Here is a 48770-nt window from a genome sequence, read left to right as displayed (position 1 = left end):
TGAGCAGCTCGCCGAGTGGTCTGGGGTTCGCACGCTATGTGAGATCGGTGACGGCTCGGCGACTTTGGGTGACCTGGTAGAGCGGGTGGAGCCGTCGTTCCTGAACTCTATTGCGGTGATCGACGGTGATCGGGTCATCGATTATGGCGAGCTCACTGCCCGGACGAATGTGCTTGCGCGGGAGTTGATCGGGCTAGGTGTTGGCCCTGAGATGCCGGTGGCGGTTTCGGTGCCGCGCTCGGTGGAGATGGTGATTGCTGCGCATGCGGTGGTTGCTGCGGGTGGTCATTTCGTGCCGGTGGGGGTGGATGCTCCTGCTGAGCGGGTTCGGTACATCCTCGAGGTCACTGGTGCTGATGTGTTGGTGGTGTCGGCGCATGCGCGTGAAGCTGCCGATCGTGTCGATCTTGGGGCTGTACGGGTGGTGGAGGTGGATGCGTCGGCGGTGCTGGTCGGTGATGGTTCGACCATCACCGATGCCGACCGTACTGCGCCCCTGCTTCCGGATCATCCGATGTACACCATCTTCACCTCGGGGTCGACGGGTACGCCGAAGGGTGTGACGGTGTCGCGTCGGACGGTGATGGCGATGTTGCGGGCCGATCAGGAGCAGTACGGGTTCTCTTCGGCCGATGTGGTTTTGGCGGTGTTGGATTTCACATTCGATCCGTCGGTGCTGGATTTGTTCCGCCCGGTGTTGTGCGGTGGCTCGGTGGTGTTGGCAGGTCCGGGTGAGCAGCGTGATCCGTGGGCGTTGCGGGATTATGTGGTCCGGCATGGTGTGACGTCGGTGATGATGGTGCCGTCGATGTTGTCGTTGGTGCTCAGTGAGTTGTCGGCTGAGGATCTGCGGGCGATGAGCACGTTGCGGACCATTCAGGTCGGTGGGGAGGCGTTGCCGCCGGCGCTTGCTGATGAGGTGTATAGGGTGTGGCCGCACGTCAACCTGCAGAACCAGTACGGGCCGACCGAGACGATCATCTACTCGACGATTGCCGAGGTGGGTTCGGGAGTGCCGACAGTGCCGATCGGTGTGCCGACCCCGCATACGGTTGCGCAGGTTCTGGATTCGCGGTTGCGTCCGGTGCCGATGGGGGTGTCCGGTGAGTTGTACTTGGGTGGCGGGCAGATGGCCCGTGGGTACATCGGTCGCCCGGGGCTCACGGCGGAGCGGTTTGTCGCTGATCCGTTCGGCAAGCCGGGCGCACGCTTGTATCGTACCGGCGATGTCGTGCGTTGGCGTGCCGATGGGCAGTTGGAATATCTGGGGCGTGTGGATTTCCAGGTGAAGTTGCGTGGTCAGCGCATTGAACTCGGAGAGATCGAGTCGGTTATCGCCTCGGCTCCTGGGGTTCACGAGGTGGCCGTCACGGTGGTCGATACTCCTGCGGGTTCGCAGAATCTGGTCGCGTATGTGACCGGCGACGACGAAGTTACCCACGGTGTGCTGCGTGCGTATGCCGCCGAGCATTTGCTGCCGTTCATGCGGCCGTCGGTGTGGGTTGTGCTCGACGATATGCCGGTCAACGCGGCGGGCAAGGTGGATCGGAAGGCTTTGCCGGCGCCGGTGTTCGATGCGATGGAGTATGTCGCTCCTGAGTCTGAGGCCGAGCAGTCAGTGGCTGCGGTGTTTGTTGATCTGTTGGGTGTTGAGCGGGTCAGTGTGGTCGAGTCGTTCTTCGATCTGGGTGGTAATTCGTTGTCGGCGGCACGTCTCGCCGCGCGCGTGTCTGCGGTGTTGGGTGTGCAGGTGTCGGTGCGAGACATCTTCGATGCGCCGTCTGTACGTGAGTTGGTGATTGCCGCTGCTGATGCTGCTCCTGCGATGCCACCGGTTACTGCGGTTTCACCGCGTCCGGAGCGTGTTCCGTTGTCGTTTGCGCAGCAGCGGATGTGGTTTATCAACCAGTTGGAGCCGGAGGCACCGACTTACAACATGCCAATTGGGGTGCGTCTGAAGGGGTCTTTGGATGTGCCCGCTCTTCGATCTGCGGTGGCCGACGTGGTCGAACGTCACGAGATCCTGCGCACGACATTCCCGTCGGTGGATGGTGAGCCCTTCCAGCTGGTCCACTCCGCGGATTCGTCTGTGGCCGAGCCCGATTGGGCCGTGGTCTCTGATGAGGGCGAGTTGGTGGCAGCTGCGGGGACCGGATTCGACGTGGCCGCGGCGCCACCCTTCCGCGTGCGGTTGATGAAGGTGTCCGACACCGAGCACGTGCTGCTGGCCGTGCTGCATCACCTGGTCGGCGACGGTGAGTCGATGCGTCCGTTGATCGGTGACATCGTCGGTGCTTATCTGGCTAGGACAGCTGGCGTGGACCCCGGGTTCGATCCGCTCGAGGTGCAGTTTGCCGACTACGCGTTGTGGCAGCGTGAGGTGTTGGGTTCGCCGGATGATCCTGCGTCAGTGGTCGGGCGGCAGTTGGAGTACTGGCAGCGGCAGTTGGCCGGTGCGCCGGATGTATTGGAGTTGCCGCTCGATCGGCCGCGCCCGACGGTCGCGTCGCATCATGGGGCTGTGGTCTCGGTACCGCTGCCGCCCGAGCTGGGTGTGCGTCTGGACGCGCTTGCCCGCGAGCGAGGTGTGACTCGGTTTATGGTGGTCCATGCAGCGTTGGCGGTGTTGTTGTCGCGGCTGTCGGGGACTGATGACATTTCGATCGCTACGCCGATCGCGGGCCGTGGGCAGCAGGTCCTCGAGCCGTTGGTGGGTATGTTCGTCAACACACTTGTGCTGAGGACACCGGTCCGTTCGCGTGATCGTTTCGTTGACTTCTTGGATAAAGTTCGTGGGGTCGATCTCGAGGCGTTCACTCATGCTGATGTGCCTTTTGAGGCGGTTGTCGAGCGTGTTCGGCCGGTGCGTTCTCAGGCATTTGCACCGTTGGCTCAGGTCACGTTGTCGGTTCCGGAACAGGATGGGGCTCGTTCTGGCGATGGTGCGTTGGTGGTGGGTGGGCTGGAGGTTGAGTCCCTTCATCCTCCGGTTGTGCCTGCGCATAATGATCTATCGATTACCTTGGCCAGCGGGGGTGTCGGTGAGGGTGAGGTGGGTGTCACCTACGCCGTGGACCTGTTCGATGAGTCGACAGTGCATGACTTGGCAGAGCGATTCGTCAGAGCCCTGACGGCTGTGACCGAAGATCCGGCGCGCAGGGTCGGCGAGATTCCGATTATGACTGTCGATGAACTTCCGCGGTTGCGGGAGTGGTCCCGTGGCTGGGAGGGCGGATCTGTCCCGGAGACGCTCGGCGAGCCGTGGCGTGAGACCGGGCAGCAGAGTGTCGGCGCTGTATTGAGTTCGAGTACCGATCAAGAGGTGCGACCTGGCGCCGCTTCTGGGCTGGGTGATTCTTACGACCGGCCGGCGATCATTTCGGGCGGTGAGTTCGTCAGTCGTGGGGAGTTCGATTTCCGTGTGGCTGCGTTGGCTCACGAGTTGATCGACTTGGGGGTCGGGCCGGAGGTTGCTGTCGGCATCCAGATGGCGCGGTCGGTCGAACAGGTGGTGGCCATTCATGCCGTGGTTCAAGCGGGCGGGCACTTCGTACCTTTGGACAGGCAGTTGCCAGTCGATCGTCTGCGGTATATGGCTCAGACGGCACAGGTTCGGCTGGTCTTGGTGACCGCTGGTCAGGAGGTGGAGGCTCGTTCTCGGTTCGACGGGCTCGCCGAGGTCCATGTGGTAGGCGAGCCGCACCCGAATGAGGCCGGTATCGTCGACGGTGTTGAGTCGGTGGCTTCTGTTCGGGGTGAGAATGCTGCGTTCACGTTGTTCACCTCGGGATCGACGGGACAGCCGAAGGCAGTGGTCATCACTCATAGGGGTGTTGCGAACCGACTGTATGCGGACATTGACCAGTACGATCTGACCGCGCGCGACGTATTCCTCTACAAGGCGCCGATCACCTTCGATGTCGCGGTCCGCGAGATCTTCTTGCCGATCAAGATCGGTGCGACGATGGTCATCGCCGACGAGGGCCGGCATGGTGACCCGGGGCATCTGGCGGACCTGATCAGCCGTTATGAGGTGACCGTCGTGCACTTCGTGCCAGCGATGCTGGCGGTGTTCAACGAGGTGCTCGGTCCCCAGGTCACGGACTTGACGTCGTTGCGTCTGCTACAGACCGGTGGTGAGGCACTTACGGCTCCGACAGCTCGTGAATTGATGTACCAACTCCCAGGTGTGCGTGTACGGAACCAGTATGGTCCGGCCGAGACCTCGATTGACGTGACGTGTTATCGGGTAGGTATCGATGACCGGGTGATACCGCTCGGAACTCCGACTCGGAATGTCAACGCGTATGTGCTCGATGAGAATCTGAACGAGGTACCGGTTGGTGTTCCGGGCGAGTTGTATGTGGGTGGTGTGCAGCTTGCCCGTGGTTACGCTTCGCGTGCTGATCTGACTGCAGAGCGTTTTGTGGCGGATCCGTTCGGTGGGCCGGGTGCGCGGTTGTATCGGACCGGTGACCGGGCCCGCTGGAATCGGGACGGGCATTTGGAGTATTTGGGTCGTACCGATTTCCAGGTGAAGTTGCGTGGTCAGCGCCTGGAGTTGGGTGAGGTGGAGTCGGCGGTTTCGGGTGCGCCGGGTGTGGTGCATGCGGCGGCTCGGGTGGTGTCTGGTCCGGCTGGTGATCAGCTGGTCGGGTATGTCGCTCCTGCTTCTGTGGATGTGGATGTGGTGCGGGCGTCGGTGGCGGGATCGTTGCCGGAGTACATGCGTCCGTCGGTGTGGGTGGTGTTGGAGGAGATGCCGCTCAATAGTGCGGGCAAGGTGGATCGGCGGTCGTTGCCGGATCCCGAGCTCGGTGTGGCCGAGTATGTGGCGCCTGGGTCTGAGACCGAAGAGGTTGTGGCTGGGGTGTTTGCTGATCTGTTGGGTGTTGAGCGGGTCAGTGTGGTCGAGTCGTTCTTTGATTTGGGCGGCAATTCGCTGCTGGCGGTACAGGTGGTCGCTCGGGTGCGTCAGCGTGGACTACCGTGCGAACTCAAATGGCTGTTCAGCGATCCCACCATCCGTGAACTCGGCCGTCGCATAGACGGCGATGGCGAACTGCGGAATGACGTCCTCATCACGCTGCGTGCCGACGGGGCCCGTCTGCCAATTTTCTGCGTTCACCCGGCAGGCGGTCTCGCGTGGTTCTACGGCGCATTGGCCCAGTACCTTGCGGATCGTCCCATCTATGGTTTGCAGGACCCCCACGTTGTCAACGGTGAGCCCAGTGCAACTGATGTCGACGAACTCGCCGAGCGCTACGTCAATGAGATCCGTCGAGTGCAGCCAAACGGGCCGTACCATATCCTCGGTTGGTCGATCGGTGGAACTATCGCCTTTGCGATGGCGACGCGTCTCCAAGCTGACGGTGAACAGGTGGCCTATCTCGGTGTGATGGACAGCATGCTTCTAACCACGGGAGGTGCGCCGCTAGCTGCGCGCGGTCTCGAGGAGGATGGCCAGCGAGCTGGGATCACTGACCATGCGGCAGACCTCCTCGGTGGTTGGCGTGATCTATTCGACCTAGATGAAGCGATCACCGCCGAAACCTCAGAGGAAGTAGCTTCCATCGTACGGTCCCAGATCGCGAAGATAGGCTTGCTGGAGGAAGACGTCGTTGACCGAGTAATGGACAGTTTCGAGGCTGCCCCCCGGCTATCGATGCAGTTCCAGCCGCAACCGTTCCACGGAAGGGTTCAGGTGTTTACCGCGACAAGTGACAAGGAGGACCCGACTGTTGTCGCGGAGAGCTGGCGCGCCCACGTATCAGGAGGTGTGGAGAATGTTGACGTTGCTACGCATCACTTGGGAATGGCCGATTCTGCTGCCATGGCGGTGATTGGTCCGAGAATTGAGCAAGCGCTTTCCGAAACCGAAGATCCCGGCCACGGGAATGCTGACAAGACATTTCAATCAGGCACCGTGCAGACGTGAACTCATGCAAGGCAACAGAAAGTAGGAGTAACTATGACCAACCCTTTTGACGACGAGAACGGCCGCTTCTATGTCCTCGTCAACGACGAGAACCAGCACTCGCTGTGGCCGACGTTCGCCGATGTTCCGGCAGGATGGACGAAGGTGTTCGGCGAGGACAGTCGCGAGGCCTGCCTCAAGTACGTCGAGGAGAACTGGACCGACCTGCGGCCGAAGAGCCTCATCGAAGCAATGGAGGCCGATGCTGCCGACAAGAGCGGGAGCTGAGCGTCCGGCGTCGTCAGACCTCGGTCACGTCGCTGCCTGCCCGTTCGTCTGATCGGGCAGGCACAAGTCGGTGAGGCCAGGAGTTGTTGTCAGTTCCGGGTGGTCTGTATCAACGGGGCGACACGGCTGATCCATACTGCGTACTGGTGATCCCAAATTGCGTGTGGGCGGCAGGCGACGTCGCTATGAGTGTGTGAGACAACCATCGTCATCGAGGAGGCGCCGTGCGACTCAGCCTGGTAGTCCCTGTGTACAACGAGGTCGACACCATAACGGCATGCCTCGAACACATTGCTCGGCAGGTCCGCCCGTTCGATGAAGTGATCATCGTGGACAACAATTGCACTGATGGCACGATGGACGTGGTGCGGACATTTGCCGACAGAATCCCGCTCAGGATTCTCGTGGAGCCCGTACCAGGTGTGGCGGCCGCCCGGCGTACCGGATTCAATGCCGCCGTGGGTGACATAATCGGACGTATCGATGCGGACACCCGGCTCGACCCGCAGTGGGCTGGCCGTGCGGTCCGGTTCTTTAATAGTGATCCGGATGCCGACGCGGTGTACGGGGGCGTGTACTTCTACGACACTCCGTTGGACAGTGCATTGCGAAAGCTGGTTCGCAAGGAGGCGGGGCAGGCTCTGAGATCGGGCAGCGTTGCCGGCGATACGCTCCAAGGGTCGAACATGGCGATCCGACGCGAGATGTGGCGCAGTGCAGAGCCTCTCCTACTCGATCAGCCCGGAACCCACGAGGATCTCGACCTGTATTGCGCTGTCGTCAAATCCGGTGGCGTCGTGCGAAGGTACGCGGCCTTAACCGTTGCTCAGTCCGCTCGTCGGCTGGCCGAGCCGGTCCGTGCCAACATCGCGTATGCACGTGCGGCAATCCGTACTCATGAACTGCATGGTGATGAGCCCGGAGCAAGACGGTTGCGGCGGGCATTTCCGATGAACGTCGTGCTTCTCGGAATCTCGCGCATGCTGTTGGTGCCATTTGATCCCGAAACCCGTCAGTGGCGTCCGTTCCGTGACCGTCGGCAGGGTCGCATCTCGCCGATAGAAGGATCCAGGTCGGGCTGAGGACCGCCTTTTCACTCCGAGGCGGAGCCATGCCCTTGGGACGATGTATTCGCATGGTTCACGCAGTGACGTACACATGATGTCTACCCGGATCGCCGAGTATGTAATCAACCCGAATATCGGGATGGTCGCAAGCAAATAACAATCGGCCTTTTCGAAAGCTTGCCTCGCCGGCAACATTGGCCCCAGTAGTAGTGTGGAGCCACACTCCTGAAGCAACTGGGCTTGTGGGATGTACCACAGGTGCTCGAGCAGTAGTCCTCTTTTTAGCCGAGGTGGGGCACACTATGTTATGGCGCGACGGATCCACGTCAGGGGAGGCGAGGACGTCGCGACGACGCCACTACGGCGGGGGGGAAGGTAGATAGTCATGTACGACGATCTCTTGCACGACATCTTGGATCGTGGCGCGATCACTCCGAGGCTGACTGCGGTTCGCCTGGGCGAGAAGGCACTCAGCTACGGAGAGCTCGCGGGTCGGATCGACGAGTACGACAACGTGTGCTCGCTGCACGGTCTGTCACACAATTCGGCGTTCTACGCGGCGTTGATGAACTGTGTGCCCACTTTGAACGACATCAAATCGATCGAGGACCGGATGCGGGTCATCGGTGAGGTCGAGGCCTGGCTCGGACGACGTCTGGGCGACAGCCACGGTACCCGCAGTCACCTGCGCGCGGTCAGCTAGTAGCCGCCGCCGGTCCACACTGTCGCGAGACCCGCTTGGCCTATGCCGGGCGGGTCTCGTGGCATATCCAGGCGCTGCCGGTTGGCTTCCTGTCTCCTGAGGCCACGCTGTTGCCGTTTCCGGGTACCGCCGATGCCCGGATCGGGAGTTGGGAATCGGGACGCACCGATGCGCGATGGGAGTGCGAACCTGGTCAGAGCAGGCCGGCGAGCAGGAGCACGAACGCCAGGATCGGTCCGCCGACCATCACGCCACCGACACCGCAGATGATCCCGGTGACGGCACGACCGGTGCCTTTCGTGCTTGCCGGCGCGTTGGTCACCTGTCGGATGCCCACCACACCCGCGACGATCGCGATCGTGCCGAGAAAAGCGCCCAGGCCGAGGGCGAGTGTCAGCGGTAGCGACAGCAGGCCGCAGGTGAGGGCGAGCGATGCAGCTGGTGCGACCGTCCGCTGCGACGGCGGCGCGACATAGGGCATCGGTTTCCAGACACGTCGTGCCGGAAGAGACGTGAAGACGGCAGCGGCACCGGTGCGCGGCCACGGTTGAGCGGACCGCAACTCTTCGGGCCGCAATTGTCCAGGCAGCAATTGTTCGGGCCGGGACGTAGCCCCGACATCCCAGAAGTCGCCGACCGGCGGGAGAGGGGCGTGCTGCTCCGACAGGGGGCGACGTAGCGGCCGCGGCGCCACGGTCTGTGGTCGGGTGCCAGGACGTGCCGCCGGCGTCGTGCCGCCGACGACGGGCTCCGCAGCAAGTACCTCGTCGAGATCGTTGACCGCCGGCCATCGCTGGTACCGCTCGGTGTCGGCCGGTGGGAACGGTTGGGTCGAATTGTCGACGCCCACTGCACCTCCTCGTCCGCCGGCCACCTGCGCAGGCCGTACCTGCGCGAGTGTACCGACGACCGGCGGGTGCAGTGGGCGTCGAGAAGTCAGATGGCCGCGGTTGGCGTCAGTTGCCGCGGGCCATGCTCGAGAGCTGGGTGACGGCGTCGGCGCTGAGCTTCCAGCCGTCGGCGTCGACGTAGGTGAGCTGGACGTCGACCGGCGCGGGAGCGTGCGGGCTCTTCACCGCGACGGTCGCGACGGCCTTGTCGCCGTCCTTCTTCACCTCTTTGACGGTGTAGATGTCCGGGGTGTAGCCGAAGCCGTTGGAGGCCTTGGCGTACTCGATGATCGCCGTCTTGGTCGCCGGGTTCGAGGTGTCGACGACGGAATCGATCTCGTCGGCCGGCGTGTTCGCGTCGACGGCCTTGCGCAGGATCTCCTGAGCCTTCTCGGTGCTCAGGCCGGTGACCTCGTCGACGGCGTCCTCGACAGCCGTGGAGACCGCGGTTGCGGCCGACTCGACTGCGGTGGGCACCTTGCTGGCGGCCGAGTCGACGGTGTCGGAGCTGTCCGAGCAGCCGGTGACGACGAACAGTGCAGCGCCGGCCAGGGTGACGGCGGCGATGGACTTCCGGATCTTCATTGATTCCCCTTCACACGACACCTCCGCGAACAACTTCGCGGGAGTACTAAGCCAACACTAACCTAACCGTGTCGGCGGATTTGTCGGGACCTCGATCCGTATTCGTCTCAGGCGCGTCCCGGGGAGTTCTGTCTCGGATGCAGCCGGGAATGAGGCAACGCGGGCGCGGGCAGGTGCTGGATGGGGCCCTGATACCCGACGACCTGGCCGAATCGGTCGCTGTGGGCCATCCATTCCTCGCGGAACCGGACGATCTCCTCGTGTGAGCGGCCGATGAAGTTCCACCACATCACGATGTCCTCGTCGAGCGGGGTCCCACCGAGCAGCAGGATGCGAGCGGGTTCGGCGCCGACGCCGCGCAGCGAGAGGCGTGACGCTCCGAGGCCGACGTAACCGAGTTCGGTGCGCCGGAGCGGAGGGGCGTCGGAGTCGCAGACCTCGATCGTGCCGGAGTCGACGAGAATGCCGTGCTCGAACGCGGGATCGACGTCGAGCTCGACACGGGCGCCCGGCTCGAAGTCGATCTGGGCGCCGAGCAGCGGCAGGAAGGTGCGCACGGGGGAGCGCGTGCCCGCCAGTTCACCGAGGAACACCTTGAGCCGGACCCCGTCGAGGACGACGTCGTCGGGCTTGTGGTGCGCGAAGTCGCGCGGTGCGTCCGCCGCCTCGGCGGGCAGCGCGATCCACAGTTGCACTCCGTGCAGGACGGTCGTCTCGGGCGTGGACACCTCGGTGTGGGCGATGCCGTGGCCGGCGGTCATCAGGTTGAGCTCGCCCGGCCGGACCATCGCGTGATTGCCCATCGTGTCGCGGTGCTCGATCTCTCCGGTGAACAACCAGCTGGCTGTCTGCAGCCCGGTGTGCGGGTGGGGTGGAACGTCCATGCCTCCGGTCTGCGACACGTCGTCGGGACCGTAGTGGTCGACGAAGCACCACGACCCGATGAGCGATCTCGACCGCTGGGGGAGCGTTCGGTGGACGGTCATCGCGCGCGGGCCGCCCAGCGGGACGTCGCGGGCGGTGAGCACCTCCACGTGCAGTGGGCCGCTGCCGGAGGTTGCGGCGTCGGCGTCACCACGACAGTCGAGTTCGGCCGGGTCCGTCTCGAGGTTGCTCATGGGGTCATTGTGCTCCGCGCGTGGGCGCGGCGTGCCGACTCCGGGGATGGGCTCAGATGACGATCGGGTCCTCGAAGCGCATGGTGATCTTGTCCACCGAACTGGACATCAGGGCACGGCGACCCAGGCGCAACGAGCGCAGTTCGTCGGCGATGGGATGGTCCCCGAGGGTGAGGGTCGCTCCGCCTATGCGCGTGCGCGTGCCGCTCACCGAGGTGAGTCGCCACGGAGTCATGCGGGTGACGCCGTCGAGCTGCGAGTACGCGTTCAGCACCGTGTCGGCGGTGGTGTCGGGGACCTTGAGACCGGCCTTCAGGCGCAGGTCGGCGATGAGGCGGCCGTCGGCCTCGACCCGGCCGTGACGGCCCGCTGATGTGTGGTCGACATCGAAGTCGGCGAGGGTCTTCGGGAACCCCCATATCCCGCGGCCGGCGGCGAGCGTGAACTCGCCGTCGACGGGCAGTCGGTGCACGAGCGCTCGGGCGTCGCCTTTGACGAGTGAGGCCAGCGCCGACAGCGGCGAGGTCGGCGGCTGCGACGGGTCCTCGACCAGGAAACACACCCCGAACTCGTTGTAGGGGCCGAGGTCGCCGTCGATGTAGTCGACGAAGACGATCATGCACATCGATCGCCCGGGACGTATCCGTAGGGGGCGTAGTGTTCCGGGACGGGTCGACTCGCTGTCGATGGCGCGCTGGACCGCGGCGGTGTCGGCCGTGAACCCGGCGACGAAGCATCGTGCGTGCCGAATCTCCACCGGCATGGTCACCGTCGTGCCCAGGACGTCGTGCGTCGAAGGTGCGCTCATCGTTTCACCTCGTGGCTCGCTGCGGCGGTAGGGTCGCCGCCATGAATTAGAACGTGTTCCAGTTTGGCACGTGGGCTGCGGCTCGAGGGCGAAAACTCATCATGTCCCCCCATGTCGAGGACCGATGCTGCGACAAAACGAGACCAGTTGTCGCAGGTGAGGCATCTGACTGAGAACGTTGTCGGAATCGTTCGATAGGTTCGCCGAGTACAGAGGAGTACGAAGCTGTCTAATTGCTCAGAGGCCGGCATCGGCCGCCCGGGCAAGGAAGGGGGACGTCGTCGATGACCGACGCGGGGTCCGGGAGCGAACGCGTCATACGCGTCGGCATGGTGGACGACCACCGCTCGCCGATCTGGGGTATCGAGCGCGTTCTCGACACCGTCGACGACATCTCTCTGGTCTGTTCCGCTTCCACGGTCGCGGGCGTCCTCGCCGGCATGCCGCTCGACGTGGTGCTGCTCGACCTTCGACTCGACGACGGGACCACGCCTCGCGAGAACGTCAACGCCCTCGCCGACGCCGGGGTGGCCACCGTCGTCTACACCTCGGGTGAACACCCCGCCTTGCTCCGGTCGGCGGCGAGGGCCGGCGCGCTCGGCGTCGTGCTCAAGTCGGCGGACGAATCGGTCATCATCGACGCGATCCGAGCCGCGGCCGAGGGGCGGGCGGTCTTGACGACGGAGTGGGCGGCCGCCATCGACGGCGACCCCGAACTCGCCGCCGTCGACCTGTCTCCCCAGCTCCAGAAGGTCCTGGCCCTGTACGCGTCGGGCGAGACCTCGGCGCGGGTCGGCGCCGCTCTGGGGGTGTCGGCCGAGACGGTCAACGAGTATCTGAAGCGGATTCGGCAGAAGTACGCCGACGCCGGACGGCCCACCCGGACAAAGGTGGACCTGTTCAAGCGGGCGGTAGAGGACGGGTGGCTTCCGGTCCCCCAGCGGCACCGGGTCCGCAAGCCAGGGGATCGGCCGGACTGATCTGGGTGGTCTCGGTCGGTCGACGGGAGGGTGCGGAATCAGTGACGGGGGGACGCGAGCGTGAGTGAATCAGTCGACGAGCGATCCGAGCACGACGGAAGTCCCCCTTTCTGGGTCTACCGTCCAACGGACCTGAGTTCTAGTTTGGGATCAACGGGAATGATGCGTGGAGCGTGCGTGGTCGGGAGTGCAGGCGAAACGCTTGACAAACAAGGGGATGGACCAGTGACGGCCACTTCAGAGATCTTTCGTTCCGTACCGTCCCGGGGTGCTGTAGACCAGCGTCGCGTCGGGACTCCGGACGCCACGGCAACCGGCGTCGCGCGACTCTCCGACTACCGGACCGTCGGAGAACCCGGGTCGGCGAACCTGCCTCGTCCGAGTCTCTCCGACCGCGAGGTCGAGGTCCTCCTGGCGTGGTTGGCCGCGGAGTCCAAGGAAGAAGCCGCTGCCCGCCTGTTCATCTCCGCGTCGACCGTGAGCACCCACTTGGCCCGGATTCGCGCCAAGTACACGGCGGTGGGTCGTCCCGCGCCGACCAAGACGCATCTGTTCGCTCGCGCGTTGCAGGACGGCTACACCAGCCTCGATCGCTGGTGAGTGACGGCCCGGGGGTTGATTCCCGGGCCGATTTCTTGGGACCGCGAACGAGCTCAGCGGGTCGCGCGCCGGCTTTCGGCCGGGTCGCGTAGAGACGGTCCTGTCGGTATCCCCACGAGTGGGTTCCCCGGACGCAGGTTCACGTGAGCGGAATCTGCGCCAGGATCGGGGTCGTCGGCTGCTTGCTGCCTCCGGTCGGTTCGATGGTCACCGCCAGGACCTGCGCGCCACCCAGCTCGCCGACGACGACGGGTTCGGTGTCGCCTCCCGGGATCAGTCCTGCCGGAACCGGGTCGTCCGCTCCGCCGACCAGCCACAGCTGGTAGGTGCTGTCGGGCGAGATAGGGCGGCTGGTGTTCCGGATCAGGGTCACCACGCGACCCGCGCTCGCCGAGTTGACGACCGTGATCGTGCCGCGGTCGTCGGCCAGGGGCTGGGCGGTCACGGTCGCGTCACCCGCAGCCAGGACGTCCAGGACCTGCTGCCGGCTCTCGTCGATCGCTGTCGCCGCCGGGGACGGTTCCGGTGCCGTGGTGCGACCGATCAGCACGCCGGCGCCGAGCGCGACGACGACGGTCACCGCGGCGGCGGCCAGCACGGCCATCTTCCGGCGCGGTCCCTGTGCGGTCTCCTCACGTCGACGGCGCGCGGACCCCAGATCGGCGGCCGGTGTCTGAGTCGTCGGGTCGAACGGATCGTCGAAGACATCGGCAAGGACCCGGCGTCGGAGGTCGGCGGGTGCCTCAAGGGCGTAGGCGCTCGCGAATCTCGCCATGGCGCTCTGGGTTTCGACGATCCGGGCGTCGTATGACGATCGCCGGGCAGCCGAGAGTGCGGCGAGTTCCCGTTCCGCGCGGAGGGTCTCCTCGGGGGTCAGTGCGGAAACGGCATACAGCTCGATGTGGTCGTCGAGCCAGGTGGACATTCGGTCGTCGGGCTCCGCGTCGGTGGTTGGCATGGTCGGGTCAGGCATCCTCCTGCGTCCTCAAGCACTGTTTCAGGCGGCGAAGGCCGTCCCTGATGCGGGACTTCACGGTGGGCAAGGGGGTCGCCGTCTGCTGCGCCACCTCCGGGTAGGTCAGACCGCCGAAGTAGGACATCTCGATGGCGTTCCGCTGTAGTTCGGTCAGCTCGCCGAGGCATGTGCGCAGCGTACGCGCCTCGTCGGCGTGGACGGCCACCTCGAGCGGGATGTTGCGCGGGGTCTCCACCGAGGCCGCGCCGTAGTCGGATATGCGGTCCTGCTGACGTTGCTCCGAGCGCACGCGGTCGACGGCGCGGCGGTGCGCGATGGTCATCATCCAGGTGATGACCGAGCCACGGGCCGGGTGGTACTCGCCGGCCTTCTGCCAGTACTGCAGAAAGGCCTCCTGCACGATTTCCTCCGCGTATTCGCGGTCCCGGACCACGCGAAACGCCAGTCCGTAGATGCGGGAGCTGGTCAGGTCGTACAACTGCGTGAACGCGGCGCGGTCCCCGGTGGACGCCGATTGGAGAAGATCGCGCAACACGCGAGATTCGTGTCCGCGTCCGGGGCCCTCGTCGCCGTCGTCCGATGTCACCTCATCACGGTAGCCGGAATCGTCGGGACTTCTCCGGCGATCGGCGATCACCGGTTCGCTGAACGTCGGTAAAGGACAAGGGACGCAGGGACGCACACGGCCAGGATGACCAACGACGAGCCCACCGCATACGCCACGGCGTGGTCGGCGACCCATCCGGTCGCGGTCGGGAACGTCGGTGGTGCCTCGTTGCCGAACAGTTGCCGGCAGGCGGTGGCGACAGCGGTCACCGGGTTCCATTCCGCGATGGTTCGCAGCGGTCCGGGAAGGCTCTGCGCCGAGATGAACGCGCTCGACAGGAACGTCACCGGGAACATCCAGAGGAAGCCGATGCTCTGTGCCGCTTCGACATTCGGCGCCGCCAGGCCGGTCACGGCACCGACCCAGGCCATCGCGACGGCGAAGAGCCCGATGATGGCGAAGGCGATCGCGGCGTCGGCGGCGCTGCCGTGGACCTGCCAGCCGATGGCCAGTCCGCAGGCGACCATGACCGCCAGTCCGACGGCGCCCAGGAGCATGTCCGAGGTGACCCGGCCGCTGATGACGCCCAGTCGGGACATCGGTAGCGAGCGGAGGCGGTCGATGATCCCGTCCGACGTGTCGTTCGCCAAACCGACGGTGGTGAAGGCGGCGTTGAACACGACGGTCTGGGTGAAGATGCCGGCCATCAGGAACTCGCGGTAGGAACCACCGCCGAAAGTCGCCCCGAAGACGTAGGCGAAGAGGAAGACGAACATCAGCGGCTGGATCGTCGCGCTGATGAGGAGCGTCGGTATGCGTTTGACGGTCAGCAGGTTTCGCTCGACCAGAACTGCGGTGTCAGTGAACATGTGCGTGCTCCGATCGATCGGCTCGGTCGTCCGGTGAGTCCGCGGCGCGCTCGTCTGCTCCGAGCACGTCGGAGCAGACGGTGTCTGCGAACCTGTCGACGGGCTCGCCCTTCGCTTCTGGTTCGCCGGTCGCGGTGTCCGAACCGGCCGGCCGGTGGATGATCTCGTCGACGCCGCCGAGCGTGTCCGGCCCGGTCGTGCCGGAGCGCTCGGTGAGCGTCAGGAAGACGTCGTCGAGGGTGGGTGTCGACACGGAAGCGTCGACGACCTCGATACCGGCCGCAGACAGCGCGAGGACCGCCGCCACAGCACTGCGGGTGCCGGCGTCGACGGGAACAGACCAGCGCGCGGAAGTCGTGTCGGTGACGGTCTCCGTGCCCGATTCGACACGCTCTGCCGGTCCGACGCCGATCTGGGTGAGCGACGACGAGACCTGCGTGTCGGCGTCGTCGTATTGGGGGACAACGACTTCGACGGTCAGTATCGACCCGCCGGTGGCGGACTTGAGCTCCGCCGCGCTGCCCTGGGCACGGATTGTGCCGTGGTCGATGACGGTGATCTCGTCGGCGAGGGCGTCGGCCTCCTCGAGGTACTGCGTCGTGAGCAGAACCGTCGCGCCGGAGCCGACTTGTTCGGCGATGACCTCCCACATCTGGCGTCGTCCGCGCGGGTCGAGTCCGGTCGTCGGCTCGTCGAGGATCACCAGCGAGGGGCGGTTGATGAGGGCGCCTGCGAGGTCGAGGCGACGCCGCATCCCGCCCGAATAGGTCCGCATCGGTCGGTCGGCGGCGTCCCCGAGGTTCAGTTCCGCGATCAGTTCGCGGGCTCGTTCCGACGCCTCCGAGCGCGGTTGCCCGTACAGCTGACCGACCATGCGCAGGTTCTCGAAACCGGTCAGGTTCCCGTCGACGGCGGCGTACTGACCGGACACCCCGACGATCTTGCGCACTGCACCGGGATCGGCGATGGCATCGACGCCGTCGACGATGACCGAGCCCTCGTCGGGGGTCATCAGGGTCGCCACCGCGCGGACCGTGGTCGTCTTGCCCGCTCCGTTGGGCCCGAGGAGGGCGTGCACGGTTCCGGTGGGGACCGAGAGATCCAGCCCGTTGAGGGCGTGGACCCGCGGGCCTCGGCCGAACAAGCCGGTGCGGAAGGTCTTCTGCAGCCCGCGGAGTTCCAGCGCGTACGGCGACGCTCTACGGTCCGGTGCGTCGTCAGTGATACTGTGCCTCCCCACGGGTGACCTCGCTTCCCTCGTCCTGTGCGCTCGCCATGGTCCGGATCAGGCTGGCGGGTCGCATGTCTCGCCAGTTCTGTTCGACGTACTCGAGGCATTCGTCGTGGCCGGAGGGGCCGAAGACGGTCTGCCAGCCGTCGGGGACGGGTGCGAATTCCGGCCACAGCGAGTGTTGGTTCTCGTGGTTGACGAGCACCCGGAAGACTCCGTCGGTGTCGTCGAAGGGGTTGATCATCGCTTCTCCTGTCGTGTGGCGTCCGCCGGTGCTCCCGGTGGTACGCCGATGGCATGTACCCAGTCGGACACGTGCTCGGGCAACATCATTCGTGCATGGGTGCTGTGTGCTTCGATCTCGACGACCCGTCCGGTCACCTTCGAGTGCCAGGCGTCGACGGCGGGTGCGCCGGGCTGGGGGTCGACGGTGGCGGTGACGAAGGTCAGGTCGCCGTCGTAGAGGCGCGGCCGCCACCTTTCGGCAAGCGGGGAGGCGTGGCGGAACACCTCGTGGACCTTTCCCAGGGCCTCCCGGGTCAGGCCACCGAGCGCTCCGCCGATCGAGGAGATGATGCGGTGGGCGTCGGCGACGGTGAGTTCTTCTGTCCCGGACAGCTCTTCGCTGTCGAGTTCGAGGCCGAATTCGCGCATCAGGTCGGTGATCGACGCCTCGGCGTCGAGGTCCGGTCGCTCGGAGACGACGTAACTGTCGAGCACGACGAGCCGGGCGACGTCATCGCCGGCCTCCCGCAACTGAACCGCCATCTCGTGCGCGATGAGTCCGCCGAGCGACCACCCCACGAGGTGATACGGGCCCTCCGGGGCGACGGTCCGGATCTGCGCCACGTACTCGGCGGCGAGGTCGCCGATCGTGCGAGGGCAGGGCTTGCCGGACAACGCCGGATGCTGCAGTCCGTACAGCGCCCTGCCTGCGGGCAGGTGGGGCAGGAGCGAGGTGAAGCTCCACGACAGTCCGATCGCCGGATGGACGACGAACAGAGGAGGTCCGCCGGGATTCTCCGCGGTGTCGCCGCGTTGCCGACGCAGGGGCAGGAGCACGTCCAGCCCCGCTGTGCCGGCTTGTTCCGACGGGTCGGTCGGCGCCGCCCCGTCGATGCCCAGTGCGGCGGCGAGTTCCGCCGGGCTCGGCGCGCCGAAGAGCGACTGCGCCGACACCTGGAGGCCGGTCCGTTCGGCCAGCCGCGAGGTGACGGCGGTGGCCAGCAGGGAGTTGCCGCCGAGGTCGAAGAAGCCGTCGTCGGCCCCGATCGTGTCCGGGGTGACCTCCAGGACCTCGGCGAAGACCTGCGCGATCGTCGTCTCCACACCCGGGGCCGGTGCGCGGCGGGTGGCGTCATCGCTGGGGGCGGGCAACGCCTTGCGGTCGAGCTTGCCGGTGGGGGTCAACGGGATGGCGTCGAGCAGTATCACCGAGGTCGGCACCATGTGCCGGGGGAGTCGGCGACTCACGCGGCGCCGTAGATCGGCGGGGTCCGGTGCGGTTCCATCGGTGGCGGTGACGTAACTGCGGAGCTTGGCCGCAGCTCCGGTGCCCTCGACGAGGGTCACCGCGAAGTCGACATCCGGCTCGGCCGTCAGGGCGTCGTCGATCTCGCCGAGCTCGACCCGGAAGCCGCGGACCTGCACCTGTGTGTCGCCGCGGCCGACGTAGGCCAGACGGCCGTCCTCGGTCCAGCGCACCAGGTCGCCGGTGCGGTACATGCGCCGTCCGGCGAAGCGCCGTCCGGCGACCATCGGTGCCGGCACGAAGCGGGTCGAGGTGAGACCCGGTCGGCGGTGGTAACCGCGGGTGATCTGCGGGCCCATGAGATAGAGCTCGCCCACCACCCCGGCCGGTACCGGATGCAGACGCTCGTCGAGGACGAGCGCGCCCACTCCGTTGTTCGGCGTGCCGATCGTCAATTGCCGGTCGGGCGCGAGTGATTCGCTGCCGGTGATGATGATCGTGGTCTCGGTCGGTCCGTACACGTTGATCAGGGTGCGTCCGGGGGCCCAGCGCCGGACCAGGTCGGCGCCGTAGTCCTCGCCGCCGACGGCGAGTGCCCGTAGGGACGGCACCGCGTCCGGCGACATGCTGGCGACGGCGGCCGGCGTGATGAACGCATGGGTGACCTGCGCGGAGTCGATGACGTCGCTGAGTGCCTCACCGCCGTAGACCTGGGGCCCGACGATGACCAGTGGAGCCGATCCGGCAAGGGCGAGCAGCATTTCCAGAACCGACGCGTCGAAACTCGGCGACGCGAAGTGCAGCACCCGCGACTTCGGGCCGGGGGCCATCCGGTGGGCGAGTTCGTCGTGCACCGGACGCAGTCCCGAGTGAGGCACGAGTACCCCCTTGGGCCGTCCGGTCGAACCGGAGGTGTAGATGATGTAGGCGAGCTGGTCGGGCCGGATCGTCGAACCGCGCTCGGCATCGGTGATCGGCGACGGCGACGAGTGTTGCAGCCGGGTGGCCGTCGCCGCGTCGTCGAGGACGAGCAGCGGTGCCGGGTCGCCGGCCATCCCGGCCGCGATGGATTCGGCTGCCGCCGAGGTCGTCACCACGAGCCGTGCACCGCTGTCGCCGAGCATGTGGGCGATCCGGTCGGCGGGATAGGCGGGGTCGATCGGGACGTAGGCCGCTCCGGTCTTCACGATGGCCCAGATCGCCACGAGGGACTCGATCGAGCGCTGCACGGCCATCGCGACCACGTGTTCGGCGTCCGGGGAGCCGACGCCCCGACCCAGCAGTACCCGGGCCAGTCGGTTCGAACGGGCGTCGAGCTCCGCGTAGGTGATGGTCTCGGGTGCCTCCGGCGAGCCCGCCATCGCGGCGACACCGTCGGGGTTCCGCTGCACGGCTTGTGCGAACAACCTGTCGAGCGTGGTCGGCGGTTGCGCCGGACGCCCGAGTGACGGTGCGCGCTCGGCGACCTCGAGCGGGTCGGTGATCCGGATGTCGCCGATCGGACGACCTGGGTCGCCCAGCATGCCGCGCACGACACGCATCAGGCGCGTGGCCAGGAGCTCGGCATCCTGCCTGCGGTACCGCACGGTGTCAAAATTGATCTGGAGGGCCGCATCGCCGTCACGCAGGCCGGTGAGCGTGAACTGGAGATCGAACTTCGCTTCCGGGGAATCGAATTCGGCGATCGACGCGCGGAGGCCCGCATCCATCTCGATGGTCGTCGCCAGCAGGCCGTCGGCCGGTCCTGCGGCGCCTCCGGCCGTGTAGTCGTGGACCGACAGGGCGACCTGGAACAGTGGATGCCGTCCGGGCGTGCGTGGGGGGTTCAGCGCCGCGACGACGTCGTCGAACGGCAGGCCGCGGTGGTCGAGCGCGTCGATGTCGGCGTCGCGGACGCGACGGACGAGTCCGGCGACCGTGTCGGCCGCCTCCAGGCGGGTTCGCAGCGCAACGACGTTGACGAACATCCCCACGACACCGCTGTAGTCGCGGTCGGCGTCGCGGCCGACGCGGTTGTCGACCGGGCTGCCGACGACGAGATCGTCGCCGAGGCCGAGTCGGTGCAACAGGATCGCCAGGGCCGTGTGCACCACCGAGAACGGCGTGGTCGACTGCTCACGGGCGAAGGCGACCAGGCCTGCTCGCGTGTGTGCGGGAACCGGGAGGCTGACGGAGCCCGCTCCGGACCCGGACGGCTGAAGATCATCCGCCACGGGTGCGACGGTTGTCTCCGCCGGGGCGTCGGCGAGTGTCACCTCCCAGAACCGGAGGTCGTCGGCGAGGCTCTCGGCGTCGGCACTCTCGAGCGCGTGGTCGCGATAGTCGACGGCGGCCGGCGTCCAGTTCTCGGTACGGCCGCGTCGACGTTCGCCGTAGGCGCGGGTGAGGTCGGCGACGAGGACCGGAAGGGACGCACCGTCGGCCGCGATGTGATGGAGGACGAGTACGAGTACGTGTTCGGTCACCGTTCCTGCCGTCGCACTGTCCGCGACGAGTGTCGCGGTGATCGGCGCCTGGCGCGAGAGATCCATGGGACGGGTTGCGTGCCTGGCGATCTCGGCGGCGACATCCGGCGTCCACTGCACGGCGAGTTCGCCGACCACGGCCCCCGGGTCGTCGAGCACTCGGCCCACGGGGCCGTGCTCGCCGGCTTCGAAGATCGTGCGCAGGCTGGTGTGCCGGGCGACGATGTCGACCAGTGCGCCACGCAGCGCCGGTACGTCGAGCTCTCCCCGAAGGCGCAGCACGAAGGGCATCAGGTACTCGGTGGCCTCCGGGTTGGCGGTGGCCATCGAGTGGAGCCGGCGCTGTGCAGGAGCCATCGGGAACCGCTCGGGTCGATCCGAAAGCCGTTCGGGCGCAGTCTGTTCGATTGACCCCGAGATGAGGTCGGCCGCGGCCGGTGCACTCACGTCCCAACCCTCCGGGAGCATGAGCAGCGGCGCGAGCGCTTCGGGTGTCGGGTGATCGAAGACGTCCCGTACCCGGAGCCGTTCACCGATGTGGACGCGGTTGATCCGGCTGACCAGCGTGGTCGCCTGCAGCGATGTGCCGCCGAGGAGGAAGAAGTCGTCGGTGGCCCCCACCTCGTCAGAGCGGAGATCGAGAACGTCGGCGAGGATGTGCGTCAGCGTGGTCTCGGCGGGAGTGCGCGGAGCGCGGCCCGACGTCGGCACCGCTGTCGTGGTGGGCTCGGGGAGCGCGCGATGATCGAGCTTGCCGTTGCCGGTCAGCGGGATCGAGTCGAGGACGACCACCGCGGACGGGACCATGTGGCGCGGGAGGCGTTGCCGAACGGTGTCCAGGATGGCTGCGGTGTCCGGTGCGTCGGCCGGATCGGTAGAGGTGACGTACCCGACCAGCACAGCGTCGCTGCCCTGTCCGCGGACGACGGTCGTTGCGAAGTCGACGCCCTCGACGGCGCTCAGCGCGGCGGTGACCTCATCGAGTTCGATGCGGAATCCGCGCACCTTGACCTGGTTGTCGCTGCGGCCGTGGTAGATCAGCGATTTGTCGGCGTCGCGCCGGACGATGTCGCCGGTGCGGTACATGACGTCACCGGAACCGCCGGGGCGGGCGATGAACCGGGTGGCGGTCTGTCCCCGCCGATTCAGATAGCCGCGGGCGACGCCCGGTCCGCTGATGTACAGCTCGCCGGGAACGTGATCGGGCACCGGGCGCAGGCGATGGTCGAGGACAAGTGCGGTGCAGTCGGTGACCGGAGAGCCGATGGTGATCGGCGCCTCCGGACGGAGCGGCTGCGACATGACGGCGACGATGGTGGTCTCGGTCGGGCCGTAGGCGTTGACATAGCTCCGGTCGGTTCCCCAGCGTGCCACCAGCTCCGGCGTGGAGGCCTCGCCCCCGACGCCGAGCGTGCGCAGCAGGGGAAGCGGATGCGGAGCGGCCGTGGCCAGCGCGGCCGGTGTGATGAACGCGTGGGTGACCGCGTGCTCGTCGACGAAGTCGACGAGCTCGTCGCCTCCGTAGATCGTCGACGGGACGATCACCATCGTCGCGCCGGCCTCGAAGGCCAGGAGGAACTCGAGCATCGCGGCGTCGAAGGCCGGGGAGGCGAAGTGCAGGGTGCGGTCCCCGGGGGCCACCTGGTAGCGATCGCGTTGCGTCGCGGCGAATGCGGCGATCCCGCGGTGGGTCACGCTGACTCCCTTGGGCTTTCCGGTGGAGCCGGAGGTGTAGACCACGTAGGCGAGCGAGTCGGTGTGGCGGGGACCGGTGAGCGAGTCGGCAGCCGGGGTGGGACCGCTCCACGGTGCAGCCAGCATCCCGGGCGAGGCCCACCAGATCTCCTGCGGCACGTGGGCGAACCGGTCCGCGGTCGTGATGCCCAGTCGGGCCCCGGAATCGGCGACCATGTGGGCGATCCGGTCGGCGGGGTAGCGGGTGTCGACCGGAAGGATCGCGGCACCGCTCTTGGCGATCGCCCAGGTCGCGATCACCGACTCGACGCTGCGCTCGAGGGCGACGGCGACAACGTCGTCGGTGCCCACCTCGAAGGCATGCAGGTGGTGCGCCCAGATCGTCGAGATCTCGTCGATCTCGGCGTAGGTCAGACTGCGATCGGAGTCCTCGACGGCCACCCGGTCGGGATGCCGGCGTGCCGTGGCGGTGATGATGTCGGCGAGGTGGCGCGGTGTGATCGTGGGTTCGCCGACCGGTTCGAGGTCTCCGGCCGTCGTCAGGCGGAGATCGTCGAGGGGGACGTCGGGGTGTGCGGCCGCCGCGTCGGCGAGCTCGGCGAATATTTGGGCCAGTGCCTCGACACGAGCGCGGGTATGGACATCGGTGGCATAGGTGAACCGGGCGCGCCCGTCCCGGATGCGGAGCTCGAGATCGAAACGCGCCGTGCCGGTGTCGATCTCGACGGCGTCGATGCGCAGATCGGAGATCCCGGAGCCGGCGTCGAGCGCACCCGATGCCGCGCTGTCGGTCGGGGCGTCGGTCGTCTGGGCGTCGAAGGCGAGCGCGATCTGGAAGATCGGATGCCGGCCGTCACGAGGCGGATTGACCATCGAGACGATCCGCTCGAACGGCATGTCGGATTGCGAGAGCGCCTCGAGGTCGCGGTGGCGAACGGAGTCGAGCAGAGTCGTGAAGCTCTCACGACCGTCCACCGGGGTCCTCAGCACCACCGAGTTCACGAACATCCCGACGACGTCGGCGAGACGGGGGTCGTTGCGCCCGGCGACCGGGGTGCCGATGACGATGTCGGAGGACGCGCCGCCCACATGGGTGGCGGGATCGGCGTGCAGACGGTGGAGCAGGGCCGCGAACAGTGCGTGCACGCTCATGAATTCCGTGGCGTGGTCGGGGGAGACGGCCATCAGCCGGCGCCGGACTTCGGCGCCGAACTCCACCTCGACGACTTCGGCACGGCGTGTCCGTCCGGCCGGGGCGTCGGGGATCAGGATGGGGCCGGCGTCGATCCCGTCGAGTTCGCGTCGCCACCAGTCTGTGAGCTCACCGTGGCCGGCGAGGTTCTCGGCCTGCCACCGCAGGTAGTCGAGGTAGTCGATCGCGGTGTCGGTCAGGGGTTTCGCGCCGGTCGTGGCACCGTCACGGAGTTCGGCGTAGGCGCGGGTGATGTCGCGATGGAGCGGGATCATCGACCACCCGTCGGCGGCGATGTGGTGGATGACGATCGACAGCCGGTGGTGCATGGCGTCGCCGTCGATCTGGTGCAGTGCGGTCCGCAGCGGGAGGTCGGTGGTCAGATCGAACGGGCGGGCGGCGAGAGCCCGGGCCAGATCCGGCCAGTGCGCTTCCGTGGTGTCGGTGACCGCGAGGTCGAGAGTGACGGCGTCGGCGGGGCGCACGTCGAGGACAGGCCTGCCGTCGAGATCGGGATAGACGGTGCGCAGCATCACGTGGCGGTCGACGGTGTGGCGGATCGCGCCGGCGAGTGCGTCGACGTCGAGACGGCCGCGGAGATCGAGCGCGAACGCGATCGCGTAACCGGCGGTCGCGGAGCCGTCGCCCTCGGCGGTCTCGCCGACGGCGAGCTGGTTGAGGAACCAGAGCTGCCGCTGGGCGGGACCGGGCTCGACGGGAGCGTCGGGATCGTGCAGGAGACGGGGGATGCGCGTCTCGTTCGTGTCCGCTCGCTCGCGTTCCCGCTCGGGTACGAGGCGTGCGATCGCGGCGACGGTCGAATGATCGAAGACCTCGCGCACCGGAATCCGGTGGCCGGTCAGGTGCTCGAGCGTGCCGACGATCTGGGTCGCCAGCAGAGAGTTCCCGCCGAGGTCGAAGAAGTCGTGGTGGCGGCCGACGGTGCCGGGTTCGAGGTCGAGTCGTTCGGCGATGAGGTCGGCCACCGTCTGCTCCGTCGGCGTGAGCGGCGCGACGTACACGACGCCGGTCTCGGCCGGCAGGGCCTCCGGTGCGGGCAGCGCGCGCAGGTCGACCTTCCCGATGGGTGTCGTCGGGATCTCGTCGAGTTCGACGATCGTCGACGGGATCATGTGCCGCGGAATACGATCCGACAAACGCTCACGCACTTTGGACGCGGTGTCGGAGGTTCCGTCCGCCATAGTCACATACGAGACGAGATGAGCGCGGTCACCCTCGCCGTGGGTGGTCGTGACCGCCGCACGCACCGCGGCGTCGGCGACGAGGACGGCATCGATCTCGCCGAGTTCGATACGGTGACCGCGGACCTTGGTCTGATGGTCGGCGCGGCCCCGGAACTCGAGTTCGTGATCGGGCGTCCAACGCACCAGGTCGCCGGTGCGGTACATCCGCTCGCCCGGATCGCCGAACGGGTTGGCGATGAACCGCTTCGAGGTCAGCGGCCGCACCCCGTGATACCCGCGGGCGAGATGCTCACCGGCGATGTACAACTCGCCGACCGCGCCGGGGGTGACGGGCTGCAGTCGTTCGTCGAGCACGAGCGCGGAGACGCCGCGAATGGGCCGTCCGATGGTCAGCGTCCGGTAGTCGGGTTGGATCGGTGACGACACAGTCGCGACGACCGTGGTCTCCGTCGGACCATAGGCATTGAACAGTCGCGGCCCGTGGGACCACATACGCACGACTTCCGGGTTCGGGTGCTCGCCGCCGATGACCAGGGCCTCGAGTTCGGGGACGTCGTCGGGCGAGATGGTGGTGAGCACGGATGGGGTCAGGAAGGCATGGGTGACATGGCCTTCCCGCATCAGCTCGGCCAGTTCGGCGCCGCCGACGATGCCCGGCGGGATGATGTGCATCGTCGAACCGGCCGCGACGGCCATCAGGATCTCGAGCACCGACGCGTCGAAACTGGGTGAGGCCATGTGCATGGTCTGGCTGTCGGGGGTGATCCCGTACTGCGTGACCTGCTGCGCCGCGAAGTCCGCGAGACCGCGATGACCGACCACCACGCCCTTGGGGGTGCCGGTGGTGCCGGATGTGTAGATCAGGTAGGCGGGCTGATCCACACTGAGCGGGCCCGGGCGTTCGGCGGCCGACACCGGCGCGGCGGACATCCGGAGTACCGATTCGACGACCTCGTCGTCGTCGAGGACGAGAGTCTGCGGGAGATGCTCGGTGCTGCTTGCGGATTCGCCGGCCAGTGCGGTCCGTGGGTCGGAGGACCGATCGGTCAGGAGGAGGCGGGCACCGGAGTCGCCGAGCATGTGCGCGACACGCGCCGGCGGGTAGGCCGGATCGACGGGGACCCACGCGGCCCCGGACCGGGCCACGGCCCACATGGCGATCATCCAGTCCACGCCACGCGGAAGTGCCACCGCGACATGGCGTTCGGGTCCGGCGCCTCGTTCGAGCAGCGACCTCGCGAGTCGGTTCGACGCGGCGTCGAGGTCTCGATACGTCAGCGACCGCGTGCCGTCGGTGACGGCGACCCGATGCGGGGAGGACGCGGCGGCCGTGGACAGCAGCGTCGTCAGATGCTCGACGGGTCGGCGTCCCTCGCCGACCGCGGGAACGAGGTCGAGTCGTTCGTGGAGGTCGAGGACCGGGAGGTCGCCGACCGCGGAGCGCGGTTGCACGGTGGCCGCCTGCAGCAGGCGGTCGAGGCGCGAGGCGAGGGTGGACACCGTGGATCGGTCGAACAGGGCAGTGGCATAACCGATCTCAAGAGACAGTCCGGCGGGCTCGCCGTCGGTGTCCGGCATCTCGGTGAAAGTGAGCTGGAGGTCGAAGGTGGTGTATCCGGTGTCGACGCGCGAGGCGGTGGCCGAGAGGCCGGCGAAGTCGAGACGGATGGCCGAACGGTCCTCCAGCGCGAGGGACACCTGGAAGAACGGATGGACGTGCGACGACCGGTCCGGGTTGAGTTCGGTGACGAGACGGTCGAAGGGCAGGTCGGCGTTGTCGAAGGCGTTGAGGTCGACGTCGCGCACGTGCGCCAGCAGGTCGATGAAGGCTGCGCTCTTGTCCACTCTCGTGCGCAGAGCCAGCGTGTTGACGAACATCCCGACGAGGCCGTCGAGATCGGCATCCCCGCGCCCGGCGACAGGTGTTCCGATGACGATGTCCGGTGACTGCGACAACGACCGCAGCAGGGTGGCGACGGCAGTGTGCAACACCATGAACACGGTGGAACCGGAGACCGAGGCCAGTTCTCGGATGGCGCGGTACGTGTCGGGCGAGAGCGCGTGGGTCACCGACGCGCCCGATGCGTCGCGGCGACCGGTGCGCGGACGGTCCAGCGGCAGATCGGTCTCGCCGGGGGCGTCGGCGAGGACGGCCCGCCAGAATTCGAGTTCGGTGGCGGCGTCGGTGCTCTCGGCCAGCCAGGCATGGCGTTCCGCACTGACCTGCGAATAGGAGACGGGCAGCGCGGCCCAGTCGGGTTCGTTGCCTTCGCGCCGAGCGCGATAGGCCGTCGCCAGGTCGCCGGCGAGGGGCGCCAGTGACCAACCGTCCGCGGCGATGTGATTGACCACCATGGTCAGCCGGTGGTCGTCGTCGGAGGTACGGACGAGACGCGCCCGGATCGGCAGGTCGACGGCGAGATCGAAGGTCTGGGAGGCGAATTCGCGATCGGGAAGATTCCGCACGTCCTGCGCCGGCAGGACCGGCAGGTCGACGGTCACCGACTCCGGCGTGCGCGGTGCCATGAATGCGATGCCGTCCTGCTCGACGACGACACTGCGTAGCGGTTCGTGGCGGACGATGACGTCACTGAGCGCCTGCCTCAGGGCGTCGGTGTCGAGCGGGCCGACAAGCCGGACGGTGAACGGCATGTTGTAGGTGGCCGCGGCGGCCGGATCCAGCCGGACGGCGAGCCACAACCGGTGCTGTGCCGGTGACAGGGGCACCGGGGAGCCGTCGAGGACGCGCGTACCGGCGCGGGGTGAGGTGCTCTCCGGGGAATCGTCGATTCCAACACCCAGTTCGGTGAGCGCGTCGACGATCCCGCCGATGTCCGCGGCGTCGAAGATCGTGCGGATACCGATGCGCCGGCCGGTCGCCTTCGACAGGCGGGAGGCCACCCGGGTCGCCGACAGTGACGTGCCGCCGATGTCGAAGAAGTCGTCGCGCATCGAGATCGGCGAGCTGTCCGTCGAATCGGACCCCAGCTCCAGGACGTCGGCGACGGTGCGCACGACGAATCGGTCGAGCTCGGATTCCGGTGCGACGAACTCGCGGTCGGTGCGGAGTTCCGGGCGGGGGAGCGCACGGCGATCGAGTTTCCCGTTGGCGGTGGTCGGGAGCGCGTCGAGGACCATGATCGCCGTGGGGATCATGTGCCCGGGCAGCGCCGACGCCAATTCGGTCCGCAGGTCGCGGGTGTGCAGGTCGGTGTCACCGCTCACGTAGCCGACGACGGCAGGTCCGTCGGCGACCAGGTCGTCGCGGACGACGACGCCCGCGGCGGAGACTCCGGACACCGTTGCCAGGGCCGACTCGATCTCGCCGAGTTCCACGCGCTGACCGCGGATCTTGACCTGGGAATCGGACCGTCCCAGGTACTCCAGGTCGCCGTCGTCGTTCATCCGGACCAGATCGCCGGTGCGATAGAGACGTTCGCCGGTCCCCTCGGGGGAGGCGACGAAACGTGACGCGGTGAGGTCCGGCCGTGCCCGGTAGCCGCGGGCGAGCTGGACGCCGCCGAGGTACAGCTCACCGACAGCGCCGTGAGGCTGCGGTCGCAACCGACGGTCGAGGACGTGGACGCTGGTGTTCCACACCGGTCGGCCGATGGGCACGACCGGGACGTCCGCACGGCAGGCGTCGTGGTGGGTGACGTCGATGGCCGCCTCGGTGGGGCCGTAGAGATTGTGGACCGGTGCCGAGGTGAGTGCCGCGGTCGCCCCGACCGTGCCCGGCGTCAGTGCCTCGCCGCTGGTGAAGATCTGGCGCAGCGACCCCAGGGTCGTCGTGGTCCGCCGGCGTGCACCGCCGGGGGTGTCGGCGTCGGCTGGGGTGTCGGAGTCGGCGGAGAGCGCCGCCGAGAATGCGGTGAGCATCGACGGGACGAAATGCGCCGTGGTGATGCGGTGTTCGTCGATCACGTCGCGCAGGTACCACGGGTCGCGGTGTCCGTCGGCGGACGGAACGACGAGCGCGGCGCCGGCGACGAACGGCCAGAAGAACTCCCAGACCGACACGTCGAACGTCGCCGGGGTCTTCTGCAGGACGCGGTCGGACTCGGCGAGGGGGTACCGCTCCTGCATCCATCCGAGTCGGTTGACGATCGCGCGGTGGGTGATCGCCACGCCCTTGGGCTTGCCGGTCGAACCGGAGGTGAACAGCAGGTAGGCGGTGTTGTCCGGGCCGGCGACCGGCGCGGGGTCTCGTCGGGCCGGGTTCGCGCGCAGCTCGGTCAGATTCTCTTCGGTGATGACCAGGTCCGGGGCCGCCACCGACAGGATGTGCTCGAGGCGATCGGCCGGCTCGTCCGGGTCGATCGGGACGAAGGCCGCGCCTGCCCGGACGACGGCGTGCAGGGCCAGCACCTGATCGACGCTGCGTCGGAGCCGGACGGCGACGATGCTCTCCGCTCCGACGCCGCGATCCTGGAGCGTCGCTGCCAACGACCGTGTCTGCCGAGCGAACTCGGCATGAGAGAGCGGTCGGGATTCGGACCGATCCCGCGGGTGGGCCGCGATGAGGGCAGGCGCGTCGGGGTGGGCTGCGGCGGCCTCGTCCACAAGGTCGATCAGCGTGTGCTCGCCGACCTCGACCTGTGCGCCGGAGGCGTGCTGCGACAGTTCCGCGTACTCGCACTCGCGCAGCACGCTGACTCGGGACACCGGGGCGTCGGGAGCGGCGGTGACCAGGGCTTCGAGAAACTCCACGAGCCGACGGTGATGGGTGGCGATCTCGTCGTCGGCGTAGATGTTCGGATTTGCCTCGAGGTCGACGCTCATCCCGCCGTCGAAGCTGTCGTAGACGTTGACCGAGACGTCTTCGATCGGTCCGGTGGACAGCACGTTGAGCTCACCGCGCACGGGGCCGAAGTCGATGTGCTGGAAGAACAGCATCACGTTGACCAGCGGTCCGAAGAACCCACGACGGGCCCCTGCGGCACCCAGGATGTCGGCGACGATGTCCTCGTGGCGGTATTTCTGGTGGCGCACGGCGCTCTTGATCTCCGCGTTGACCGCCGAGAGCAGATCGGCCACGGTGGCGTCCTCGTCGAGAGCGACGCGCAGCGGGACGACGTTGGAGAGGAGGCCCGCGGAGGTGCGCAGGATGTCGCGGTCCCGTGCCGCGACCGGAAGGCTGAGGACCGCCTCGTCGCGATCGGTGAAGCGGGCGACGTAGGCGGCGACGGCGGCGGTGATGACCGACGCCGGCCGGACCCGCTGGGCCCGTGCCAGGGAGCGGATGCGGTCGACCAGGTCGTCGTCGAGGGTTGTCGAACTCACCTTCGACAACGGTGCGGCCGAACCGGAACGCCTGGTCAGGGTGGCCGACTCGGGCAGATCGGCCAGGTGCTGCGACCAGTGCTCCCGATCGGCGGCGAACTTCTCCGAGGTCCGGTAGTCGGCATCCATCGCGGCGATCTCGGCCATCGTCGCCGTGTCCACCAGGGGAGCCGGAGAATCGTTGACGATCGCCGTGTAGTGCGACGAGACCCGGAGCATCAGGTACATGGCGGCATAACCGTCGTATCCGATGTGATGCCCGCGGCAGTACCAGATCGAATGACCCGGACCGATCTTGATCAGGTGTGTGTCGAGGAGGGGATCGGAGAACATGTCCGGACTCTTCGACCGGTGCTCGTCGATCCAGGCCAGCCCGGCAGCGCGCGGGTCCGCGGCGTCGCTGAAATCCTGTGTGCCGACGACCAGTCGGCGCGACCGATCGATGGTCAGGGTCGGTTCCGCGTCGTCGGTCGAGGTCAGCCGCAACATCGAGGCCTCCGTCTCCAACGTGGTCAGCGTTGCCGCACGCTGGAGGATCCCGGGATCGATGTCCACCGGCGCGTCGTCGGAACCCGAAGTGTCGCCGCGGAACTCAATGTAGGCGTCGATCGTCAGCGGAACGTCGGGTTCGAGTTGCTGGGCGTAGAAGATGCCGCGCTGAGCGGCGGTCATCGGGATCGCGGGGTCGGATGTCCTCGCGATATGGCTGCTCTGCCGGATCGTGTCTTCGGTGGTCACTCATTCCTCCCCTGTGAACGGGCGAACCGGCACCCGAGAACGAACTCGTGTGTGCCAGGTCGCGCGTGTCGCGCTGGACGTCGGATTCCCAGGGCGTGGCGATGGACGCGGGCTGGGACGAAGCAGATCTCCCGGCACTCGTCGGGAGCCTCCGCCGGCGGCAGGCTTGCTTGCTGCGCACCGAAGCGGTGAAGGGTGGGCCGGCCGCTCATGGTCTGATCGGCCGGTACGGGGTGGTCCCGTCTCGAGGGTGCTTCGTGTGGGGATGCGCCCCAGATGGGTGCGGATCCAAAAATTCTCGTCCGGTCCGGGTGTTCGTCACCCGGCGATGGAGGGCGTCGGGGGGCGTGATTTGGCTCCGACCTGGGAGTTCCCCTACACTTGTGGGGTTGCCTGCGGCACTACTGTGTCGCAAATCGGCACGCGAACCCCCTGGGGCGGACCGTCCAGGTGTCACAGTCTGGCGGAAAACACCAGGCAGGCGTGTGTTCGGTGGGCAACAGACCGTGTGCGTCGGGTCGGAAATCCGCCGTACATAAGTTCCAGGTCAAGGAGACTAACGAGTGATTCAGCAGGAATCTCGCCTGCGAGTCGCCGACAACACCGGTGCCAAGGAGATCTTGTGCATCCGCGTGCTCGGCGGTTCCTCGCGGCGCTACGCCGGCATTGGCGACGTCATCGTCGCCACTGTCAAGGACGCGATCCCCGGCGGCAACGTCAAGAAGGGTGAGGTCGTCAAGGCAGTCGTCGTGCGCACCACCAAGGAGCGCCGTCGTCCGGACGGAAGCTACATCCGTTTCGACGAGAACGCCGCCGTCATCCTCAAGGGTGAGAGCGACCCCCGCGGTACCCGCATCTTCGGCCCGGTCGGCCGCGAGCTGCGTGAGAAGAAGTTCATGAAGATCGTGTCGCTCGCTCCGGAGGTGATCTGACATGAAGGTTCACAAGGGTGACACCGTGATCGTCATCTCGGGCAAGGACAAGGGCGCCAAGGGCAAGGTCATCCAGGCCTTCCCGAAGACCCAGAAGGTCCTCGTCGAGGGCGTCAACCGAATCAAGAAGCACACCGCCGCGTCGGCCAACGAGCGCGGTGCCTCCTCCGGCGGCATCGTGACCCAGGAAGCGCCGATCCACGTCTCGAACGTGATGGTCGTCGATTCCGACGGAAACCCGACCCGCATCGGCTACCGCGTCGACCCGGAGACCGGCAAGAAGGTCCGGATCTCGCGCAAGAGCGGGAAGGACATCTGACATGACTTCTACCGAGACCAAGGTCCAGCCGCGTCTGAAGACTCGCTACCGCGAGGAGATCAAGGACCAGCTGAACAAAGAGTTCAACTACCCGAACGTGATGCTGATCCCCGGCGTCGTGAAGGTCGTCGTGAACATGGGCGTCGGCGACGCCGCCCGTGACGCGAAGCTGATCAATGGCGCTGTCGAGGACCTGGCCAAGATCACCGGCCAGCGCCCCGAGATCCGTCGCGCTCGCAAGTCCATCGCGCAGTTCAAGCTGCGTGAGGGCATGCCGATCGGCGCTCGCGCCACCCTCCGTGGCGACCGCATGTGGGAGTTCCTGGACCGCCTCGTGTCCATCGCCCTCCCGCGTATCCGCGACTTCCGCGGCCTGAGCGACCAGCAGTTCGACGGCAACGGCAACTACACGTTCGGCCTGAACGAGCAGTCGATGTTCCACGAGATCAACATCGACAACATCGACCGCCCGCGTGGTATGGACATCACCGTCGTGACGTCGGCCCGCACGGACGAGGAAGGCCGCGCGCTGCTCCGCGCCCTCGGCTTCCCGTTCAAGGACAACAACGTTAAGGACAACTGACATGGCAAAGAAGGCTCTGGTCAACAAGGCCGCCAAGAAGCCCAAGTTCGCCGTGCGGGCCTACACCCGGTGCAACAAGTGCGGTCGTCCGCACTCGGTGTTCCGCAAGTTCGGCCTGTGCCGCATCTGCCTGCGCGAGATGGCTCACGCAGGCGAGCTGCCCGGCGTGCAGAAGTCCAGCTGGTGACATCGGCTTCACGGATTCTCTAGCTCCGAGGCGCGACCTCGAGCTGTAGATCGACAAACGGCCCCATCTCCCTCGCGGAGGTGGGGCCGTTCGGTGTCTGTCGGCCCGGTCGCCTCAGCCCAGCGACGGGAGAGCAGACGACCGGGTCACCGGCACCGTCACCGCCAACACGGCCGATGCGCCGCTGGGGTCGGATACCAGCACTGTGAAGCTGTGGGAGGTCCGGCCGTCGGGGTCGGCGGCCGACCGTTGCTCTGGCGTGGGCGTGAAGACGAAGCGTCCGCCTGTCGGATCGAGCTCCACCTGGGGGTCGGTGGTCAGGAAACCGAGTGCGCCTTCGTCGGGTCCTGCGTCGCCGATGGTGGCCGTCACCGCGCCGGTGTCCGGGTCGACGCCGAGGATCTGCGGGGCGACGTCGAAGACCTTGGCGCCGAGGGGATCTCCGGATCGGTGGGTGTGGGCGTCGACGACCCTCAGCGTCGCGGCGCCGGCGTCGTGGGTGACGACGGCGAGTCCGTCGCCCGTCGGGGAGAGGAGCGGGCCGCGCGTTGCGTGGCCGGGGAACTCACCGACCATCCTCGCGCGACCGTCGGGATCGAAGGCGACGACCGCGCTGTGCGGCTGCCGCGTCGACGGCGCGAAACGGGTCAGGGTGATGAACGTGGTGCCGTCGTCGGCGATCGTCGGATCGCCCGCGGGTTCTCCTGCGACGGCGGGCGACCGCACCACGGCGGCGTCGGGACGGACCACGGCGAACGAGGTCAGCGTGTCGCCGGTGGCCTCGTCGGTGGTCATCATCGCCAGGTGCGCGTCGCCGGATCGGCTGAACTGCAACGAGATCGGAGTGCCGTCGAGGAGCCGGCCGGTGGCGGTGCGCCCGTCCGGGCGGATCACGGTGACCGTGGTGGTGTCTCGCCCGTCGGCCGTCGTCGTGGACGAGACGACGAAGACATCCCCCATTCGGTTGGTGCGGATGTCGACGAGCCCGACGGTCGACATCACCGGGTTGATACCGCCCTCAGGGGAGGCGGCGACCACGATCGTCTCGGCGGTCATCGGGTCCGACATCGCGGCGAAGAGCGTGTCGCCGGCACCGTTCGCGGCCGCTGCCACGGTCATGGCCGCGAAGTTCGTCGTCCATCGACCGTTCGGGCCCACGGTGGTGATGTGCGCCGAGCCCGCGGATTCGGACAGCACGTGCACGCTCGTGTGGCCCGGCCGCACGAATGTCAGCCGTCCGGGGAGGTCGGCATGGGTGACGGCCTCGCCGTCGGCGTGGCGGATCGTCAGTGTGCTGTGTGGTTCGGCGGCATCGCCGGTGTACGCGGCGAAGTACGTCGCGTCGCCACGGTGGTCCCACAGGGTCCAGGCATCGGGCGCAACCAATTCGGTCAGCGGTGTCAGCCCGCCCGCGGCGACTCGATACAGGGCCGTCGAGGACGCGGTCGCGACCGCCACCTGGACATCTCCCGTAGGTGAGACGAGCAGGTGTCCGTCCTTGCCCGGGACGGATGTCGAGGTCGGCGCGCCTCCGGGGCCGAGCGTGATCAGGTGGGTGGTGCCGGTACCGGTGGGGTTCTCGTCGACGCTGAGCAGGTACCCGGTCCCGTCGGGGCCGAACCGTAGGCCTCCGTGGGGCCGGCCCGGAATGGGTGCTGTCGTGTGCGGGACACCCGATTCGTCGACCGAGGTGATGCGCATGGTGGTGCGGACGGCGTCACCGACGATCTCATCGCTGTGAGTCACCTGATGGGCGCGGCCGTCGGGACCGAGCACCACCCCGTGGATGCCCTGGGGCGGCTCGCCCGGGATGAGGATTGTCGTCGCCGACGTGGCGTCGGGTGAGATCACGGTCAGATAGGTGCGGTCACCGTCGTGGGTCGTGACGAACCAGGTCCCGGCCGGGCTCACGACGGCGTCATCGATCTGCTTGCCGGGCACCGTGATCCGTCCGGCCGAGTAGGGGCCGGCGACCGGTATCCCGACGGTGATCGCGGCGCCTGTGTGGTCGTCGGCGCGGATGGTGAACGGGTCGAACCGCGTCGATTCCGGGGCGTCGTCGGCGGCGGCCGCCACCCGCGCCCTCAGGCACGGGGCGTACGTATAGGCGCCCGAGACCGGGTCGATGGTGCAGGTACCGCCCAGAGGGGAGCGGTAGACGGTTCCGTCGACGGGATCGGGCATCTCGGGTGTCGACGGCAACGAGTGTCCGTCGACGTCGCGCAAGGTCACCGATCCGGTGATGGCTCCGACCGGCAGGGTGGTGAAGGCGGGAGCAGGGTCCGGCGGCAGAATGTCGCGAGCGCTCGTGGGACCCGGGTCGGTGGGGATGTCGGTGGGGATGTCGAGAAGGAGCCCGCGGCCGGGCGCGAAGGCCGGGGCCGAGGCGATGGTCGGTACGTCGCTGCCGAACCGGCGAATCCACCACAAGAGGGCCCATGGACCGGGGCTGACCGCGCCCGTGGTCCCGCTGCCGAGCATGTTGACGCCGAGGAACGCGAGCACGCTGATGGCGCCGGTCCGTTTCGGGTGTGGACCGAGTGCCACGACGGTGGGGGAGGAATTGTTGGCGCGCAGCGTGGGCGTGATGTGCCGCGAACTGTCAGGGATGCGGTCGGCCATGATCGCGGCGGCCTCTGGTCCGCCCGCCCGGGGCGCCTTGCCGGGTGGGTGCGTCGACGGCTCCGGCTGACCGCCGACACCCGGCGTCTCGTACCGCTCGGTGGCGGAGACGATGTCCTCGGGCGGCCGGCGGGCGGGAAGATCCTCCGTGCCGGAGGTTTGGTTCGATGGCGACTCCTCGGCGTTGAAGTCCGGCGTCGTGGCTTCGGCAGCTGCATCGGACGCGGCGGGCGGGTCCGGCGGAGTCGGCGCGACACCGTTCGCTCCGTTGCTGGTCGGGGCGGAATCGGGCGGCGAAGGCTCGTCGGCGTCGGACCCGTTGCCGTGGCGTTCGGGGCTCGGAGTGTCGCCGTCGTCGGACCCTGATTCCTCGCCGCCGGAGCCCCCGTCGCCGGAGTTCTCGTCGCCGGAGCCTTCGCCGTCCGAGCCTCCGCCGTCGGTGTCGCCGTCGCCGGTGTCCGTCGTGCTCGACTCTCCCGCGCCCGGGTTGCCGCGCGGGCTCCCGGGAGCGTCGGACGGGGCGTCACCAGGCGTGCCGGACTGGCCCGACCCGGATGAGTCCGACGTCGAATTCCCCTCGGAACCGCCCGGTTCGGCCGAAGCGGGCGTGTTGGCGCCGATGAAGACGACAAGACCCACCCCCGCCGCGGCGGCAAGCGCCCGCAAGCGGTGGGATCTCATGCGAGTCTTCGCCATTTCCTTCGCCGGCCTCCCCGGTCACCGAACGTCAGTGGTCGACGAGTCCAGCCGTAGGGGTCGTCGGAATCGACGTCGTTGATCTCCCCGACAAGTCGGTGCGTGTGCCGTCGGCTCCCACGCAAACCGTCTGCACTCATCCGGATGAGGGGCACGGTCGGGTGCATTCGCTTTCCATCGTGAACCTCCAGTGACTCGAAGGCACCGTTGTGGAACGGCCGACGGACTCGCCTGCAATTGACGGTAGCGGGTGAATGCGGTGAACGGTATCGGGTCGGCAAACCAATTTCGGTGGGGTTTCGGCACTGGTACCGCCCGGTGCGCGACGCGGTCGGTGAGCAATGGTTTCACGGGTACGATTTCCCTGGTCTGCCAGCGCTTTCAAGGCGGTTCACGCACGTGTGTTCGGCGTGTTCGGCGAGGAGTGGGGTGCCGACGAAATTCGGGTTCCGGGCGTCGCGACGCGATAATCGTCTGACCGGACTACATGACATTTGTCCGAATTGTACTTATTTGAATTGTGGGGTGCATTGGGCCCGCGCCCGCTCGCGCTCGCGGCCGTCGCGCATGGGAGTCCGGATTCGTGGCAGCCGAGGGGCCGGACGTCGGTGCGTGCGACGTATCGGGCAGGGTGTGTGAGCGCACGATCGACAAAGGAAGAGGTAGGAACAGCCGATGGCAAAGGTGATCGCGACGATCAGTCTGAAGGGTGGTGTCGGCAAGACGACCGTGACCGCCGGTCCGGCGGAGTTCATGTCCGCCGAGTTCGGGCAGCGGGTGCTGCTCATCGACCTCGACTCGCAGATCAACCTGACCACCATGATGATCAGCGAGGAGCGCTGGTTCGAACTGAACACCAACGGGCGGACCCTCGCCACGCTGTTCTCCGACGCCGTCAACGGGACGTCGTACTTCCGGCTGAACGAGGCCATCGAACGCGGGGTGTCGCCGGTCAAGAAGGTCACCACCGTAGACCTCCTCGCGTCTTCTCTCGACCTCATCGAGGTTCAGGAAGAGCTCAGCGCACTCCGGGTGGTGGGTCGGGCGCCGGGCAACGGCACGCGATTCCTGCGCGAGGCCATCGCCCCGGTGGTCGACTTCTACGACTACGTGCTGATCGACTGCCCGCCCAACATCGGCCCCGTCACACTCAACGGTCTCGCCGCCGCCGACGCCTACATCATCCCGACGATTCCGGATGTGCTGTCCACGTACGGAATCCCGCAGATCCAGAGTCGGGTCCGCAAGATCGGCGAGGAGATCGGCCGCAGCATCGTCGAGCTCGGCGTGGTGATCACCAAGTACAAGGCCAACTCGGCAGTGCACCGGTCCACCACCAAGCGCCTGCGCCGCGACCCCACGATCCAGCATGTGCTGCCCAGTTACATCAACGAGGCCAACTCCGTTGCCGCGGCCGCGGAGTTCACGCCCTACGGGACCCTGAAGGTGAAGTACGGCAACCAGGGCCAGTTCGACCAGTTCCGCGCCCTGACCATGGATGTGATGACCGAAGCACAGGAGAAGATCCGATGAGTTCCGACGAGGCGCGCCGGCGTGTGGAGTACCAGGCCGTCGGCGGCGCCCTGGCCCGGCTCGACGCGAAGAACCCGCAGGCTGCTCAACTGATCGCCGGTCTGGCGAACGTGATCATCGAGGAGGCCGAGCGGTCGTCGCGATTCGCCGGCGCGCTCACCGGCGTTCTCGACACCCTGCGGCCCGTTGGTCTCGAGGCCGACTCCGCCGCAGACGCGGTGCCGACTGCGGCACCCCGCAAGCGGGCGTCGACGCCGAAGAAGCGTGCAGCCCGTCAGCCGGGAGCCTTCGACCCGTTCGTCGTGTATCGGGAGGACGGCGAGCAGGGACTGGCTGCGAGGCTCGGGCAGCTGAGCGTCGACCAGTTGCGCGACATCATCGCCGAGCAGGAGCTCGACACCCGCAAGGAAACCGGGCGCAAGCGCAAGCCCGAGGTGCTCGTCACCTGGATCCTCGACCGCGTCAAGGCGTCGGAGAACAAGGGGAGTGTGTTTCGGTAGACGGCGTTCGGGCACGGCGAGCCCGGAGTCTGTCTTCTGTCTGGCAGAGTGGGAACCGGATCGCGCGTGGGCGATCGGCGACGATCGTCCGCGTTCTGTGCCGCCCCGGGGTGTTCCCGGGCTCCATTGCGGAGTATTGGTGGCCGAGCATTGAAGCGGCACCGCGATCACCCATCCGTTCGGGGGAACTTAGTATTAGTGGCAGAGCAGCGATTGCCAGCCGACTCGGTCTAGCGTACGTTGATTTCAGCGCGTGGCTCTGACAAAACCCGATGACCTCGCTAGGCCACGTGGCGCAGGAGGGTGTACATGGTGGAGTTCGAGTCCTTTGACGAGTTCTTCGAGGCCGCGACCGGGGTTCGCCCGTATCCGTATCAACGCCGCGTCGCGCTGTCGGGGGAGAAACTCCCCGATGTGATCGACGTTCCGCCGGGTCTCGGGAAGACCGCGGCGATCGTGCTCGGCTGGCTCTGGCGTCGACTGACGGCGGACGGGCAGGAGGTGCCGCGCCGCCTGGTGCTGGCGTTACCGATGAGGACGCTGACCCACCAGGCGATGTCGGTGATTCCGCAGTGGTTCTCGGCGCTGGAGCTTCTCGATCGGGTGGACGTCACGCAGTTGGTGGGCGGCGTCGGCGCCGACGGCGGTCGCTGGCGGAGGAAACCGGACGACATGCAGATCATCGTCGGAACGGTCGACATGATCGTCAGCCGGATGCTGATGCGGGGATACGGATCGACGCGTGGCACCTATCCGATCGATGCCGGCCTGCTGTGGAACGACACCCACCTCGTCGTCGACGAGACCCAGCTCGCTCCTGCGTCCACCGTGACCGCCCGGCAGATCGCCGCCTTTCAGCGCGAGTCCGGGGCACTCGTCACCGGGTTGACATGCATGAGCGCGACCATCGACGAGCGTCTGCTCCACACCGTCGACAACCCGTTCGGCGCCGACGCCACGGTCGTTCGGCTGGACGAGGAGGACCTCACTCCGGAACTGCGCCGGCGCCTCGAGGCCCCACGGATCGTCCGGGAACTTCCGATCGCGCAGGCGAATCCGAAGCCGATCGCCGACGCCGTGGTGGCGCGCCATCGTCCGGGACTCACGTTGGTGATCGTCAACACCGTCGCGACCGCGGTCGACGTGTACAAGCGACTCACCGGGAAGAAACGGCCTCTCGGTGATACGCCGGTGATCCTGCTGCACTCGCGTTTCCGTCCTGCCGATCGCCGTACGAAGTTCGACGAACTGCAGGACGCGGAGGACATCGTCGTGATCAGCACGCAGGTCGTGGAGGCCGGCGTCGATTTGGATGCGCGGACTCTGATCACCGAGGCCGCGCCCTGGCCGTCCCTCGTCCAGCGCTCGGGTCGGTGCAATCGCGCCGGCGTCACCGACGATGCCGAACTCTGGTGGTTCGCCGCCGGAAAGAAGGGACCCTACGAACCCGACGATACCGCGGCAACCGCTGCCGCCCTGCGTCAACTCGAGGGCGAATCGGTCAGCAATCAGCGACTGCTCGGGTTGGCGGACGAGGTCAAGACCACCTCTCCGGCGATACAGACCTTGCGTCGCAGTGACTTTCACGCCCTGTTCGACACCACTCCCGATCTGTCGGGCAACGACCCGGACATCTCGCCGTACATCCGCGACACCGACGAACTCGACGTCCAGCTCGCGTGGGTGGACCTCGGCGAGTCCGGTCGGCCGGGTCCGGACCTGCAGCTCCCGGGGCACGATGCGCGGTGTCGCGCGCAGATCAGTGACGTGAAGGGGCTCCTCGCGGCCGGAAAGACCCTGTGGTTCTACGACATTGCGCAGCCCCGGTGGAGCGAGGCGCGGTGGACGGAACTGAAAGCGAGCATGCCGATCCGTCCAGGACAGGTCTTCGTCCTTTCGACGAGAGCTGGTGGATACTCCGTCGAAGTCGGTCTGGATCCGAAGTCGGGGGTGCCGGTGCCGCCAATCGACGACGCAACGGCAATCGGCCCACAGGGTGGCGACGAGCCGGGCAGCGACGGTGACACCTCGGACACCGGGGCACTCGGATCCGGGGGATGGCTGGAACTCGACCAGCACCTCGAGGAGACCGGGGACGAGGCCGCCAGGATGGTCGCCGGCCTGCCGCTCGGCGAATCGACCGCCTCGGACATCGTGCTTGCAGCACGCCTGCACGACCTCGGCAAGGCGCACCCGATGTGGCAGCAAGCCCTTCAGCGCACGGCGGAGGTTCCTGCGCCGGACAAGGTGTGGGCGAAGTCGCCCGGACGCGGCCGACTTGTGTACGACGGTGTGAAGTCGTTTCGGCACGAGCTCGCGAGTGTGGCGTTGCTGGACTCGGGCTACCCGGAACTGCTCGACGCGGCCGGCGACCGCGACCTGGTGCGCTATCTGATCGCGGCACATCACGGAAAGATCCGCGTGCAGATCCGCGACGACGCGTCGGACGAGTCGCAGATCCTGGGACTCACGGCCGGTGAGGTGGCGATCCCGTCGGTCTCAGGAGTCGAAAGCCGAACGGTGTCGATCGATGTGGAGCCCTACGGTGCGGTTTCCGACTCGGTCGAGGTGTGGGCCGACATGGTGGACCGCCTCCTTGCCAGATATGGGCCGTTCCGGCTGGCGTACTTCGAGGCATTGGTGCGCGTCGCGGACTGGAACGCGAGCGCAGCGTACGAGGGGAGGGAGGAGCGATGACCGAACAGCGTTTCGTCGCGGCGCGTGGCCGCAGTCTTCAGCGGTCACTCGCCGCACTGGGGCTCGTTCGCGTGCTCGCCGAGCAGCGTGATCCGGGACTTCGGTGCCGGGTGGTGGGGGACGACCTCGTCATCGACACCGACGTCGAGAACATCGCGGACTGGCTGGTCGAGGAGTACCGGCCTAGGCCGGTGTTGAGCCCGTGGAACGGTGGATCCGGGTTCACCGAGAAGGACACCAATCAGCGGGCGAAACTCGAGACACTGCTGTCCTATCCGGACCAGGACCGGGTGAGCGCGCTGAGGCGCGCCGTCGCAGTGGTCGACGAGACGGTCCGCCGGGGAAGGTCCGAGGGCTGGGACAAAGCTGCCTTGATTCGCGAGGTCGCCAATGTGTGCCCCGACGAGATGCTCCCGTGGCTGCGCTCGGCCGTGGTCGTACTCGGAAGCGGTGAACTCGCCTTCCCGTCGCTCCTCGGCACCGGAGGCAACGACGGGCGGCTCGAGTTCTCCAGCAACTACCACCAGCGGCTGCTCGACGTGTTCCCGGCCGATCCCAAGACCGAGCGCGCCAGCCGGGCCTGGGCGCGCGACGCTCTGGCCGGTACGTCGCACGAGAAGCTGGTGAACGCATCAGTGGGGCAATTCGATCCGGGTAGTGCGGGCACCCCGAACACCTCGGCCTTCGGCGCAGCGCAATCGGTGGTGAACCCGTGGCTGTTCGTTCTCATGGTCGAGGGCGCCACGCTGTTCGAGGCCGCGCCCGCGCGCCGGATCTCGGCGCAGTCCAGTGTGGACAAGGGCGCGGCGATGACGTTCATGACCCGGGGTTCGAGCGTGGGTTTCTCGTCGGGCAGCGCCGACGAGGACTCCCGGGGTGAGGTGTGGATTCCGTGGTGGGAGCACTGGCTGAAGTGGCCGGCGGTCACACGCATCTTCGCCGAGGGAAAGGCGACGTGGCGAGGGAAAACCGCGACCCGGTCGGGGGACATGTATCTCGCGGTGGGCACGCGCGGTGTGTCCGCGGCGGTGTCGGAGTTCGACCGCTACAGCATCGTCAAACGAAATGGGTTGGCATTCTCCGCGGTTCGGGCGGACACGGTCCGTGTCACCGACGACCATCTGCTGCGGATCGTGGCTTTGGTGGAGGACTGGCCGCAGCGGCTGCCCGGTCAGGGCGGACTTCCCGGAACCGTGTCGGAACACCGGCGCCGGTTCGACGATGCGCGTGTCGACCTCGCACGGACCCGATCCGCGCGTGAACAGATCGGGAACCTGCGCTCCATGTTGCAGGCGTTGACACGGCTCGAACTCGCGGTGGGACGCAGCGGCGCACTGAGAGAATCGGTGCCGCCCCGGGTTGTGACGTCTGGCTCAGGGTGGACGCTCATCGACGTCCTCCGAGATGCCCGACTGCTGGACACCCTGGCCGATACCCCCGAGTTCCGGGTGGCCCTCGGACTGGCGTCGGTGCGTCTGCGGTGGCGGGAAGGGCACTGGATCAGCATCCGGGACCTGCTGTTTCCGATTTCCGGTGCCGGCCAAACGCTGCGACGGTGGACGGATACGAGCGTGGTGGGCGGCTACGGGATCCGCTCGTTGCCGGACGTGATGACAGACGTCCTGGCGCGGGTGGCGATCGAGAGTGCCGCGGCGCAGGACCGTCCCGGTGGCGCAGGCCGTTGTGTCGCCGGAGTCGCGATGCCGACGAGTGTGGCGGTGCCACTTCGGGATCTCCATCGCTATGCGGCCGGTGAGCTGGAGGACGCGGTCGTTGCGGCATGGTTCGACGCACTGGTGGCGTTCGACTGGAGCGGTGAACAGACTCACCTCCGGTCCATGACGGCTAACCCTCTCGTTCCGGATACCGCTCTGGCGCTACTGGGACTGTTGCGGAACGGCCTTGCGGCGAACACCGGTAACGACGAACCGGCACAGGGCCTGACGGTCGAAATCCTGGGGGCACTGACGGCCCGCGACGTCCACCGAGCAGTGACGCTGGCGCAGAGAAGGATCGGTCAGACCGGCCGTGTCCCGGTGAGCTGTGTGGTCCCCTCCGACCCCCGGTATCTCTCGACCTGTCTTCTCCCACGGGCGTCGCACCAGGACTTGTCGGCGTGTTTCGTCTTCGCCCCGAACAACGTCGACACCAGGGCAGAGGCCGGGATCAACGACCACACCCCAGAAACGGACGACCCAGAAATCGACGACACAGAAATCGACGACACAGAAAAGGAGGCCTCTTGATGGCCGGTAAGCGCGACATTCGCAAGTATCTTCTCGAGCCGATCGCGGGGAGCAGATTCCAGCCGACCGGGTTCCCCGATCTGGGTGCCGCCACGTTCGACGGTCCGGATGGGGATACGCGCCTTCTCGTGGAATCGGTCCAGTCGCTGGCCAACCACCTCGAGGCGACCACCTGGGACGAAGCGGCCCAGCAGCCGGCCGAGCCTGTGGCCCAGATTCCGTACGTCCGAGTGGTCGACGCCGACGGCGGATTCCTCACCAGCAGCCGGCTGGAAGCACACCGTCTGGCGTCGGCATATGTTCTCGATTCGTCCTTCGGCGGTGGTGACTTCCGTAAGGCGTTGTCCGAGCGGCTCGGTCTGGAGAAGAACAAGCCACTCGATCTGGGCAAGGTCTACCAGGAGGTCTATGCGCTGGACCCCCTGAGTCTTCTGCATGGGGTGTTCTTCGCGCAGAGCAGCTGGCCGTGGCAGCCTAAGATCAGCCGTGCGGTCTCGGCGTTCATCGAGGCCGAAGGGGCGCGTCCGGTGGTCAGCGGGGGTGTGAAGAAGGACAGCGTCAACAACAACCTCGACCCGGCGGCGGGGCGCACCTCGGACAAGGGGTACGGCATGGTGCCGCACCACCGCACGGAGTTCACCGCCGACAAGATCACGCTGTTCGTGGTGATCGACGAACAGCAGATCCGCTCGTACGGGCTTGGCGACGCGGCGTCGGAACTCCTTCTGGCGCTGGCCGACTGGGAGGTTGCCTCGCTACTAGACGGTGGCCTGCGTCTGCGCACCGCATGCGATTTCGCGGTGACGGGCGTGGACGGGGCCGGCGAGCTTCCCGACCTCGGGGCGTCCGAGGAGCGGCTGGCGAAGGCGATCGCCGCTGCCGATCTCGGTGAGGTGACCGAGCTGACCTGGAACGGAACCAAGGCGAAGGCCGGCTAGCGCATGGGGACAACGGTTGAGGTGAATTTCCCGCTCGGCCGCTATCACGCCACTCCCTGGGACGCGGGAGCCAATTCGGGGTATGTGGAATGGCCGCCGTCGCCGTGGCGGGTGATGAGGGCGCTGGTGGCTGTTGCGCACGCCGGTGTCGCCGACGTCGACGCCGCCGTCGCATTGGTGGGCAGACTGGGCAATCCGTCGGCGTTCGAGTCGGCGCCCATCACGACAGGGACCACACGGCATTACATGCCGGATGTCAAGCATCGCACCGATGACCGCGGCGGTACCGATCTGGTTCTGGACGCGTTCGTGTCCATCGCCCACCGTGATTCACTGCCCGACCTGCGAATCCACTGGGACGCTGAGCTGGCGACGGAGGAGCACAAGCTCTTGACCGTGCTCGTCGAGAATCTTCCCTACCTGGGTCGCAGTGAATCTGTCTGCGAGGCAAAGGTTTCAGAACATCTCGCGGAGCCGGACGCGAGCTGGTGGCGGGTGGGCACCGTCGGTGACGACATCGAAACCGTCGAACTCCTGGCCGCAGACGGGGTTCCGAGCAGAGAGGAACTCGAGGCGACGCCGACGATGGTTCGCGGCAAGCTGCGGTCCGTCTATCCCCCGGGTACCCGACTGCTCGGATACGGTCGGCGCCGTGACGTGGGGCGGACGTCGTCTGCGACACGTGCGCGCTGGTCGCGGCGGCGTGGCGACGTCACGGCGATACGACTCGAACTCCACGGGAACGTCGCGATTCGGATGCGGGACTTCCTGAAGCCGACGGACCGCCTTCATGCCGCGATTCGCAGTGCGTTGGACGACGTCGAAGACACGGCCGAGGTGGCGGCGATCATCGGGAAGGACGGCGGGGGACCGCGGCGGAACGGGCACGATCACCTGCATGTCATCCCGATCCCGAGGCGCGTCACAGCGGAACGGTTCAAGGGAAGTGACGAGATCGGCTCGGTTGTCCTCTGGACCCCACGAGGCATGTCCCCCGAAGCAGTGGATCGGATCTGCAGAATCGGGCGTCTGTGGACCTCGGATATGGTCACCGAGAACTCGTTTCCGACGCAGCGGCTGTTGGTCGCAGGACTGGGTGCGGTGACCGAGATCGCCGATGAGATCACGGCGGGCGGTGACGGAGCGACCATGTGGCGCTCGGCGACGCCATATCTTCCGGTGCGGCACCAGAAGCGGAAGACGATCGAGGAGTTCCTCCAGCTCGATCTCGACAAGGAGCTCGGGTACCGCGACGCCACGGCGGGCGTCGAGGTCGTGCAGGTCGACGTCGAGGACGACCGTGCCACGGCGTCGGATCTCGTGAGGTTCCGCCGTCGTCGACTCCGGGAGCGACGTGAGCAGAGTCGCCGGGGATTCTCGGTTCGGGTCACGCTGTCGAAACCTGTTGCGGGACCGCTGCTACTCGGCCAGCTCAGCCACTTCGGCGCCGGACTGTTTGTTCCCCTGCGCCAGTGACCATCTGAACGGTTGACGAGCTGAAATGGCGATGTCAGAGGTCTGTGCGATGGTGTGCCTTAAGCGTCCAACGACGGTCGCGGGTTCCCTGCCACTTCCCACTTGGAGCCATCATGACCTCTGACCTGCCTGAGCTGTTGTCTGCCCGAATGCTCAACGAGTTCGTCTACTGTCCGCGCCTGTTCTACTTCGAGTGGGTCGATCGCCGATGGGCGGACAGCCACGACACGGAGCAAGGGCAGCTCACCCACCGCGGGGTCAACAAGCGCTCGGGGTCACTCCCGGAGCCTGAGTCGGGTGACTCGGTGAAGAGAGTGACAGCGCTATACATCGAATCGCGCGAATTGGGCCTCGTCGCCGTCCTGGACCGTGTCGAGGACGGCGGCGACGGCACCACGGTCCCGGTCGACACGAAAAAGGGGCGTCCACCTGCGAGTGGTCAGCCGTGGCCGGCCGACGCCGTGCAACTCTACGCACAGGCTGCGTTGCTGCGCGACGCCGGCTACTCGGTCGATCGAGGAGTGCTGTACTACGCAGAAGCGAACGAGCGCGTGACCATCGCGATCGGGGACGCCGAGGTGACCGCCGCGTTGGAGATCGCCAAACAAGCGCGGGAGGTGGCCGCACGTGATGAAGCGCCGCTGCCGCTCGTCGGTAGCCGGCGATGCCCGCGCTGCTCGCTGCTGGGATTGTGTCTGCCCGACGAGACGAACGCGCTGCTGCGGCGAGGGACGGAGTCGCCGCGGCGGATCGTCCCTCGCGACCCGGACTGTCGCCCAGTGTATGTCACCGCGCCAGGGGCGACCGTCGGTCTGAAGGGTGGGCGAATCCGGGTGTTGCACGAGGACTCCGAGCCAATCGAGGTCCGACTGATCGATGTGAGTCAGCTGTGCGTGTTCGGGAATGTGCAGGTGAGTACGCAGGCTCTGGCGGAGTTGTGGGCACGCGGGATCCCGGTGCTGTGGTTCAGCTACAACGGTTGGCTGCGTGGTTGGGCGCAGGGCGAGATGTCCAAGTACGTCCAGTTGCGCGTTGCGCAGGCCAGATTGAGTGATCAGGTTGCGTTGGCCGTGTCGCGTGCGATCGTCTCCGGGAAGATCAAGAACTCCAGGACGTTCCTGCGCCGGAACTCGCGGGGTACGGCAGACCACCTCGTGACTCAGCTGGCAGGCATGGCCGAAGCCGCACTCGACGCCGCGTCGGCCGCAGAACTGCTGGGTGTGGAGGGTGCTGCTGCGCGCGTCTATTTCGAGAATTTCACCAGTACGCTGCGGGAATCCAACGCCGAGCTGGCTGCTGAGTTCGACGCGAACGGGCGCAAGCGTCGCCCGGCGCCGGATCCGATCAACGCGCTGCTCGGTTATGTGTACTCGTTGCTCGTCAAGGACATCGTGGCGGTATGTATCGGTGTCGGACTCGATCCTTACCTCGGGGTCTTCCACCGTCCCCGATATGGCCGGCCTGCGCTTGCACTCGACCTGATGGAGGAGTTTCGGCCGTTGTTGGCCGACTCGACGGTGGTTGGCATGCTCAACAACGGTGAGGTGACGGCGGGAGATTTTGAACGGCGCAGCGGCGGGTGCTGGTTGACTGCACAAGGGCGACGCAAGGTCATCCGTGCATACGAGCGGAGGCTCGACGTCCAGGTCACGCACCCCGTGTTCAAGTACAAGATTTCGTACCGCCGAGTGCTCGACGTGCAGGCCCGGATGCTCGCCGGGGTGATCATCGGTGAGCTGCCGACCTATACACCCATGATGACGAGGTGATTCGCGGTGGCGAGGCGGCGGTATCTCATCGCATACGACATTGCGGACCCGGCCCGCCTTAGACGGGTGTGCAGGGTTATGGAAGCGTACGGTCAGCGACTGCAGTACTCCGTGTTCCTGTGCGATCTGTCGAAGCTAGAGTTGGTGCGCTGGAGGGCGGATGTTCATGAGGTCATCGATTACGGTGAGGATTCTGTCGTGATGATCGACCTCGGGCCAGAAGGGGCGGCCGCATCCGTAACACAGCTGGGACGTCCCCGTGACCTGCCGAAATCCGGGCCGGCCATCATATGAGCGGCTTGCGAGTGGTGACTTGACGGCAGCAACCCAGGGGACTGCTCGCATGCTGGTCGGTGCGTTCTTTGAGAACTTCAGATGTGAAGATCTGTGCCAAGAGGGATGTGTTGCTCGGCACCTCTCGCAACCGCCTGAATTCTGGCAGGTCAAAGCCTGTAATCTGTGCGAGCGGTGCTCCCGGTCTTCGCGACCGGGTTCCATTGAGGCCTGGATTCCCGCTCTCTTCGCTTCTCTTCCTGCCTTTGGTGCTCCCGGTCTTCGCGACCGGGTTCCATTGAGGCATCCGTACACCCTTGGCGTGTGGCTTGGAGACGGTACCAGGTGCTCCCGGTCTTCGCGACCGGGTTCCATTGAGGCATACGGGACCGCCGACACTAATGCAAGTCTTTTTTTTCGTGCTCCCGGTCTTCGCGACCGGGTTCCATTGAGGCGGGCTGAATACCCACGGCAGATACATCTTGTGTAGCGCGTGCTCCCGGTCTTCGCGACCGGGTTCCATTGAGGCCGCGCCGGGTCGGTGAGGATCGCCCGCACCCGCTCCCACGTGTGCTCCCGGTCTTCGCGACCGGGTTCCATTGAGGCTGCTGGGCGCGTTTACGGGACCGACGATCAGTGCCAGGTGCTCCCGGTCTTCGCGACCGGGTTCCATTGAGGCTATTCGGCGTCGATCTCGTTGATGACCGGACCGGCAGGTGCTCCCGGTCTTCGCGACCGGGTTCCATTGAGGCGCGAATGCGCTCGATCGCGCTCAGAGCCATCTGCCGGAGTGCTCCCGGTCTTCGCGACCGGGTTCCATTGAGGCATACGGGACCGCCGACACTAATGCAAGTCTTTTTTTTCGTGCTCCCGGTCTTCGCGACCGGGTTCCATTGAGGCCTCATCGCTTTCTCTTCGGCATCTTGTCGCATGGTACTGTGCTCCCGGTCTTCGCGACCGGGTTCCATTGAGGCACCACCCTTCGGGTTTGAATGTGGTGGTTTGTTTGCCGTGTGCTCCCGGTCTTCGCGACCGGGTTCCATTGAGGCGCCTACGTGGCGCAGTCGCTCGACGGTGGCGTCTACTGGTGCTCCCGGTCTTCGCGACCGGGTTCCATTGAGGCAGATCGAACGTCCACTGAGAACCATCCGACCTGTACTTGTGCTCCCGGTCTTCGCGACCGGGTTCCATTGAGGCCCCAACGACCCACTCGACCCCGACGAGTGGGAGGGCTGGTGCTCCCGGTCTTCGCGACCGGGTTCCATTGAGGCCTGCATGTTGTGCAGCTCGACCACACGCTGTACAGCTGTGCTCCCGGTCTTCGCGACCGGGTTCCATTGAGGCACCGCAGGCAACGACTGGTTAGCCTCG

At 66.9% G+C, this 48770-nt stretch carries 29 protein-coding genes and 1 CRISPR repeat array; of the genes, 18 read left to right on the top strand and 11 right to left on the bottom strand.

All coding sequences use genetic code 11. The features are described 5' to 3' along the window. Window positions 1-85 precede the first annotated feature (85 nt). The 4 genes from GP2_RS17765 to GP2_RS17750 all read left to right on the top strand — a co-directional run bounded on the left by GP2_RS17765 (window position 86) and on the right by GP2_RS17750 (window position 7975). Window positions 86-5938 (top strand): non-ribosomal peptide synthetase, encoded by a 5853-nt coding sequence (locus tag GP2_RS17765; RefSeq protein WP_217997249.1) that lies wholly within the window; start codon window positions 86-88, stop codon window positions 5936-5938. Between the two features lie 33 nt (window positions 5939-5971). Further along, a complete protein-coding gene (locus tag GP2_RS17760; RefSeq protein WP_006901948.1) occupies window positions 5972-6205 on the top strand; it encodes an MbtH family protein in 234 nt (77 codons plus the stop codon). A 224-nt stretch (window positions 6206-6429) separates the two neighbouring features. Next, window positions 6430-7287 (top strand): glycosyltransferase family 2 protein, encoded by an 858-nt coding sequence (locus GP2_RS17755; protein ID WP_006901947.1) that lies wholly within the window; start codon window positions 6430-6432, stop codon window positions 7285-7287. A 370-nt stretch (window positions 7288-7657) separates the two neighbouring features. Continuing rightward, on the top strand, window positions 7658-7975 hold the full coding sequence (locus GP2_RS17750; protein WP_006901946.1) for a hypothetical protein: 318 nt from the start codon (window positions 7658-7660) through the stop codon (window positions 7973-7975). A gap of 193 nt (window positions 7976-8168) precedes the next feature. On the opposite strand, the gene GP2_RS22295 is transcribed toward GP2_RS17750, so the two are convergent. From GP2_RS22295 to GP2_RS17730, 4 genes are all read right to left on the bottom strand, one after another. Next, on the bottom strand, window positions 8169-8456 hold the full coding sequence (locus GP2_RS22295; protein WP_255218659.1) for a hypothetical protein: 288 nt from the start codon (window positions 8454-8456) through the stop codon (window positions 8169-8171). 475 nt (window positions 8457-8931) lie between these two features. Continuing rightward, complete coding sequence (locus GP2_RS17740) at window positions 8932-9450, bottom strand: MTB12 C-terminal domain-containing protein (protein WP_006901944.1); 519 nt, start codon at window positions 9448-9450, stop codon at window positions 8932-8934. Between the two features lie 107 nt (window positions 9451-9557). Further along, window positions 9558-10568: a pirin family protein gene (locus GP2_RS17735; protein ID WP_006901943.1), complete on the bottom strand. Its 1011-nt coding sequence runs from the start codon at window positions 10566-10568 to the stop codon at window positions 9558-9560. A 52-nt stretch (window positions 10569-10620) separates the two neighbouring features. Further along, the gene (locus GP2_RS17730) at window positions 10621-11376 is read right to left on the bottom strand and encodes an acetoacetate decarboxylase family protein (protein WP_006901942.1); all 756 of its coding nucleotides are present in this window, start codon (window positions 11374-11376) and stop codon (window positions 10621-10623) included. A gap of 284 nt (window positions 11377-11660) precedes the next feature. On the opposite strand from GP2_RS17730, the gene GP2_RS17725 reads away from it, so the two are divergent. Both GP2_RS17725 and GP2_RS17720 read left to right on the top strand, forming a co-directional pair. Then, window positions 11661-12356, top strand: coding sequence for a helix-turn-helix transcriptional regulator (locus GP2_RS17725; RefSeq protein WP_006901941.1), 696 nt, complete (start codon window positions 11661-11663; stop codon window positions 12354-12356). 225 nt (window positions 12357-12581) lie between these two features. After that, complete coding sequence (locus GP2_RS17720) at window positions 12582-12956, top strand: LuxR C-terminal-related transcriptional regulator (RefSeq protein ID WP_006901940.1); 375 nt, start codon at window positions 12582-12584, stop codon at window positions 12954-12956. A gap of 139 nt (window positions 12957-13095) precedes the next feature. Here GP2_RS17720 and GP2_RS17715 read toward each other — a convergent pair whose 3' ends face one another. From GP2_RS17715 to GP2_RS17690, 6 genes are read right to left on the bottom strand one after another with little or no spacing between them, the layout of a single operon-like run. Then, window positions 13096-13929, bottom strand: coding sequence for an anti-sigma factor (locus tag GP2_RS17715; RefSeq protein WP_006901939.1), 834 nt, complete (start codon window positions 13927-13929; stop codon window positions 13096-13098). After that, a complete protein-coding gene (gene sigK, locus GP2_RS17710; protein WP_040527385.1) occupies window positions 13922-14518 on the bottom strand; it encodes an ECF RNA polymerase sigma factor SigK in 597 nt (198 codons plus the stop codon). The genes GP2_RS17715 and sigK overlap by 8 nt, the downstream gene beginning before the upstream one ends. A gap of 47 nt (window positions 14519-14565) precedes the next feature. Continuing rightward, entirely contained in the window at window positions 14566-15348 is a 783-nt protein-coding gene (locus GP2_RS17705; protein ID WP_006901937.1) for an ABC transporter permease, read from the bottom strand. Further along, on the bottom strand, window positions 15338-16588 hold the full coding sequence (locus GP2_RS17700; RefSeq protein ID WP_006901936.1) for an ABC transporter ATP-binding protein: 1251 nt from the start codon (window positions 16586-16588) through the stop codon (window positions 15338-15340). Before GP2_RS17700 ends, GP2_RS17705 begins: the two co-directional genes overlap by 11 nt. Next, window positions 16566-16823 (bottom strand): MbtH family protein, encoded by a 258-nt coding sequence (locus GP2_RS17695; RefSeq protein WP_006901935.1) that lies wholly within the window; start codon window positions 16821-16823, stop codon window positions 16566-16568. Before GP2_RS17695 ends, GP2_RS17700 begins: the two co-directional genes overlap by 23 nt. Then, window positions 16820-30628, bottom strand: a complete 13809-nt coding sequence (locus GP2_RS17690) for a non-ribosomal peptide synthetase (protein ID WP_006901934.1) — start codon at window positions 30626-30628, stop codon at window positions 16820-16822. Before GP2_RS17690 ends, GP2_RS17695 begins: the two co-directional genes overlap by 4 nt. 563 nt (window positions 30629-31191) lie before the next feature. On the opposite strand from GP2_RS17690, the gene rplN reads away from it, so the two are divergent. From rplN to GP2_RS17670, 4 genes are read left to right on the top strand one after another with little or no spacing between them, the layout of a single operon-like run. After that, window positions 31192-31560 carry a 50S ribosomal protein L14 gene (rplN, locus tag GP2_RS17685; RefSeq protein ID WP_006901933.1) on the top strand — a complete coding sequence of 123 codons (369 nt, stop codon included), beginning with the start codon at window positions 31192-31194 and terminating at the stop codon, window positions 31558-31560. Between the two features lies 1 nt (window position 31561). Continuing rightward, window positions 31562-31879 (top strand): 50S ribosomal protein L24, encoded by a 318-nt coding sequence (gene rplX / locus GP2_RS17680; RefSeq protein ID WP_006901932.1) that lies wholly within the window; start codon window positions 31562-31564, stop codon window positions 31877-31879. Between the two features lies 1 nt (window position 31880). Further along, window positions 31881-32462 (top strand): 50S ribosomal protein L5, encoded by a 582-nt coding sequence (rplE, locus tag GP2_RS17675; protein WP_006901931.1) that lies wholly within the window; start codon window positions 31881-31883, stop codon window positions 32460-32462. Between the two features lies 1 nt (window position 32463). After that, the gene (locus tag GP2_RS17670) at window positions 32464-32649 is read left to right on the top strand and encodes a type Z 30S ribosomal protein S14 (RefSeq protein ID WP_006901929.1); all 186 of its coding nucleotides are present in this window, start codon (window positions 32464-32466) and stop codon (window positions 32647-32649) included. Window positions 32650-32763: 114 nt separating this feature from the next. On the opposite strand, the gene GP2_RS17665 is transcribed toward GP2_RS17670, so the two are convergent. Next, the gene (locus GP2_RS17665; RefSeq protein ID WP_157211728.1) at window positions 32764-35952 is read right to left on the bottom strand and encodes an RHS repeat domain-containing protein; all 3189 of its coding nucleotides are present in this window, start codon (window positions 35950-35952) and stop codon (window positions 32764-32766) included. Between the two features lie 690 nt (window positions 35953-36642). Between GP2_RS17665 and GP2_RS17660 the strand changes: the two genes are divergently transcribed. From GP2_RS17660 to cas2, 8 genes are all read left to right on the top strand, one after another. Next, window positions 36643-37500: a ParA family protein gene (locus GP2_RS17660; protein ID WP_006901926.1), complete on the top strand. Its 858-nt coding sequence runs from the start codon at window positions 36643-36645 to the stop codon at window positions 37498-37500. Next, window positions 37497-38000, top strand: a complete 504-nt coding sequence (locus GP2_RS17655) for a hypothetical protein (RefSeq protein WP_006901924.1) — start codon at window positions 37497-37499, stop codon at window positions 37998-38000. The genes GP2_RS17660 and GP2_RS17655 overlap by 4 nt, the downstream gene beginning before the upstream one ends. Window positions 38001-38309: 309 nt before the next feature. After that, window positions 38310-40697, top strand: coding sequence for a CRISPR-associated helicase/endonuclease Cas3 (locus GP2_RS17650; RefSeq protein ID WP_006901923.1), 2388 nt, complete (start codon window positions 38310-38312; stop codon window positions 40695-40697). Then, window positions 40694-42943: a type I-G CRISPR-associated protein Cas8g1/Csx17 gene (gene cas8g1, locus GP2_RS17645; protein WP_006901922.1), complete on the top strand. Its 2250-nt coding sequence runs from the start codon at window positions 40694-40696 to the stop codon at window positions 42941-42943. Before GP2_RS17650 ends, cas8g1 begins: the two co-directional genes overlap by 4 nt. Next, the gene (gene cas7g, locus GP2_RS17640) at window positions 42943-43881 is read left to right on the top strand and encodes a type I-G CRISPR-associated RAMP protein Csb1/Cas7g (RefSeq protein ID WP_006901921.1); all 939 of its coding nucleotides are present in this window, start codon (window positions 42943-42945) and stop codon (window positions 43879-43881) included. The genes cas8g1 and cas7g overlap by 1 nt, the downstream gene beginning before the upstream one ends. A gap of 3 nt (window positions 43882-43884) precedes the next feature. Then, window positions 43885-45357, top strand: a complete 1473-nt coding sequence (gene csb2, locus GP2_RS17635; protein WP_006901920.1) for a type I-G CRISPR-associated protein Csb2 — start codon at window positions 43885-43887, stop codon at window positions 45355-45357. A gap of 113 nt (window positions 45358-45470) precedes the next feature. Continuing rightward, complete coding sequence (locus tag GP2_RS17630; RefSeq protein WP_006901919.1) at window positions 45471-47126, top strand: CRISPR-associated endonuclease Cas4/Cas1; 1656 nt, start codon at window positions 45471-45473, stop codon at window positions 47124-47126. Window positions 47127-47132: 6 nt separating this feature from the next. After that, a complete protein-coding gene (gene cas2 / locus GP2_RS17625) occupies window positions 47133-47420 on the top strand; it encodes a CRISPR-associated endonuclease Cas2 (RefSeq protein ID WP_006901918.1) in 288 nt (95 codons plus the stop codon). A gap of 174 nt (window positions 47421-47594) precedes the next feature. Continuing rightward, window positions 47595-48743: a CRISPR direct-repeat array (repeat unit 36 nt; unit sequence GTGCTCCCGGTCTTCGCGACCGGGTTCCATTGAGGC). Between the last annotated feature and the right edge of the window lie 27 nt (window positions 48744-48770).

Source organism: Gordonia paraffinivorans NBRC 108238 (assembly GCF_000344155.1).
GTDB classification, from domain to species: Bacteria; Actinomycetota; Actinomycetes; order Mycobacteriales; family Mycobacteriaceae; genus Gordonia; species Gordonia paraffinivorans.
The sequence above is the reverse complement of the archived record's forward strand: the minus strand, read 5'-3'. Positions and strand labels throughout refer to the sequence as shown.

Bases quoted from the DNA above. Each gene is read 5' to 3' on its own strand.
- GP2_RS17760 (WP_006901948.1), top strand. From the start codon at position 5,972: ATGACCAACCCTTTTGACGACGAGAACGGCCGCTTCTATGTCCTCGTC.
- GP2_RS17750 (WP_006901946.1), top strand. From the start codon at position 7,658: ATGTACGACGATCTCTTGCACGACATCTTGGATCGTGGCGCGATCACT.
- GP2_RS22295 (WP_255218659.1), bottom strand. From the start codon at position 8,456: ATGCCCTATGTCGCGCCGCCGTCGCAGCGGACGGTCGCACCAGCTGCA.
- GP2_RS17740 (WP_006901944.1), bottom strand. From the start codon at position 9,450: ATGAAGATCCGGAAGTCCATCGCCGCCGTCACCCTGGCCGGCGCTGCA.
- GP2_RS17735 (WP_006901943.1), bottom strand. From the start codon at position 10,568: ATGAGCAACCTCGAGACGGACCCGGCCGAACTCGACTGTCGTGGTGAC.
- GP2_RS17730 (WP_006901942.1), bottom strand. From the start codon at position 11,376: ATGAGCGCACCTTCGACGCACGACGTCCTGGGCACGACGGTGACCATG.
- GP2_RS17725 (WP_006901941.1), top strand. From the start codon at position 11,661: ATGACCGACGCGGGGTCCGGGAGCGAACGCGTCATACGCGTCGGCATG.
- GP2_RS17715 (WP_006901939.1), bottom strand. From the start codon at position 13,929: ATGCCTGACCCGACCATGCCAACCACCGACGCGGAGCCCGACGACCGA.
- GP2_RS17705 (WP_006901937.1), bottom strand. From the start codon at position 15,348: ATGTTCACTGACACCGCAGTTCTGGTCGAGCGAAACCTGCTGACCGTC.
- GP2_RS17695 (WP_006901935.1), bottom strand. From the start codon at position 16,823: ATGATCAACCCCTTCGACGACACCGACGGAGTCTTCCGGGTGCTCGTC.
- rplX (WP_006901932.1), top strand. From the start codon at position 31,562: ATGAAGGTTCACAAGGGTGACACCGTGATCGTCATCTCGGGCAAGGAC.
- rplE (WP_006901931.1), top strand. From the start codon at position 31,881: ATGACTTCTACCGAGACCAAGGTCCAGCCGCGTCTGAAGACTCGCTAC.
- GP2_RS17670 (WP_006901929.1), top strand. From the start codon at position 32,464: ATGGCAAAGAAGGCTCTGGTCAACAAGGCCGCCAAGAAGCCCAAGTTC.
- GP2_RS17665 (WP_157211728.1), bottom strand. From the start codon at position 35,952: ATGAGATCCCACCGCTTGCGGGCGCTTGCCGCCGCGGCGGGGGTGGGT.
- GP2_RS17660 (WP_006901926.1), top strand. From the start codon at position 36,643: ATGGCAAAGGTGATCGCGACGATCAGTCTGAAGGGTGGTGTCGGCAAG.
- GP2_RS17655 (WP_006901924.1), top strand. From the start codon at position 37,497: ATGAGTTCCGACGAGGCGCGCCGGCGTGTGGAGTACCAGGCCGTCGGC.
- GP2_RS17650 (WP_006901923.1), top strand. From the start codon at position 38,310: ATGGTGGAGTTCGAGTCCTTTGACGAGTTCTTCGAGGCCGCGACCGGG.
- cas8g1 (WP_006901922.1), top strand. From the start codon at position 40,694: ATGACCGAACAGCGTTTCGTCGCGGCGCGTGGCCGCAGTCTTCAGCGG.
- cas7g (WP_006901921.1), top strand. From the start codon at position 42,943: ATGGCCGGTAAGCGCGACATTCGCAAGTATCTTCTCGAGCCGATCGCG.
- csb2 (WP_006901920.1), top strand. From the start codon at position 43,885: ATGGGGACAACGGTTGAGGTGAATTTCCCGCTCGGCCGCTATCACGCC.
- GP2_RS17630 (WP_006901919.1), top strand. From the start codon at position 45,471: ATGACCTCTGACCTGCCTGAGCTGTTGTCTGCCCGAATGCTCAACGAG.